General features: G+C 68.5%; 56 protein-coding genes and 1 riboswitch (2 of these 57 only partly in view). Of the genes, 34 read left to right on the top strand and 22 right to left on the bottom strand.

Translation table 11 applies throughout. The features are described from left to right. Positions 1–255, bottom strand: the 5' end (the start) of a protein-coding gene (locus ASG79_RS13450) for a LacI family DNA-binding transcriptional regulator (RefSeq protein WP_056391825.1). It extends 741 nt beyond the left edge of the window; the window shows 255 of its 996 coding nt (coding positions 1–255); the start codon lies at positions 253–255; its stop codon lies off the left edge, out of view. Positions 256–495: 240 nt separating this feature from the next. On the opposite strand from ASG79_RS13450, the gene glnT reads away from it, so the two are divergent. From glnT to ASG79_RS13410, 8 genes are all read left to right on the top strand, one after another. After that, positions 496–1,896: a type III glutamate--ammonia ligase gene (gene glnT, locus ASG79_RS13445; RefSeq protein ID WP_056391824.1), complete on the top strand. Its 1,401-nt coding sequence runs from the start codon at positions 496–498 to the stop codon at positions 1,894–1,896. A 30-nt stretch (positions 1,897–1,926) separates the two neighbouring features. Continuing rightward, positions 1,927–2,835 carry a glutamine amidotransferase gene (locus tag ASG79_RS13440; RefSeq protein ID WP_056391823.1) on the top strand — a complete coding sequence of 303 codons (909 nt, stop codon included), beginning with the start codon at positions 1,927–1,929 and terminating at the stop codon, positions 2,833–2,835. Next, positions 2,823–3,554 (top strand): protein glxC, encoded by a 732-nt coding sequence (locus tag ASG79_RS13435; RefSeq protein WP_056391822.1) that lies wholly within the window; start codon positions 2,823–2,825, stop codon positions 3,552–3,554. The genes ASG79_RS13440 and ASG79_RS13435 overlap by 13 nt, the downstream gene beginning before the upstream one ends. Before the next feature lie 24 nt (positions 3,555–3,578). Then, positions 3,579–4,916: an FMN-binding glutamate synthase family protein gene (locus ASG79_RS13430; protein WP_056392081.1), complete on the top strand. Its 1,338-nt coding sequence runs from the start codon at positions 3,579–3,581 to the stop codon at positions 4,914–4,916. Further along, on the top strand, positions 4,916–6,076 hold the full coding sequence (locus ASG79_RS13425; protein ID WP_056391821.1) for an FAD-dependent oxidoreductase: 1,161 nt from the start codon (positions 4,916–4,918) through the stop codon (positions 6,074–6,076). The genes ASG79_RS13430 and ASG79_RS13425 overlap by 1 nt, the downstream gene beginning before the upstream one ends. Positions 6,077–6,086: 10 nt before the next feature. Then, on the top strand, positions 6,087–7,373 hold the full coding sequence (locus ASG79_RS13420) for an allantoate amidohydrolase (RefSeq protein ID WP_056391820.1): 1,287 nt from the start codon (positions 6,087–6,089) through the stop codon (positions 7,371–7,373). Positions 7,374–7,411: 38 nt separating this feature from the next. Continuing rightward, on the top strand, positions 7,412–8,035 hold the full coding sequence (locus ASG79_RS13415; RefSeq protein WP_056391819.1) for a helix-turn-helix domain-containing protein: 624 nt from the start codon (positions 7,412–7,414) through the stop codon (positions 8,033–8,035). 245 nt (positions 8,036–8,280) lie between these two features. Further along, positions 8,281–9,573 (top strand): ammonium transporter, encoded by a 1,293-nt coding sequence (locus ASG79_RS13410; protein WP_018770060.1) that lies wholly within the window; start codon positions 8,281–8,283, stop codon positions 9,571–9,573. Positions 9,574–9,723: 150 nt separating this feature from the next. Here ASG79_RS13410 and ASG79_RS13405 read toward each other — a convergent pair whose 3' ends face one another. Next, positions 9,724–10,770 carry a family 43 glycosylhydrolase gene (locus ASG79_RS13405; protein ID WP_144600139.1) on the bottom strand — a complete coding sequence of 349 codons (1,047 nt, stop codon included), beginning with the start codon at positions 10,768–10,770 and terminating at the stop codon, positions 9,724–9,726. 124 nt (positions 10,771–10,894) lie between these two features. Beyond that, positions 10,895–14,395 carry a DEAD/DEAH box helicase gene (locus ASG79_RS13400; protein WP_056391817.1) on the bottom strand — a complete coding sequence of 1,167 codons (3,501 nt, stop codon included), beginning with the start codon at positions 14,393–14,395 and terminating at the stop codon, positions 10,895–10,897. Between the two features lie 213 nt (positions 14,396–14,608). On the opposite strand from ASG79_RS13400, the gene ASG79_RS13395 reads away from it, so the two are divergent. From ASG79_RS13395 to ASG79_RS13380, 4 genes are all read left to right on the top strand, one after another. After that, positions 14,609–15,190 (top strand): hypothetical protein, encoded by a 582-nt coding sequence (locus ASG79_RS13395; RefSeq protein WP_235509806.1) that lies wholly within the window; start codon positions 14,609–14,611, stop codon positions 15,188–15,190. Between the two features lie 87 nt (positions 15,191–15,277). Further along, on the top strand, positions 15,278–15,973 hold the full coding sequence (locus ASG79_RS13390) for a hypothetical protein (protein ID WP_056391814.1): 696 nt from the start codon (positions 15,278–15,280) through the stop codon (positions 15,971–15,973). Between the two features lie 182 nt (positions 15,974–16,155). Next, the gene (locus ASG79_RS13385) at positions 16,156–16,734 is read left to right on the top strand and encodes an RNA polymerase sigma factor (RefSeq protein WP_056391811.1); all 579 of its coding nucleotides are present in this window, start codon (positions 16,156–16,158) and stop codon (positions 16,732–16,734) included. Then, positions 16,727–17,479 (top strand): hypothetical protein, encoded by a 753-nt coding sequence (locus tag ASG79_RS13380; protein ID WP_056391808.1) that lies wholly within the window; start codon positions 16,727–16,729, stop codon positions 17,477–17,479. Before ASG79_RS13385 ends, ASG79_RS13380 begins: the two co-directional genes overlap by 8 nt. A 23-nt stretch (positions 17,480–17,502) precedes the next feature. On the opposite strand, the gene ASG79_RS13375 is transcribed toward ASG79_RS13380, so the two are convergent. Beyond that, positions 17,503–18,060: a hypothetical protein gene (locus ASG79_RS13375; RefSeq protein WP_018770067.1), complete on the bottom strand. Its 558-nt coding sequence runs from the start codon at positions 18,058–18,060 to the stop codon at positions 17,503–17,505. Between the two features lie 233 nt (positions 18,061–18,293). Here ASG79_RS13375 and ASG79_RS13370 point away from each other — a divergent pair, with 233 nt between their 5' ends. Next, complete coding sequence (locus ASG79_RS13370) at positions 18,294–18,794, top strand: sigma-70 family RNA polymerase sigma factor (RefSeq protein ID WP_056391805.1); 501 nt, start codon at positions 18,294–18,296, stop codon at positions 18,792–18,794. Then, on the top strand, positions 18,791–19,444 hold the full coding sequence (locus ASG79_RS13365; protein ID WP_018770069.1) for an anti-sigma factor family protein: 654 nt from the start codon (positions 18,791–18,793) through the stop codon (positions 19,442–19,444). Before ASG79_RS13370 ends, ASG79_RS13365 begins: the two co-directional genes overlap by 4 nt. Here the strand turns inward: ASG79_RS13365 and ASG79_RS13360 are convergent. Continuing rightward, the gene (locus ASG79_RS13360) at positions 19,441–19,920 is read right to left on the bottom strand and encodes an SRPBCC family protein (protein WP_056391801.1); all 480 of its coding nucleotides are present in this window, start codon (positions 19,918–19,920) and stop codon (positions 19,441–19,443) included. The genes ASG79_RS13365 and ASG79_RS13360 overlap by 4 nt on opposite strands. Positions 19,921–19,949: 29 nt before the next feature. After that, positions 19,950–20,768, bottom strand: a complete 819-nt coding sequence (locus ASG79_RS13355) for a DUF1206 domain-containing protein (RefSeq protein ID WP_043425048.1) — start codon at positions 20,766–20,768, stop codon at positions 19,950–19,952. A gap of 330 nt (positions 20,769–21,098) precedes the next feature. Here ASG79_RS13355 and ASG79_RS13350 point away from each other — a divergent pair, with 330 nt between their 5' ends. After that, positions 21,099–22,673, top strand: a complete 1,575-nt coding sequence (locus ASG79_RS13350) for a hypothetical protein (protein WP_056391798.1) — start codon at positions 21,099–21,101, stop codon at positions 22,671–22,673. 5 nt (positions 22,674–22,678) lie between these two features. Beyond that, positions 22,679–23,125 carry a hypothetical protein gene (locus tag ASG79_RS13345; RefSeq protein WP_018770073.1) on the top strand — a complete coding sequence of 149 codons (447 nt, stop codon included), beginning with the start codon at positions 22,679–22,681 and terminating at the stop codon, positions 23,123–23,125. 17 nt (positions 23,126–23,142) lie between these two features. Here the strand turns inward: ASG79_RS13345 and trmB are convergent, their stop codons facing one another. After that, on the bottom strand, positions 23,143–24,066 hold the full coding sequence (gene trmB, locus ASG79_RS13340; RefSeq protein WP_018770074.1) for a tRNA (guanosine(46)-N7)-methyltransferase TrmB: 924 nt from the start codon (positions 24,064–24,066) through the stop codon (positions 23,143–23,145). A gap of 44 nt (positions 24,067–24,110) precedes the next feature. Then, positions 24,111–24,530 (bottom strand): hypothetical protein, encoded by a 420-nt coding sequence (locus ASG79_RS13335; RefSeq protein WP_156400205.1) that lies wholly within the window; start codon positions 24,528–24,530, stop codon positions 24,111–24,113. A gap of 149 nt (positions 24,531–24,679) precedes the next feature. Between ASG79_RS13335 and ASG79_RS13330 the strand changes: the two genes are divergently transcribed. Together ASG79_RS13330 and ASG79_RS13325 are read left to right on the top strand one after the other, a co-directional pair. Beyond that, positions 24,680–26,026, top strand: a complete 1,347-nt coding sequence (locus ASG79_RS13330) for an MFS transporter (RefSeq protein ID WP_200953171.1) — start codon at positions 24,680–24,682, stop codon at positions 26,024–26,026. Positions 26,027–26,034: 8 nt separating this feature from the next. Further along, positions 26,035–27,441 carry an MFS transporter gene (locus tag ASG79_RS13325; RefSeq protein ID WP_056391793.1) on the top strand — a complete coding sequence of 469 codons (1,407 nt, stop codon included), beginning with the start codon at positions 26,035–26,037 and terminating at the stop codon, positions 27,439–27,441. On the opposite strand, the gene ASG79_RS13320 is transcribed toward ASG79_RS13325, so the two are convergent. Further along, positions 27,438–28,196 (bottom strand): SAM-dependent methyltransferase, encoded by a 759-nt coding sequence (locus ASG79_RS13320; protein WP_056391790.1) that lies wholly within the window; start codon positions 28,194–28,196, stop codon positions 27,438–27,440. The genes ASG79_RS13325 and ASG79_RS13320 overlap by 4 nt on opposite strands. A 316-nt stretch (positions 28,197–28,512) precedes the next feature. On the opposite strand from ASG79_RS13320, the gene ASG79_RS13315 reads away from it, so the two are divergent. Beyond that, the gene (locus ASG79_RS13315) at positions 28,513–30,405 is read left to right on the top strand and encodes a DEAD/DEAH box helicase (protein ID WP_018770079.1); all 1,893 of its coding nucleotides are present in this window, start codon (positions 28,513–28,515) and stop codon (positions 30,403–30,405) included. Between the two features lie 72 nt (positions 30,406–30,477). Here the strand turns inward: ASG79_RS13315 and ASG79_RS13310 are convergent, their stop codons facing one another. The 7 genes from ASG79_RS13310 to ASG79_RS13280 all read right to left on the bottom strand — a co-directional run bounded on the left by ASG79_RS13310 (position 30,478) and on the right by ASG79_RS13280 (position 35,245). After that, positions 30,478–31,128, bottom strand: coding sequence for an MBL fold metallo-hydrolase (locus tag ASG79_RS13310; protein ID WP_018770080.1), 651 nt, complete (start codon positions 31,126–31,128; stop codon positions 30,478–30,480). 21 nt (positions 31,129–31,149) lie between these two features. After that, positions 31,150–31,452 carry a putative quinol monooxygenase gene (locus tag ASG79_RS13305; RefSeq protein WP_018770081.1) on the bottom strand — a complete coding sequence of 101 codons (303 nt, stop codon included), beginning with the start codon at positions 31,450–31,452 and terminating at the stop codon, positions 31,150–31,152. A gap of 45 nt (positions 31,453–31,497) precedes the next feature. Then, the gene (locus ASG79_RS13300; RefSeq protein ID WP_018770082.1) at positions 31,498–32,511 is read right to left on the bottom strand and encodes an aldo/keto reductase; all 1,014 of its coding nucleotides are present in this window, start codon (positions 32,509–32,511) and stop codon (positions 31,498–31,500) included. Between the two features lie 39 nt (positions 32,512–32,550). Further along, complete coding sequence (locus tag ASG79_RS13295) at positions 32,551–33,177, bottom strand: nucleoside/nucleotide kinase family protein (RefSeq protein ID WP_018770083.1); 627 nt, start codon at positions 33,175–33,177, stop codon at positions 32,551–32,553. Between the two features lie 22 nt (positions 33,178–33,199). Then, entirely contained in the window at positions 33,200–33,577 is a 378-nt protein-coding gene (locus tag ASG79_RS13290) for a DMT family transporter (protein WP_056391787.1), read from the bottom strand. Continuing rightward, positions 33,577–33,900 (bottom strand): DMT family transporter, encoded by a 324-nt coding sequence (locus ASG79_RS13285; RefSeq protein WP_056391785.1) that lies wholly within the window; start codon positions 33,898–33,900, stop codon positions 33,577–33,579. Before ASG79_RS13285 ends, ASG79_RS13290 begins: the two co-directional genes overlap by 1 nt. Before the next feature lie 10 nt (positions 33,901–33,910). Then, a riboswitch (guanidine-III (ykkC-III) riboswitch) is annotated at positions 33,911–33,975 on the bottom strand. An 88-nt stretch (positions 33,976–34,063) separates the two neighbouring features. Then, entirely contained in the window at positions 34,064–35,245 is a 1,182-nt protein-coding gene (locus tag ASG79_RS13280) for an ROK family transcriptional regulator (protein ID WP_056391782.1), read from the bottom strand. Between the two features lie 126 nt (positions 35,246–35,371). Here ASG79_RS13280 and ASG79_RS13275 point away from each other — a divergent pair, with 126 nt between their 5' ends. The 6 genes from ASG79_RS13275 to ASG79_RS13250 are packed head-to-tail and all read left to right on the top strand — an operon-like array spanning position 35,372 to position 42,279. Continuing rightward, on the top strand, positions 35,372–36,700 hold the full coding sequence (locus ASG79_RS13275; RefSeq protein ID WP_018772145.1) for an ABC transporter substrate-binding protein: 1,329 nt from the start codon (positions 35,372–35,374) through the stop codon (positions 36,698–36,700). Continuing rightward, complete coding sequence (locus ASG79_RS13270; RefSeq protein ID WP_018772144.1) at positions 36,700–37,614, top strand: carbohydrate ABC transporter permease; 915 nt, start codon at positions 36,700–36,702, stop codon at positions 37,612–37,614. Before ASG79_RS13275 ends, ASG79_RS13270 begins: the two co-directional genes overlap by 1 nt. Continuing rightward, positions 37,611–38,495 carry a carbohydrate ABC transporter permease gene (locus tag ASG79_RS13265; RefSeq protein WP_018772143.1) on the top strand — a complete coding sequence of 295 codons (885 nt, stop codon included), beginning with the start codon at positions 37,611–37,613 and terminating at the stop codon, positions 38,493–38,495. The genes ASG79_RS13270 and ASG79_RS13265 overlap by 4 nt, the downstream gene beginning before the upstream one ends. A 23-nt stretch (positions 38,496–38,518) precedes the next feature. Next, complete coding sequence (locus tag ASG79_RS13260) at positions 38,519–39,607, top strand: ABC transporter ATP-binding protein (RefSeq protein ID WP_018772142.1); 1,089 nt, start codon at positions 38,519–38,521, stop codon at positions 39,605–39,607. Further along, the gene (gene ggh / locus ASG79_RS13255) at positions 39,604–40,959 is read left to right on the top strand and encodes a glucosylglycerate hydrolase (protein ID WP_134165065.1); all 1,356 of its coding nucleotides are present in this window, start codon (positions 39,604–39,606) and stop codon (positions 40,957–40,959) included. The genes ASG79_RS13260 and ggh overlap by 4 nt, the downstream gene beginning before the upstream one ends. Before the next feature lie 45 nt (positions 40,960–41,004). Beyond that, the gene (locus tag ASG79_RS13250) at positions 41,005–42,279 is read left to right on the top strand and encodes a Gfo/Idh/MocA family protein (RefSeq protein ID WP_056392073.1); all 1,275 of its coding nucleotides are present in this window, start codon (positions 41,005–41,007) and stop codon (positions 42,277–42,279) included. Here the strand turns inward: ASG79_RS13250 and ASG79_RS13245 are convergent. Beyond that, entirely contained in the window at positions 42,263–42,832 is a 570-nt protein-coding gene (locus ASG79_RS13245; protein WP_056391779.1) for a HutD family protein, read from the bottom strand. The genes ASG79_RS13250 and ASG79_RS13245 overlap by 17 nt on opposite strands. Before the next feature lie 105 nt (positions 42,833–42,937). Here ASG79_RS13245 and ASG79_RS13240 point away from each other — a divergent pair, with 105 nt between their 5' ends. Next, positions 42,938–43,549, top strand: a complete 612-nt coding sequence (locus tag ASG79_RS13240; RefSeq protein WP_018772138.1) for a phosphoribosylanthranilate isomerase — start codon at positions 42,938–42,940, stop codon at positions 43,547–43,549. A gap of 84 nt (positions 43,550–43,633) precedes the next feature. Then, on the top strand, positions 43,634–44,050 hold the full coding sequence (locus tag ASG79_RS13235) for a YccF domain-containing protein (protein ID WP_056391776.1): 417 nt from the start codon (positions 43,634–43,636) through the stop codon (positions 44,048–44,050). Here the strand turns inward: ASG79_RS13235 and ASG79_RS13230 are convergent. Genes ASG79_RS13230 through ASG79_RS13220 form a run of 3 tightly spaced genes read right to left on the bottom strand, consistent with a single transcriptional unit; the run spans position 44,047 to position 46,162 of the window. After that, positions 44,047–44,430 carry a VOC family protein gene (locus ASG79_RS13230; RefSeq protein WP_056391773.1) on the bottom strand — a complete coding sequence of 128 codons (384 nt, stop codon included), beginning with the start codon at positions 44,428–44,430 and terminating at the stop codon, positions 44,047–44,049. The genes ASG79_RS13235 and ASG79_RS13230 overlap by 4 nt on opposite strands. 56 nt (positions 44,431–44,486) lie before the next feature. After that, positions 44,487–45,296 carry a 2-phosphosulfolactate phosphatase gene (locus tag ASG79_RS13225; RefSeq protein ID WP_056391770.1) on the bottom strand — a complete coding sequence of 270 codons (810 nt, stop codon included), beginning with the start codon at positions 45,294–45,296 and terminating at the stop codon, positions 44,487–44,489. Beyond that, complete coding sequence (locus ASG79_RS13220) at positions 45,293–46,162, bottom strand: DUF4031 domain-containing protein (RefSeq protein ID WP_056391767.1); 870 nt, start codon at positions 46,160–46,162, stop codon at positions 45,293–45,295. Before ASG79_RS13220 ends, ASG79_RS13225 begins: the two co-directional genes overlap by 4 nt. 118 nt (positions 46,163–46,280) lie before the next feature. Between ASG79_RS13220 and ASG79_RS13215 the strand changes: the two genes are divergently transcribed. The 5 genes from ASG79_RS13215 (at position 46,281) to clpB (ending at position 52,387) form a co-directional block, all read left to right on the top strand. After that, positions 46,281–46,691, top strand: coding sequence for a TOBE domain-containing protein (locus ASG79_RS13215; RefSeq protein WP_056391766.1), 411 nt, complete (start codon positions 46,281–46,283; stop codon positions 46,689–46,691). Beyond that, positions 46,688–47,602, top strand: a complete 915-nt coding sequence (modA, locus tag ASG79_RS13210) for a molybdate ABC transporter substrate-binding protein (protein WP_056391765.1) — start codon at positions 46,688–46,690, stop codon at positions 47,600–47,602. The genes ASG79_RS13215 and modA overlap by 4 nt, the downstream gene beginning before the upstream one ends. A 38-nt stretch (positions 47,603–47,640) precedes the next feature. Further along, the gene (locus tag ASG79_RS13205) at positions 47,641–48,501 is read left to right on the top strand and encodes an ABC transporter permease (protein WP_056392071.1); all 861 of its coding nucleotides are present in this window, start codon (positions 47,641–47,643) and stop codon (positions 48,499–48,501) included. Beyond that, positions 48,498–49,583 (top strand): sulfate/molybdate ABC transporter ATP-binding protein, encoded by a 1,086-nt coding sequence (locus tag ASG79_RS13200; RefSeq protein ID WP_018772130.1) that lies wholly within the window; start codon positions 48,498–48,500, stop codon positions 49,581–49,583. Before ASG79_RS13205 ends, ASG79_RS13200 begins: the two co-directional genes overlap by 4 nt. Before the next feature lie 161 nt (positions 49,584–49,744). Then, the gene (gene clpB, locus ASG79_RS13195) at positions 49,745–52,387 is read left to right on the top strand and encodes an ATP-dependent chaperone ClpB (protein WP_056391764.1); all 2,643 of its coding nucleotides are present in this window, start codon (positions 49,745–49,747) and stop codon (positions 52,385–52,387) included. A 46-nt stretch (positions 52,388–52,433) separates the two neighbouring features. Here clpB and ASG79_RS13190 read toward each other — a convergent pair whose 3' ends face one another. Beyond that, positions 52,434–53,111 (bottom strand): septum formation family protein, encoded by a 678-nt coding sequence (locus tag ASG79_RS13190; protein ID WP_018772128.1) that lies wholly within the window; start codon positions 53,109–53,111, stop codon positions 52,434–52,436. 272 nt (positions 53,112–53,383) lie between these two features. Between ASG79_RS13190 and ASG79_RS23095 the strand changes: the two genes are divergently transcribed. After that, entirely contained in the window at positions 53,384–53,617 is a 234-nt protein-coding gene (locus ASG79_RS23095; protein WP_018772127.1) for a DUF3073 domain-containing protein, read from the top strand. Positions 53,618–53,743: 126 nt separating this feature from the next. After that, entirely contained in the window at positions 53,744–54,517 is a 774-nt protein-coding gene (locus ASG79_RS13185; RefSeq protein WP_056391763.1) for a VOC family protein, read from the top strand. A 47-nt stretch (positions 54,518–54,564) separates the two neighbouring features. On the opposite strand, the gene purM is transcribed toward ASG79_RS13185, so the two are convergent. Then, positions 54,565–55,011: the 3' portion of a phosphoribosylformylglycinamidine cyclo-ligase gene (gene purM / locus ASG79_RS13180; protein ID WP_056391760.1), read on the bottom strand. Its footprint extends 699 nt past the window's final position; the window shows 447 of its 1,146 coding nt (coding positions 700–1,146); its start codon lies beyond the right edge, outside the window — the gene reads right to left on this strand; its stop codon occupies positions 54,565–54,567.

Below are 55,011 nucleotides of genomic sequence, written 5' to 3'. Positions count from 1 at the left end.
GTCACCGAAGCCACGGAACGCTTCGCTGATGACGGGGGACTCGAGGTTTTTCGAGAGCGCCAGGATGCGCATGGTGCGGTCGCGGCGCAGGTCGCGTGCGGAGGCGAGCGGGCGGTAGTTGAGCTGCCGGATGGCACCGGCCACCTTTTCCCTGCTTGACGCGCTCACGGCCGGGCTTCCATTCAGCACGCGCGATACCGTGCCGACGGACACTCCCGCCGTTTTGGCGACGTCCTGCACAGTTGCTCGAGCCATTCCGATTCGTCCTTCCGCGGCCACTGGCCTAAGCCGCCCTCCACCCCGTGGTTGCGATTTTCAGCTTAGCCGCCGTTGCGGATGCGGCGGGCCGGCTGCTGCGGCCCCATCACGCCCATCCCTTCCCGTCGGCTGAAACATGCATTTAACCTTCCTGTCCGACGCACGAAATCACTCCTTGGCTAATCTGATGCAACAAGGTTTACTGATAGCTAACGCCAACCCTGACAGGAATGTTCGATGACGAGTGTCGCAACCCCTGCTGTGACCCCAATGCCAGAAGGCGGCCTGAAGGCGCCCGCGCCGGCCGAAGAACCAACCATCTCCCTGGCCGATATTGCGCGTGCCCACAACGTCCGCTTCCTGCTGGCCACGTTCGTGGACATGACCGGGAAGCCCTGCGCCAAGCTGGTCCCGGTGGAGGCCGCGGCTGAACTCGAGGACGGCGCCATGGGGTTCGCGGGCTATGCCGCGGGCCTGATGGGGCAGAAGCCGCAGGACCCGGACCTGATCGCTGTTCCCGATCTGGCGTCCTTCACCCCGGTCCCCTTCATCAAGGAAGGCCTGGCCATCATCCACTGCGACCCGCATGTGGACGGGAAGCCCTGGCCCTACGCCCCGCGCGTCATCCTGAAGAACACGTTGGCCGGCCTGGCGGAGAAAGGCATGCAGGCCAAGGTGGGCGCCGAGGTGGAGTACTTCCTGGTGAAGAAAAACGACGACGGGACGCTGAGTACCGCCGACGACAGGGACGATTCGCCCCGCCCCTGCTACGACGCCCGCGGCGTCACCCGGATGTACGACCACCTCACCTCCATTTCGGAGGCGATGAACTCCCTGGGCTGGGGCAACTATGCGAACGATCACGAGGACGCCGCCGGCCAGTTCGAGCAGAACTTCAACTTCACGGACGCGCTGACCACGGCGGACCGCGTGGTGTCCCTCCGCTACATCCTGAATATCCTGGCCGGGCAGCGCGGCATGACCGCCACCTTCATGCCCAAGCCGTTCACCGACCGCACCGGCACCGGCCTGCACTTCCACTTTTCGCTGTGGGCAGGTTCCGATCCGCTGTTCCCCAGTGAGGGAACGGACGACGGCGGCCGCGGCCTCGGGCTTTCCAGCCTGGCTTGTTCGTTCATCGCCGGGATCCTGGAACATGCCCCTGCGCTGCAGGCCTTCCTCGCCCCCACCGTGAACTCCTACAAGCGGACCGGTGCCACCACCAGCTCCTCGGGTGCCACCTGGTCGCCGCGGAAGGCATCCTTCGGCGGGAACGACCGCACCCACATGATCCGTGTGCCGGACAACAAGCGGATCGAACTCCGCTCCGGCGACGGCTCCGCCAACCCGTACCTGGCCATCGCCACCGCCATTGCCGCCGGGCTGGACGGCGTGGAGAAGTCTCTGGATCCGGGCCCGCCGTCCGGGCCGGGGGAGTCCAAACCCGACGCGCATCTCCTTCCGGCCACGCTGCTCCACGCCGTGGAAGCACTGCGAAAGGACCCCGTGATCCTGGCCAGCCTCAGCGGGGATCCTGCCGTCGGCGGCTACTACGCGGACGCCAAGGAAGAGGAATTCCTCAGCTGGCACAACCAGGTGAGCGACTGGGAAATCCGCACGTACCTGACCTCGATTTAGCAACCCACACATCCAAGAAAAGGACTTTCCATGTGCGGAATCGCCGCGCTGCAGCTGCGCAACCCCTCGCTGCATCCACGGATGGGCAGCCTGCTGTCCTCCATGCTCTGCCAGATCGTGGACCGCGGACCGGACTCGGCCGGCCTGGCCGTCTACAACACCCCGGGCCTGGTTTCCCCCGGTACCTCCACCCTCAGCCTCCTGGGCAAGGACCAGGGAATGACGCCGGCGGCCATCACCGCTGGCGTGGCCGGCCTCCTCCCGCTGGACGCGGCAGCAGCCGTCCGCGTGGTGGGTGACACCACCCTGGTGAGTGCCGGCGTCGGGACGGACCTCCTGGTGAAGGCCGTCGGCGAAACCCTGCCCGCCGCCACCATCATTGGCCGTGGCGAACACGTGGCCGTGATGAAGAGCGTGGGCCATCCCGTGGAGATCGCCGCCGAGCACGGACTTGAGGCGATGGCCGGCAGCCAGGGCCTGTCCCACACCCGGATGGCCACCGAGTCAGCCGTCACCGCCGGGGGCTCGCACCCCTTTTCCGTGGCCGACGACCTCTGCCTGGTGCACAACGGCTCCTTCTCCAACCACGCCACCGTCCGCCGGGAACTCAAGCGCGAAGGCGTGGTGTTCGATTCCGAGAATGACACCGAGGTGGGCGCCCGATACGTAGCCTCCCGCCTGCAGCAGGGCGACACCCTCGAGGAAGCCCTGGTGAACCTGGGTAAGGTCCTGGACGGCTTCTACACGCTGGTGGTCACCACGGCGGACAGCATGGCCGTGGTCCGCGACCCCATCGCCTGCAAGCCGGCCATCATCGCCGAAACGGACGACTACGTGGCCATGGCCTCCGAATACCGTGCCCTGGCCGGGCTGCCCGGCATCGACAACGCCCGCATCTTTGAACCGGAACCCGGAAAGGTCTACACATGGTCACTCTGACGGCCCCCGAAACTTTCGCCCCGATGGCCGCCCCCGATGCCGGGCAGGCAGTGGTTGACCTGGCCATCAGCTCTGTCCGGGAACTGAACCAGGCCATCCACGACGCCGAAGACGGCCAGTCCTGGACCGTCACCAACCCCGGCGGGAAGCACAGCCTGGCCGTTGGCATCGACGCGGACATCGCGGTGGCCATCGACGGCCATGCCGGCTACTACGCAGCCGGGATGCACCAAAAGGGGAGCGTGGCCATCAACGGCAATGCCGGCGTCGGGCTGGCGGAAAACATCATGTCCGGGAAGGTCCATGTGACGGGGGATGCGTCCCAGTCCGCCGCGGCCACCGGGCACGGCGGCCTGGTGGTCATCGACGGCAACGCCGGAGCCCGCTGCGGGATCTCCATGAAAGGCGTGGACATCGTGGTGGGCGGCAACATCGGCCACATGTCCGCCTTCATGGCCCAGGCCGGCCGGCTGGTGGTCTGCGGCGACGCCGGTGACGCCCTGGGCGACTCCATCTACGAGGCACGGATCTACGTCAAAGGCACGGTGGCCTCCCTCGGCGCGGACTGCGTCGAAAAGCCGCTGCGCGAAGAGCACCTTGCCGAACTGGCAGAACTGCTCGCCGCCGCCGGGCGTACCGACAACCCGGCCGACTTCAAGCGCTACGGCTCAGCCCGGAACCTCTACCACTTCCACGTCGACAATTCGACTGCCTACTAGGAGGCTCCCGTGACCATCACCTCCATGCCCGCCCCTGACATCGCTGAGCTTGGCCTGCGCGAGTCCGCCACCTTCGACCGCGCCACCATCGCCGACATCCAGCGCGCGGCCGCCACCGGCGTGTACGACATCCGCGGCTGGGGCGCCAAGCGCAAGGTCCCGCACTTTGACGACCTGCTCTTCCTCGGCGCCTCCATGTCCCGCTACCCGCTGGAGGGCTACCGCGAAAAGTGCGATACCGACGTCGTCCTCGGCGACCGGTACGCCAGCCGCCCGCTGCACCTGCAGACCCCGGTGACCATCGCCGGCATGAGCTTTGGCGCCCTCTCCGCCAACGCCAAGGAGGCGCTGGGCCGCGGCGCGTCCGAGGTGGGAACCTCCACCACCACGGGCGACGGCGGCATGACGCCGGAGGAGCGCGGCCAGTCCAGGCACCTGGTGTACCAGTACCTGCCGTCCCGGTACGGCATGAACCCTGACGACCTCCGCAAGGCGGACGCCATCGAGATCGTGCTCGGCCAGGGCGCCAAGCCCGGCGGCGGTGGCATGCTCCTGGGCCAGAAAATCACCGAACGCGTCGCGGGGATGCGCACCCTGCCGGTGGGCATCGACCAGCGCTCCGCCAGCCGCCACCCGGACTGGACCGGCCCGGACGACCTGGAAATCAAGATCGGCGAGCTGCGTGAAATCACCGACTGGAAAACCCCCATCTACGTCAAGATCGGCGCCTCCCGGCCGTACTACGACACCGCCCTGGCAGTGAAGTCCGGCGCGGATGTGGTGGTGGTGGACGGGATGCAGGGCGGGACCGCCGCCACGCAGCAGGTGTTCATCGAGAACGTGGGCATCCCCACCCTGGCCGCCATCCCGCAGGCCGTCCAGGCCCTCCAGGAACTCGGCGTCCACCGCAAGGTCCAGCTCATCGTCTCCGGCGGAATCCGGACGGGGGCCGACGTCGCCAAGGCCATGGCCCTGGGTGCCGACGCCGTGGCCATCGGCACCGCGGCGCTGATCGCGCTGGGCGACAACGATCCCCGCTACGCTGCCGAATACTCCGCGCTGGGTTCCGCCGCCGGCTTCTACGACGACTTCCAGGACGGCCGCGACCCCGCCGGCATCACCACCCAGGACCCCGAATTGTCCTCCCGGCTCGACCCGGTGGTTGCCGGCAAGCGCCTGGCCAACTACCTGCGCGTCCTGACCATGGAGGCCCAGACCATCGCCCGGGCCTGCGGAAAGTCGCACCTGCACAACCTGGAACCGGAGGACCTGGTGGCACTGACCATCGAGGCGGCCGCCATGGCCCGGGTGCCGCTGGCCGGGACCAGCTGGATCCCGGGGGCAGGCCAAGGGGGCTTCTGATGACCGAGGCTTCCGACTATGTGGTGGTGGGTGCCGGCCTGGCCGGCGCCGCCACCGCCTGGCAACTGGCATCCCGCGGCCACCAGGTCACCCTGCTGGAACGCGACATCCCCGCCGCGCACGACGGCAGTTCCCACGGATCCGCCCGGATCTTCCGCTACGCCTACCCGGACCCGTTCTACACGCAGGCGGTGCTGGACTCGAAAGTCCTGTGGGACAGGCTCGCCCTGGATGCCGGCACGGAGCTGATCACACCTTTCGGGGCGGTGGACCACGGGTCCAGGCGGCAACCGGACCTGCTCGCCAAGGTGCTCGCCGACGTCGGAATTGACCACGAACTCCTCTCCGCCGCGGACGCCCGGAAGCGGTGGCCGCAGATCGCCTTCGACACGGAGGTCCTCTGGCACCCCGGCGCCGGCGTGATCGACGCCGAAACCGCGGTCAACGCCCTGGTGTCCCTCGCCGTCAGGAAGGGGGCGCGGCTACTGACGGGCTGGCACCTGGAGAGCATTGAGCGGGACGGCACCGGCTACCGCCTCTTCTCCTCCACCGGGGAAACGTTCGACGCGGGCCACGTGGTGGTCAGCGCGGGCGGCTGGCTGCCGGAGCTGCTGGGCTCCCTGTCACTTCCGGCGGGCTTCCTGGCCGCGCTCCCGGCGATCACCGTCCGGCAGGAGCAGGCGTTCCACTTCCGGTACAGGGACCACGACGGCGGCGCAGCCCCGGGTGCGGGCCCCTGGCCGACGTTCATCCACAAGGCGGCGGACATCCAGGCCTACGGTCTGCCCGGGGGCCGGGATGCCGGGTTCGCGGGCCAGAAAGTCGCCGAATACAACGGCGGCAGGCTCATTCCTTCCGCGGCAGGCCAGACGGGCCGGGTGGACCCGGCCAACCGCGCACGGGTGGTGGACTACGTGCGCCGCTGCCTGCCCGGCCTGGACCCGGAACCGTACGCCGAAACCACCTGCCTGTTCACCAACACTCCAAACGAGGACTTCCTCATCGACCGCGTGGACAACCTCACCGTCGTCTCGCCGTGCTCCGGGCACGGGGCAAAGTTCGCACCCCTGATCGGCCGGTGGGCAGCGGACCTGGCCACCGGCAGCGGGAATGTTCCGGACCGGTTCCGGAGCGCCTCTTCCACAGCATTCACCACCTAGAACGGACACCGTGAGCATTTCCCAGACAGCACCGGCGGCGGAGGCCCTGCCCTCGGCCGCAGCCAGCGCATCCACTGTTACCGGCCTCCTGCAGGACATCTCCACCGTCGGCAGGGATGCCTCCCGCGGCGGCTACTCCCGCCCGGTATTCTCCACCGCCGAGACGGACCTCCGCAGTTGGTTCATTGAGCAGGCGGCCCGGCGCGGGCTGGACGTGCACACGGATGCCAACGGGATTATCTGGGCCTGGTGGGACACAGCAACGGGAGTGCGGAAAGACGCCGTCGCCACCGGAAGCCACCTCGATTCCGTCCCCGGCGGCGGGGCGTACGACGGCCCGCTGGGGGTCGCCTCGGCGCTGGTCGCCGTCGACCTCCTCAAGGCCCGGAACTTGCGGCCGCGGCGGCCGCTGGCGATCGCCGTCTTCCCGGAAGAGGAGGGGTCACGGTTCGGCGTGGCCTGCCTGGGCTCACGGCTCCTCACCGGGGAACTGGACGCCAACAAGGCGCGCAACCTCAAAGACCCGGACGGCAACACGTATGCGGATGTCGCCGCGGCAAACGGCCAGGACCCGCGGCTGATCGGAGCCGACTACAAGACCCTGCAGCAGCTGGGGATGTTCGTGGAACTGCACGTCGAGCAGGGGCGGGGGCTGATCGACCTCAACCAGCCGGTGGCCATCGGCTCGTCGATCCTGGGCCACGGCCGCTGGAAGCTGAGCATCACGGGGGAGGGGAACCACGCCGGCACCACGCTGATGAAGGACCGCCGGGACCCGATGATCGCCGCGGCCAAGGTGATGGTTTCCATCCGGGACACTGCCCGCAAATACCGTGACGCCCGTGCCACCGTGGGCCGGCTGCAGCCCGTTCCCGGCGGCACCAACGTCATCGCCTCCCGCGTGGACCTGTGGATCGACGTCCGGCACCCGGAGGACTCGGTCACCGCGGCCCTGGTGGAGGCCATCGGGCTCAACGCCCAGGTCCTTGCCGCCGAGGAAAACTGCACGGCGAGCCTGGGCACGGAGTCCCTGAGCCCCACAGTGCATTTCGACGGCGGGCTGCGGGACCGGCTGCGGGAACTGCTGCCTTCCGCGCCGGTGCTGGACACCGGCGCCGGCCACGACGCCGGCGTGCTGGCCGCGCACCTGCCCACCGCCATGCTGTTCGTCCGGAATCCCACGGGCGTCTCGCATTCACCGGACGAACTGGTGGAGGACTGGGACGCCGAAGCCGGCGCGATCGCCCTGGCGGACTCACTCTCCGGCCTGCTGGGTGAGGCACGGGCGATCGGCTAGCGCCGCCGTCGTCCGTCCACCCGCCTAAGATGGCTGACATGACCGAACAGGCCGGGGACCGCGCAGAAGACCAGCACGCCGGCGACGGATCTGCCGAGGTAGCCGGGCGCCTGGAACAGGTCATCGCGGCGCAGGTGCGGCACTACCGCACGGCCGCAGGCCTGTCGTCCGCTGAGCTTGCCGCCCGCACCGGCCTGTCCAAAGCCATGATCTCGCGGGTGGAAACAGCCACCACATCCTGCTCGCTCACCACTTTGCAGCGGCTGGCGGACGGGCTGAAGGTTCCCGTGACCGCGCTGTTCCGCGGCGCGGACACGGACCGGGACGCCACCTTCACCAAGAGCGGCCAGGGAAGCCTCACCGTCCGCAGCGGAACCCAGCATGGCCACGAATACCGTGTCCTGGGCACGCTGAAAGGGCGCACCGACGCCATCGAACCCACGCTGGTCACCCTTACCGACGCCTCCGACGTGTTTCCCCTCTTCCAGCACCCGGGCACCGAGTTCATCTACATGCTCTCCGGCAGGATGGTGTACGGCCACGGCTCCTACGAATACGCCATGGAAGCGGGCGACTCGCTGCTGCTGGACGGCGAAGGCCCCCACGGACCGCTGGAGCTGCTGGACCTGCCCATCCAGTTCCTGGCGATTTCCGCCAAATAGCTTCCTGTTGCCGGCTGTTTCTGCAGCAACTCCTGCGTGCGGCGGGACGCCTGAAACTCGGTGGCGGATGACCGAAACGATCATTTAACACGCCGGAAACCCACCCAGAAACAGCCGCCATACAGTTGGAACCAGACGGCAACAGCCGCCCCTCCGCTGAACGTGGTCTCTCCATCCGCGTCCCTCCACGGAGCGGCTCTGACGGCAACTTCCGTTCTCTCTTCGCATCTTGAAAGGGGTTTCCCATGGATTCGGGAAATGTCGCTTGGATTTTGGCCAGCTCGGCGCTGGTTTGCATGATGATCCCCGCCCTGGCCCTGTTTTACGGGGGCATGGTGGGGTCGCGGCGCATCCTCAACATGATGATGATGTGCTTCGGCGGCGCCAGCCTGGTGGCCGTGCTCTGGGCATTGTTCGGGTACTCGATGGCGTTCGGCAACTCGGTTGGGGGGCTGGGGCTGATCGGTGACGTCACCGAGTTCCCCGGCATGGGGCAGATGCTGGCAAAGGATGACGCAGCGTCCATCCCGGTCATCCTGTTCGCCGCCTTCCAGCTGTTCTTCGCCTGCGTCACCACGGCACTGGTTGCCGGCGCGGCGGCCGGGCGCATGAAGTTCGGCGCCTGGATGCTGTTCGCAGGCATCTGGGCCACCGTGGTCTACTTCCCCATCGCGCACTGGGTGTTCGCATTCGACTCGGCGGACGGCAGCACGGCTGGCGGCTGGATCGCCAACGGCATCAAGGCCATCGACTTCGCAGGCGGCACCGCGGTCCACATGAACGCCGGTGCGGCCGCCCTGGCCCTGGCCCTGGTCCTCGGCAAGAGCTCCGGCTGGCCCAAGGTGGAACACGCCAAGCCGCACAGCCGGCCGCTGGTCCTGGTGGGCGCAGGCCTGCTGTGGGTGGGCTGGTTCGGCTTCAACGCCGGTTCCGCCCTCTCGGCCGGCCAGTCGGCGTCGGTGGTCTTCCTCAACACCGCTGTGGCCGCATCCGCCGGCCTGCTCGCCTGGGCCCTGGTGGAGCGCGTCCGCCACGGTGCCGCCACCAGCATGGGCGCCGCCTCCGGCCTGATCTCCGCTCTCGTGGCCATCACCCCCGCCTGTGGTGCCGTCAGCCCGTTGGGCGCCGTGGCCATCGGCGCCATCGCCGGGGCTGTCTGCTCCCTGGCCATCGAGCTGAAGTTCCGGCTCGGCTTCGACGATTCCCTCGACGTCGTCGGTGTCCACCTGGTGGGCGGCATCCTGGGCACCCTGCTCATCGGCCTCTTCGCCACCGACGCAGCACCCAACGCCGTCAGCGGCCTGTTCTACGGCGGCGGGGTTGAACTGCTGGGCGTCCAGGCCCTCGCCACCGTCACGGTCCTGGTCTACTCCTTCGGCATCACCTGGGTCCTGGCAAAGATCCTGGACAAGACCATCGGCCTGCGCATCAAGCCCGAGGACGAACTGCGCGGCATCGACCTCGCGGCCCACTCCGAGCTGGCGTACCTGACGGACGAGGACCCGGTGGAACTGGGCTCGCCGCAGCGCGTCTCATAAAAGCTGCCGGGCGCCCGCCTGCTGGGGGCGGCGCCCGGTGCAGTGTTCACGCGGAGTGTCCCACGCGCCCCAGCGCACGAGTCAGGGCCAAACCTTGGACCGGTGCCGGCAGCCGCCGGCTTATAGTTCCGGGGTTTGGCCCTTCTGTGTTCAGTGTTCCGTGCAGACCAGGATGCCGTCGCGCACCTCAAGCATCGCGGCCCGTATGTGGCTCAGCCGGGTGCGCGGGTCCGGCGCCATGGTGCCGATGTCCTCGCCGTTCCAGTGCGGGTGCGTGAAGTAGACCAGCAGTGCCCGCTCCGCGCCGCCGTCGCCAGAGTCCCCACCCTCAAGCGAGACCACGTCCGCGTGGCGTCCGACGACGGCCCGCCCGTCCACCGATTCCGGCGCCGTGAGGATCAGCCCGTCCAGGTGCTCCTGCCGGGTCCAGTTTCCGGTAGCGTCGCGGGAGCGGTAGACGCCCTGGCCTCGCCATTCGTCCACGATCATCCAGTACCAGCCGCCCAGCCGGAAGACCTTGGGCCCTTCGTGCGGCCGGCCAGGGATCGCGACGCCCTCGCGGACCCAGGATGCTGGATCCGCCGGGGTCTCCGTCACGGCGCTGTAAGTATTTGAGCCTCGGGTTTCGTCCTTGTACCAGAGCCGGTACCGGCCGTCCCCGCACCGTGCCACGGCGGCGTCGATGACCCGCGGTGAGGCCAGGTCCACGGCGCCCAGGTACTCCCAGTGCTCCAAGTCGCGGCTGGCGAGCTGGACGATTCCGGCCGTCCCGGTCCAGTCGGTGCGCCTGCCGCCGAGGACCGAGAGGTACATGATCCACCGGTCGCCGATGCGTACGACGTCGGGCGCCCAGAGGGTTGCCGGAAGGTCCGTTCCGGGCGGGATAAGTCCCCCGGCGGTGCCTTCGTAGCGCCAGGTGGCGCCGCCGTCGGACGACCTTGCGACGCCAATCCCGGTGCCGTGCACCCATTCAACCCCCGTCAGCCCCGGAGCGGTGGCGCGGCGCTGCGTGTAGAAGAGGACCCATTCGTCCCGCAGGTGGTCCGCCACCAGGACGGGATCTGTGGGGCCGTCCCACACCGGGTCGCGGTACGGGGTGGCAAAGGCGTCAGGACGCAGGTGGGGGAGGGCCGGCGGTGCAGTCATGTGCTGGGACACAATTTCTCCAACGTTGTAGTTTGCGTTGGGCACCAGCATAGGCTGCGATTGTCGACGCGGAAACGCACTTGCGCTGCGCGGATTCCCTGGCGCTACCAAGATGTGGGCCGCGACAGTGAAGATGCACGTCGAAAACCAGGATGCGCGTCGGTAACGACGGGACCTACTCCTTGAACAGGCCCGCCAGGTCCTCGGCCGTGATGGCCCCGCCGGCCAGGGCATCGCCCTCCATGACGTCGGCAAACAGCTGAGACTTCCGGGTCTTCAGCGCCATGACCTTCTCCTCGATAGTGTCCTTGGCCACCAGCCGGTACACCATCACGTTCCGGGCCTGGCCGATCCGGTGCGTCCGGTCAACAGCCTGCGCCTCGGACGCCGGGTTCCACCACGGATCGAGCAGGAACACGTAGTCGGCCTCCGTGAGGTTGAGCCCAAAACCGCCGGCCTTCAGCGAAATCAGGAACACCGGCGCGCTGCCGTTCTTGAACTCACTGACCACGTCGGCGCGGTTCCGCGTGCTGCCGTCGAGGTAGCAGTACTCGATGTCCTCCTCGTCCAGGCGCTCCCGGACCTTGCCCAGGAACCCGGTGAACTGGCTGAAGATCAGCGCGCGGTGCCCCTCGGCCACCAGGTCCTCGAGCTGTTCGAACAACACATCCAGCTTGCTGGACCGCACCGCTGACAACGCCGGGTCCACCAGCGACACGTCCAGGCTCAACTGCCGCAGCAGGGTCAGCGACTGGAAGATGGTGAACCGGTTCTTGTTGACGTCCTCGATCAGTCCCAGGATCTTCTGGCGCTCGCGCTGCAGGTGCGTCTGGTACACCTTCTGGTGCCGCGGGTTCAGCACCACTTCAAGGATCTGTTCCTGCTTGGGCGGCAGGTCCTTGATCACCTGGTCCTTGGTTCGGCGCATCATCAGCGGGCGGACCCGGCGGCGGAGTTTTTCCAGCTGCCCCTTGTCGCCGTTCTTTTCCACCGGCTTCTGGTAGTACTCCGCGAAGCGCTTGGGGCTGGAGAACAGGCCGGGGGCCACGATGGAGGTCAGCGCCCAGAATTCCATGAGGTTGTTCTCCAGCGGAGTGCCCGTGATGGCGAGCTTGAACGCGGCCGGCAGCTTCCGTGCACACTGGTACGCCTTGGACTGGTGGTTCTTGACGAACTGCGCCTCATCCAGCACCAGCCCGTTCCAGGTGCGGGAGGCGTAGGCCTCGTAATCGATGCGGAACAAGGCATAGGAGGTGATGACGATGTCGGCACCGTCAAGGGCCTCCGCCACCTCCTGGCCGCTCTTGGCAAAGGTCTCGCCGACCGTCCGAACGGTCAGCCCCGGCGCAAACCGGGCCGCTTCGAGGGCCCAGTTGCCCACCACGCTGGTGGGCGCCACCACCAGGAAAGGCGCGACGGCGGCGGGCCGGCTTTCAGCGGCAGCGGCAGCACCGGCGTTGGTATTCACGTCGTCGGTGTTCCCGCCGTCGGTATTCCCGAGGGACGAAGCAGCCGCGGCGGCCAGCTCCTTGGCGGCGCACATCAAGGCCAGGGCCTGCACGGTCTTGCCCAGGCCCATGTCGTCAGCCAGGATGCCGCCCAACCCGTGCTTGTACAGGAAGCTGAGCCAGTTGTAGCCCTCCAGCTGGTACGGCCGCAGCTCCGCGTTCAAGGTGGGGGGCAGCGGCAGCCCGTCCGTGCCGCCCTCCAAGAGACCGCCCACGGCGGACCGCCAGGCCGCGGCCTGTTCGTCCACGATTCCCAGCTGTGCCAGTTCATCCCAGAGCCCCGCCTGGAACCGGCTGATCTGCAGCGGCGCATCCTTGTTGTCCTGCAGCGCCCTGGCTTCCTCGATCAGGGCCCGCAGCTGGTGCAGTTCCGGGAGGTCAAGGGAGAAGTAGGCGCCGCTGGGCAGCAGCATCTTGGTCTGTCCCGCGGCCAGGGCGGAGAACACGGCGGCGAAGGAAACAGGCTGGCCTTCCAGGGAAATCTGGATGCCCAGGTCGAACCAGTCGCGCTGTTCGGTTGCCTTGGTGGAGATGGACACCACCGGGGCTTCTTCAGCCTCGCGGTAGTCGGCGATGTCGCCCACCGTCTCCACGTCAACGTCCGGCGCCTCCCGCAGCCGCGGCAGCACTTCCTCGGTGAAGGCCAGCGTGTCCAGGCCCGTCAGTTCGGCCGACGCGGCCAGCCGGGGAGTGCCCCAGCCGCCCGTGGCGGACTCGCCCAGCGCGGGCACCACGTCCCACGGACGGCCAATGCCCTCAAGGATGCGGGACTCAGCCGTGTCATCGCGGTAGCCCGCATCGCCGGGGTGCCGCCACAGAGGTTGCGCGGTGACCAGCTTGCCGGTCTTGTAGTGCCACTCCCAGTGCAGCCGCACCCGGTGGTCCGCCCCGTAATTGGCCAACAGCGACAGGGTGGGGACGGCCAGTTCGGGCAGTTCCACCGACTCGTCGCGGGCCGTCACCCGGGCCGCCTGCTTGAGCTTTGGATAAAAGCCCGTGAGGAAGCGTGACTCGTCCCTGGCCGGTATGTGCAGGGTGCTTGCGGCCGTGACGAACGCCAGCAGTTCCTCGCTGAGCCCGTTCTCCAGCGGCGCCAGGGTGATGGTTCCGTCGGGGTCGGGAACGCCGGGCAGCGCGGCCTCGCCGGATGTGAAGAACAGCCCGTGCGCCGGCCGGCCGATGGTGCCCACCGACGCCGGATCAACCTCAGCGCCCTCCACGGTGACGGTGGGCGACAGCTCCAGCCCGCCGTCGGAGGTCCCGGCGGTGGTGCCGGCCTCAGCGGCGTCCGCCACCGGAGTGCCGTACCGGCTCAGCGAAAGCCCGACGGCGGCAGGGGCCTCGGCCAGCCGGACCGGCCCGGTGCCGCGCGAGTGGACCAGGGCGAGCCCGATCTTCCCGGCCTCGGACAGCAGGCTCCACAGGTTCTTCCCCGAGTAGGAGTTCAGGCTCAGCCACAGTCCCGCGGAGTTGTGCATCCGGCTGGCGGTAGAGGAGTGGCCGGCGAGGAACTCCTGCAGCCATTCCACGTGCGCCTGGTTGGATTCGCGCCGGAAGTTCAGGTAGTTCAGGGTGTTCCAGGAAACGTCGCCGCGGATCCACTTGCCCTTGGCCCCCATGATGACGGGCCGCGCCTTGAGCTGCCGCACCCCGCGCACCGGGTCCCGGCGCCCCGTGTAGGAGAAATGCGGCGGCGGTTCCTCGATCTCGAACTGCAGGGCCAGGGGAACGCCGCTGGTGGAAGGGGCTGAACCGGGCTGGGAAATCAGCGGGCTGAGGGCCTGTTCCCAGTCGGACAGGACCGCCGAGGGTGCGCGGGATACCTGCGTGGAGGTGGACGGCGCCAGCAGCTGCACCCGGATGGACGGGTTGTCCTCCGCCGCGAACAGCAAGGCCGCCACGTGCTTGCAGTCCTTGCGGACCGGGCAGCTGCACACTCCCACGGTGCAGCTCCAGCCGCCCGCCTTCCGGACCAGCTTGGCCGTGGTGGAATAAGGGACCTCCGCACCGCCCCGGACCTTTCCCAGCATGAGGCCGGTGCCGCCGTCGAACGATATTCCCGAGACCCTGCTCGCCATGGCATAGGCCAGCCCGGCCGCCAGCGAGCGGTCGTTGATGGCGGGTGTCTGTATTGCCAGTTCCGCACTTTCGTCCGGTTGGGATGGCATGTACGCGCTACTTTCGGCAGGTCACGGCGGGGCCGGGTCCGGTGGGTGGTTATCTGATCCATCTTAGTTCGCCCCGCGGCACGCCCATGCCGGGCGCCTTCCCGGCCGGCCCCGAAAACTTCGCTTGACGTTCATTTGTCCGCCGATCCTGCCGTGGCCCGGCCGCCGTAGCGTGAAGGCGTCCGGCGTACCACCACCCCAGCAAGGAGTGCCATGACCACCAGCCAGCAGCCCGTCGTCCTGACCAGCAGCAGCATCGAAGGCAGGGACGAGGAGGTGGTGGAGGCCAACGTGGCCATCATCGATGCAATGCACAACGCCCTGCTGGCCACGGAGGACATGTCCCCCGTGGCCGTCCGCAGCTATTTTGTGGACTTCTACCTTTGCCAGGCCCTGGAGGGCGGGTTCGCGCAATACGCCGTCATGGCGGCCGCACGGTCCGCCATGGACACGCTGGTCCGGGAGGGGATGGCCGGAATGGGCGCCGGCGCGCACCTGGACCTGTTCAACCGCGCCGTGGACGCCTACGACGCACTGACCGCCGAAACAGCTGCCGCCTACCTGGACGGCATCGATGGCATCGGTGCCGTGCCCGACGGCGTCTTCCGGATGGAAGAGCTCGACGGCGAGTATGAAGAGCTGCTGGAACGCGAAAACATCACTGCCCTCAATGCCCGCTGGCTGCGCGCCCAGGCGGACCTTCTGGTGCTGGACGATGAGGAAGTGGGCCCGTATATCCAGCGCCTCGCGGCAACCCTGGTTCCCAGGGAGAAAGAAAATTCGAGGCGCCCGTAACCTTTCCGCAACCGGAGGCGATGTAGTCCGTGATGGGTCCGCCCGGCGGACCCGATCCGATGTGTTGTCTAGGTTTGGAGAAGTTAGATGTCTGTGTTCACCGTTCTCGCCACCAGCAAAGTCGCCGCCGGAGTCCTGGCTGCAGGAACCCTGGCAGTGGGAGGAACCGGCGCCGCCGCCGTCTCGGGCGTCCTTCCCACCCAGGCCCAGCAGACCGCCCACGAGCTCTTCGGCGCACCTGCCCCCAAGCTTGCAGCCGAAGCAGCGGCTGACGCCCAGGCCACCCCGGCGCCCACGGCGACCGAAGCTGTGACCGGTGCCCTGAAGACCGCCGACGCCGATGCTTCCGCCACGGCTTCCGGTTCGGCTGCGGCCTCCGACGACAAGGTCACCGCCGGTGCGACTGCTTCCGCGGCAGCCAACACCGCCGTTGACGCCGCCGGCCCGGCGGCCCTGGGCCTGTGCACCGCCTACACCCACGGTGGCGTGGACGCTTCCTCCAAGGCGTTCTCCTCGCTGTCCATCGCAGCCCAGGGTGAGGCGAACATCGAGGGCTACTGCACCGACGTCGTGGCCAAGGCCGATGCCGCTGCCAAGGCTGCGGCCGAGGCCAAGGGCTCCGCTGCCGTCGAGGCTGAGAAGCCTGAGCTGCCGTCCGCTCCCGCCGTTCCGGCAGTTCCTGCCGTCCCGGGTGCCGACGGCGCAACCGCTGTTCCTGCCGTTCCTGCCGTTCCCGCCGTGGGCGGCGACACCGTGCACGCTCCGTCGGTTTCCACCCGCTAAGGCACCTTGGCTAGTCTGGACTGCGGCCGCCGCTCCGGCTGCGGCCGCAGTCCAGGCAGCCGGCCGGGCGCGCACGCCTTTGGAAGTGCACCCCCGCCAGGCCTGCAAAGAGGCAGCTGGAAGGCCACGGAGACTGGCAGTCCGTACCGGAAACCGGGACAGGGCGCGGGCCGGATCCCGGGATGGAGGAGCCGCTGGTGCTAGACACTTTGGTCCAGGAAGAGATCGACATATTCGACAACGCGGCCGGAACCGATCCGGCCGTGTTGTTCGCGGCTGCCTATCGAACCTTCGCGGGGCCGGTGCACGGCTACCTCAAGGCCCGCGGCCTCGATGATCCCGAAGCCGTCACCCAGGACGTCTTCCTGGCCTTTTATCCCAAAATCGGCAGCCTCACCGGCGGCTCGGCGGGCGCCAAGTCCCTGCTCTTTTCCATCGCGCATGCCCGCATGGTGGACCACTACCGCCGGCTGGAGCGCAGGCCGCAGCTGACACCGTACGATCCCCAGCAGGACGGCCGCACCTCGCCGTCCGCGGAGGACCAGGCCGTGGAACTGACCGCCGGGGCCGCGGCGATGCTGGAAGGCCTCAGCGCGGAACACCAGGAAGTGCTGGCCCTGCGCGTCGTGGCGGACCTGTCCATCGACCAGGTGGCCGACATCATGGGCAAGAGCGCCGGAGCCATCAAACAGCTCCAGCGCCGCGCCCTGCAGAACCTCAAGGCCCAAACGCTCAAGAGAAACCAGGCGAACCATGAGTGACACCGCAGGATCCCGCAACGACGGGACCGTTGACCAGCTCCTGCTGGAGGCCGGCGTGGACGACGACGGCCAGCTCCGTGATGCCCTGGTCAACCTGCGCGCCCTCGGGGCAGGCGCCCCTGAGCCCTCCGCCGAAATCGCGGCCCTGATGGCGGGAACTTCCGCTGCCGGCCCCGCCCCCACCACGGTGCTCTCCGCCGCCGAACCTGCGGCACCGTCCACGCGTCCGGCCGGCCGCCCGGCCGATGAACTCGCCGCGCGCCGCAAGGCCAAGCGCCGGGTCACGCTCACCACCTTGTCTGTTGCCGCTTCGCTCTCGGCAGGTGGTGCCGTTGCCGCTGCTTCGGACCAGGGGTTCCGGGAATCCTTCACCCAGCTGAACCACGCCGTCACGTCATTCGTGACAGGGTCCACTGCGGCACCCACCGGCCACGACATGCCGCAGGTGCCCGCGCCACAGCCTGCGGCGCCTGCCCCGCAGGCAACCAGCGGCCCGGACGCCGTCCCGGCGGCACCGGCCCCGGCTTCGGCACCTGCCGGTGCGGCGCCGTCGGGTGTTCCGGCACACGGAAACACGCCGAGCCATGGGGCTGCCACGCAGCAGCCCGCGGCTACGGAGCCGTCACTGCCCGCCACCGTTACGGAGGATGTCAGGAAGGGCCTGGAACCAAGCTCCAAGCTGCCCGTTCCCGTGCCCACGGAAGTCCCCGTCCCGGGCAAGGTCCCGGACGTTCCCCTGAAGTAGGCCGGACCGGTGGGCCTGCAGGCCTAGTAGCCCTGGCCGGCTGCCTTGATCATCGCGCCCGACGGGTCCGACAGGTACCAGACGCCGCCCACGCCCTGGCCCAGGATGTCGCCCGGCTTGGTGTCCTTTGCGAAGTAGTAGAGTGGCATGCCGTTCAGTGTCACCTGCTTCTTCCCGTCAGGGGTGCTGATGGTGCCCAGCTTGCCGGTCACGCCTTCGCCCGCGGGGGAGCCCGAGGTGGTGGTCAGCGGCGGCCACTGGACCAGGCAGGAGCCGGTGCAGGCGCTGGTGCCGGAGTCCTTGGTGTCCTTGGTGAAGAAGTAGAGGCTCATTCCCTTCGCATCCACCACAATGCTGCCTGCGGATGAGGATGCCGTTTTGAGGTCGACGGCGGCGCCCGCCTGGGTCGATGACGCGGAGGCTGAGGCGGTGCCGGACGAAGAAGCCGTGGCGGACGCGGTGCTGGAGGCACCCGTGGCCGGGCTGGTGGCCGACGGAGTGGTCCCGGTGCTGCTGCCGCAGCCGGTGAGGGCTGCTGCCAGGGCCAGGATGGCAAGGCCTGGCCCGACATGGTGCTTCATGATGTGCTCCTTGGCTGGTGTTTCCTGCTGATGCTGGTGCAGGCGCCCGGAGCTGAATTGCCGGACGCTAACCCCTACGACGCTTCCAGGTAAAGAATGGTTCACAGGCGCGCTCCGGAGCCACCCGGTTGAACCTTTTCCTGCTGCCCAACGTGGTAACAGCCGGGAGCGCAGGATGCCGTGGCGTTCCACGCTGTGCAGTGATGTGAACGGGCAGGGATGGGGGAAGCGGGATGCCACTTGACGACAAGGTGGTGGAAGCCATCTACCGTGAACACGGCAGCGCCCTGCGCCGGTTCGTGCTCAGCGCCGTCCGGGATCCGCAGCTCGCGGAGGACGTGGTGCAGGAAACCGTGCTGCGCGTCTGGCAGCACGCGCCGGACATCAACGGCAGCTTCCGCAGTTATCTGTACCGCACGGCCAGGAACATCATGATCGACAATTACCGCCGGAGCCAGCGCCGGCCGAACGAGGCGCTGGAGAGCAGCCTTACCGACCCCGCCGCAGTGATGGGCCGCGTTGACGAGATGCTCAACCGGGTCCTGATGGAGGAAGCGCTGCTGCGGCTGAGCAAGGAACACCGGGACGTCCTGGTGGCCCTGCACTACCGCAGGTTCACGGTCAACGAGGCGGCCGTCCAGCTCAACATCCCCAGCGGAACGGTCAAATCCCGCGCCTTCTACGCGCTTCGGGCACTGCGCACCATCCTGGACGAGATGGGGGTGGAGCGGTGAACACCGACCTCCACCACCTGCTGGGTGCCTACGTGCTGGGCGGCCTGGATCCCGACGACCTCGCACTCTTCGAGGCGCACCTCCAGGACTGCGGCGCCTGCCGCAGGGAACTGGCGGTGCTGGAGAAGGTGCCCATGCTCCTTGACTCCGTTCCGGTCCCCGACGCCGTGGCCCTGACCGCCGTCCCCGGCGGCAGCGGGGGTGCCGGCGCCACCCCTGCCCGCCTGCTCGACGAACTGGCCAGCCGGCGTCGGACATTACGACGGCGGTGGGCGGCGCTGGCAGGTGCCCTTGCCGCCGCGTGCCTGGCCGTGGGACTGGCGGTGGGTCCCCTGCTCGCCAGGCCGCCGCATCCGGACGCCACCTACTCGGTGGCATCCGGGGGAGGGCTGCAGGTCAACATCGACATGGCCCGGAAGACGTGGGGAACCGAGCTTGCGGTGAGCGGCAGCAGCCTCCCGGCGGAAGGGACCCTTTCACTGTGGGTGCGCGACCGCGCCGGCGGGGAGGACCGTGCCTGCGCCTGGACGGCCACCCCGAGCGGGAAGGTCAAGGTCACCGGGGCAACCCCCATCCAGCTGGGCAGCATCTCAAGCGTGGAACTGCGCGACGGCGCCCAGCACGCGGTGGCGGTCATTACCGTTCCCTAGGGTGTGAGTCCCCTGAACTCCGCGACCAGTAACTCGTCCTCGCAGGCGCGGGCGAAGGCCTCGATCCGCCGTTCGATCTCGTAGCCCAGCAGCCGGCTGCCGATCCGTTCCATGAGGGGCCGGAGCGCAGCCGGGCGGCACGAAAAGGTGTATTTCCAGACCGCCCGGGTGCCGCCGTCGTCCGCCGTGAAACGCCAGCCGCCGCCGAAGTTGGTGAAGAACCAGGGGCCGGAGACCATGGTCATGCCCACGTTGCGGGGCGGCGCATAGGAGACATACTGGCTCACCATCGCCAGGCCAAGCCGGGACCTGGTGCGGGTGCGGACGCCTTTTCCTGGCGCCCGGGCGCCGTCAAGGAAGCCCTGGGCGGAGATGAAAGGGTCCCACTTGAGCCGGAAGTCCCCGGTGGTTTGGGAGAGGGCGAAGGCAGTCTCCGGATCGATGCGGATCAAGCGTTCGGCACGTACCTGGGGCATGCCTCTACCTAACCATGCTGATTGACGGCTTACTTGGTCATTTTGGCCAGCCGCGCGCGCATGATCATGTATGCGCCGTAGCAGACCAGTCCGGCTCCCACCGCGGCCAGCAGGTAGGGGCCCAGCGGCTGGTCGCGGAGGGCCCGCAGCCCGCCGTCCAGGCCGGTGGAATCCTCAGGGTGCTCCTTGAGCGTGGCGATGGCGATAAGCAGTCCGGCCAGCAGCAGCACGGTTCCCTTGGCCAGGTAGCCCGCCACCCCCAGGGCCGTCACCGCTGTCCTGGCCGGGCCGGGGGAAGGCATCCGCAACTGCTTCTCAAACGATTTCTTTGGTCCCCGGATGCCGTACGCCACGCCCGTGACTGCCACCGCCACGCCGATCAGGACGAGCAGCGCCACCCCGCCAGGGGCCTGCATCATGGAAATGGTGAAGTCGCTGGCGGCCTTCCGGTTGTCATCGCCCGTCCCCGTGCCCATGGCGAAGTGCCACAGGGTCAGGGCCAGGACGGCGTACACGATCGCCTGCAGGGCGGCCTTGGCCTTGTTCTTGATCTTCTTCCTGGTGGGCTGGTGGTTGAAGTCGAAGATGGCGTCGCCGGTCTGCCAGAGGGACAGTGCGGCGCAGGCGGCGAAGCTTCCCCACAGCAGGAACGGCCCCACGGGCATGGTGGCAAGTTCGGCAACGGCGCCGCTGAAATCGGCGTGGCCCGTCCCGCCCATGGCCAGGCGGATGGCGATGGCACCCACCAGCAGGTGCAGGATGCCGCTGGCTGCGAATCCGGACCGTGCCAGGATCTCGAGGACGCGCGAATTGGTGACGTCCTCTGCCGTGTCGACGGCCTGTTTCAGTTCTTCTTTGATCGTCGTTCCTTTGGACAGGCGCGTTGTGCGCCGCTGTGCGTGCCCTTCTTACACGGGTAATCGTGCCATGCCGGCCGGGCCCGGAACAGCCGGGCCCGGAACAGCCGGGCCCGGAACAGCCGGCCCCGAACAGCCGGGCCCGGAACAGCCGGCCTCGAGCAGCCCGCCCGGCACGGCTCCACAGGAGACCGGCCACCCGATGCCCGGTTGCACAGGCAGCCGCGGGCGATGGGGAGGGATCCCCATCGCCGGGCCCCGGCAGCCTGTGCAACCATAAGGACCAGCGATTGACACGTACCGCACTTTCCCGGGGGAACCATGACTTTTTACGGCGCAGACACCAGCCAGTTGCGGGCGCTGGCCAAGGCGGCAGACCAGGCAGCGTCGCTGCTGAGCAGCCGGGCAGGGTCACTGCACAGCCAGATCCAGTCCGCGCCGTGGAAAGGCCGGGACGGGGACCGCTTCCGCCAGGAGTGGAGTGCCAGCCACCGGCCCAGCCTGGACAAGGTGGTGGCCAGCCTGCGGGAGAACTCGAAAATCCTGATGAAGCATGCCGACGAGCAGGAAAAGGCTTCGGCCGCCGGCGGGTCCGGCACCAGCGCTTGGGACCGGCTGACGTCGCTGGCCGCGCAGGCCAGGGAATGGCTCAGGGACAAGGCCGAGGCAGCCAGGGCGGCGGCAGAACACCGCCGGGAGCTCGAGTCCGGGCTGGACCGGATGCTTAACGCCAGCCCGGAAGAGCAGGCGAAGTGGTGGGCCGGCCTCTCCGACGCGGACCGGAAATACCTGATTGAGGGCGAAGGCAGCGACGGCCCTTTCGCCGAGGACCTGATGCGCATGGATGGCGGCATTCCCGCCGCCGCCCAACAGCTGGCCAAGCAGCACCTGCAGGAGCTGGCAAAGGCGGACATTCCGGTTTACTCGGAGACCGGGAAGGCCTCCATCGAGGCCCGGGTGGCCTGGGTCCATGGCGGTGCCGAGGTGGGGACCGAAGTGGTGGAGAACGCCGATGGTTCCGCCACGATGAAGGTTTACGGAAACATGGGCCTGGGCGTCAACGACACCACCGGAACGGCGGGGGCAACACTGACCGGGGAGGTCTCCCGCGAGTACACGTTCGCCAGCGTTGAGGAAGCGATGGCGGCGCGCCAACAGATGTACCGCGACCTCCCGCCGGACAGCATCGGCGAGATCAAGGACGTGGCGGGCAACCCGCCCGGATACATCCTGGACACCATCAATGATGCGGCGAAGGACAACGGCTCCACAGGGCAGACGGACAAGGCCAAGGGCACGTTTTCGCTGGCTGCCGAGGGTGAGGCCGGCACCGCGTCCGGCGGGGCAAAGCTTGACCTTGCGTACGAGCGGAACCTCACAGACGGTACCTCCACAGCCAGCGGCGAGGTCTCGGCGCAGGGCAAGCTCAACCTGGACGGCAGGGTCTTCGAGGCCTCCGGCAAGGGCGGGCTGCAGGTCACCATGGACAAGGGCAACAACATCGAGTCAGTCTCCGTATCCATGGACGGCACCGTGGCCCAGGGGGTGACCTCCGGCGTGAAATCCGAGGCCGCCAAGTTCGATTCCACCGTGACCGCCGGAACGCAGGGGACGGTGAAGATTGATGTGGACTACTCACCGGAGAACCGGCCCGTCATTGACAGCTACCTTCGCAACGTCGCCCTGGGGAATGAGGCGGGCGCCGCCCGCGACGCCGCCCGCCTGTACGAGGCCGGCTCCGCCACCATCCAGGTGAACTCCGTGCTGACGGCCACCAACGAGGCAGGGTTCGACGTCAAGGTGGGTGAGGTGGAGGTCAAGACCGAGAACCAGTCCACCACCAACGTGTCCACATACTACAAAGTCCCCAATGACACCAAGCTCGAGAGGCTCTGAAACCAATGTCAGTGCACATCGAATCCCCGCTGGGCTTCACCGCAGACTTTCCCGAGCACACCCAGGTCCTGGATGATTCCACGGCCGGGCCCAACAGCGAGCAGTACGGCCTGCTGGGCGGCGTCCTGGTCACGGTGATCAAGGACGATACCTCGGTGCAGGATGCGCCGCAGGCCACCGGCTGGGCGCACCTGATGTCAGGGTTCTACCTTGAGGAACGCGGCGGCACCCTCCTGGCGGAGGGCGGGCTGAACCTGCCCGGCAAGGCCGCCTATGCGGTGGTTGTGGGATATGACGACGACGGCGGGCCGGCCAAGGTGGCGGCCACCGTGGGCGTGTGGGAAAGCGGGCGGTTCATTGGCGTGGTGGTCATCTGGCCCTACCTGAACCCGGAGGCCGAACCCCGGCTGGACATGCTCAAGGAGATCGTGGCCTCGATCAGCGTGGCCTGACCGCCGCCCGGCACCCCTCAGCGGCGGCGGTAGCAGAGATCGAAGATCAGGCGGCCTGCCTCGTGGGCCTTCGACTCGAAGCTGGTCCGGATCCTGCCCTCGAAGCGGGGAGCCCAGCCGCCCGTTTCATCCACGCCTTCGTTGGGACCGGTGTGCTCCGTGCTCACCGGTGCGCGTCCCTCGCGGACGGGGGCGCCGCCCACCACCGATTCGACGCCGGACTGCCACACCTGGGTGAGCGGGCTTTCGGGTCCGCGGCGCTCGCCGGTGTGCAGGTTCTCGAAGTCCGCTGAGCCTGCCATGACGTCCCGGACGTGGACGGCATAGTTGGACCAGTCGGTGGCGATCCGGAACAGGCCGCCGGGCTTCAGCGCCCGGGCCGCCAGCTTGGCGAACTCCGGCTGGATGAGCCGGCGTTTGTGATGCCGCGACTTATGCCAGGGATCGGGGAAAAAGACCCACAGTTCGCTGACCGAGCCTTCGGGCAGCATGGTGGCCAGCACCTCCGGGGCATTTGCCTCCACCACCCGGACGTTGTCCAGGCCGCGGCTGTTGATCTTGATGATCGTGTTGGCCAAGCCCGGAGTGTAGACCTCGACGGCCAGGAAGTTGGTGTCCGGGTTCTGTTCGGCCGCATGGCAGATGGCGTCGCCAAGGCCGGAGCCGATTTCGACGATAAGCGGGGCCTCCCGGCCGAACTCTGCGGCGGCGTCGAAGGTGTAGTCGGGGTGGACCGAGGTGTTGGCCACGTGACGTGGAACGTTGACGGCCCAGCGCTCGGCGTGCTCTGCCCAGGCAGCCTGCCGCCGGCCCTGCAGCCTGGTGCCGCGGCGCACGAAGCTGACAGGCCGGCCGCCGTAGGTGCCAAAGGAGGCCTGGGTCCCGGGCGTAACGGGCCTGGGGACATGCGGCTGCTGGGGGTTTTCAGGGGATTCGCTCATCCCTTCCAGAATAGCGCCGCGGGGGCAGCGGAAGATCAGGGCGGTCAGAACAGGCCAATAGCGTCGAGTGCCGGGCCCAAGGCCAGGGCGAAGACCAGGCCGCAGATGCAGAGGGAAACTGCCGCGGCAGACCAGTTGCCCGATCCCCGCGGGGACCCCTTCAGGGCAGGCAGTGCCAGCCGCAGCGCCAGTACGGCGAAGAGGAGAGGCAGGCTGAACAGCACCATGGGGGTTACCCACGGCCTTGGGGACGGCCCTTCGTCCGGGTAGGTCATCAACATGGCGAACATGGACAGCGGCCCGGTGAGGAACATGCTCGCTGGGGCAAGAATCGCCAGGACCAGGCTGTTCGTTCCCTTGTTGCCTGGCCCTGCATTTCCTGTTCCTCCGTTGCCTGGCCCTCCATTGCCGTGCACGCCCGGGGGCAGGGGAGGGTGGGGGTCCTGTGATGGCGTCGTTTCCATGATGCTCCCTCAAGTTGGTGCGGCTTGTTGGTCCAGCCATTTGCCGGCCTGCGGCTGCTTACAACCTATGAAGCTGCAGGGGGTGCGGGAAGGTACCCGGCGTCGTATGTGGAAAACTCCCGGCGGCGCTTCCCTGCAAGAATGGGCGCATGACGGACGCAACGAATGCCGAAGCGAAGAAGCAGCGGCGGGGGGATGCCTCCGGCGACGCCCGGGGAAGGGCCCGGACAGGCAGCAGCGTGGTGGACACCAGCACGCTCGTGGACGCAGAAATCGATGAGCTTCCGGCAGCGGAGCCCACCCGGGTGGGCAGCCGCCGTGCCCTTGCCTATCTGGGGGTGTGCCTGGTCCTGATCGGACTGAACCTGCGCAGCGTCTTTTCCAGCCTTTCCGCGGTCCTTCCGGAGGTGACCTCGCAGGCAGCGCTGCCGGGTTGGTCCGTGGTGGTGCTGACCACCGTTCCCGTCACCCTGCTGGGGGTGTTCGCGCCGCTTGCGCCGGTCCTGGCCCGCCGGTTCGGTGCGGAGCGGGTGCTGCTGGGGGCCATGGCCCTGCTGACCGCGGGGCTGCTGCTGCGGCCAGTGGACACCGGTGCTGCCCTGGGCGGCGCCGGCCACCTGCCTGCCCTCCTGGTGGGCACGGCAGCCTGCGGCGCGGCCATCGCATTGTGCAACGTGCTTCTTCCGGGCCTGGTGAAGCGCGACTTCCCGCACCGGCTGGGACTTATGGGCGGCCTCTACACCACCGCGATTTGCGCCTCCGCCGCGCTCGGTGCCGGCTTTACCTACCCGGTCTACACCGCGACGGGGGAGTGGACCAGGGCGCTGTGGGTCTGGGCGGTGCCCGCCGCCGTCGTCCTTCTGTTGTTCCTTCCCGTGGCCGTTCGGCAGGGGACCGTCCGGCACCAGGCGGTCAGGGACGGGGTCAACGTGTGGCGCTCACCCGTTGCCTGGCAGGTGACCATCTTCATGGTGCTGCAGGCCATGATGTCCTTCAGCGGCTTCGCCTGGATGGCCCCCATCCTCCGCGAGAGGGGTGTTGACGGGGCCACCGCGGGGCTGGTCGTTGCCGTGTGCATCGTGCTGCAGATGCTGGGTTCCCTGTTCGCCCCCGCACTGGCCGCCAGGTTCCGGGACCAGCGCGCCATCAACACGGTGGTGGCGCTGATGACCGGCAGCGGGTTCGTGCTGAGCATCCTGGGCCCGCTGGACCTGGTCTGGGTGTGGGCCGGGCTGCTGGGGCTGGGGCAGGGAAGCCTTACCGCCTGCGCGCTGACCCTGATCATGCTCCGCACGCGCGACGGGCATACCGCCGCCCATCTTTCGGGCATGATGCAGGGTGTTGGCTACGGGGTGGGCTCCACGGGAACCCTCATGGTGGGCCAGCTGCACCAGGCCACCGGGTCCTTCATTCCCGCCGGAGTCCTGTTCATGGTGGTCGGCCTGCTCGCGGCGGTCTTCGGCTACCGCTCCGGCCGGGACCGGTACGTGGGCTAGGGAACGCTGTGCGCGACTCCACCCTCCCGGCCGCCCATCCCGCCACCGGGATCTTCCGGCCCCCGTACTTCTGGGTCACCATCGGCACCTGCGCCCTGGTGTTCCTGGCCGCCTTCGAATCCCTTGCCGTGACCACCATCATGCCCCTGGTCAGCCGGGAACTGAACGGCGGAAGCCTCTACGCCCTGGCCTTTGCGGGACCCCTGGCAACCGGCGTGATCGGCATGGTGGGCGCGGGCAACTGGTCCGACCGCCGCGGCCCGGCCATGCCGCTCTACACCTCCGTGGCACTGTTCGTGGCCGGCCTGCTGATCGCGGGCACCTCAAGCTCCATGCCCGTGCTGGTTGCCGGCCGGCTGGTCCAGGGGCTCGGCGGCGGCGCCCTCACCGTGGCGCTTTACGTGCTGGTGGCGCGGTTCTTTCCCGGGCCGCTGCACCCCAGGATCTTCGCCGCATTCTCGGCCGCCTGGGTGGTTCCCTCGCTGGTGGGGCCCTTCGCCGCCGGCGTCGTGGCCCAGGTCTTCAGCTGGCACTGGGTGTTTCTGGGTGTGGTTGGCCTGGTCATTCCGGCGCTGGCAATGATCGCCCCGGTACTGCGGGGGCTTGCAGAGCGCGAAAAGACAGGAGCGCCGGATAACACTGCTCCGCCCTGGGCCCCCGGACGCCTGGGGTGGGCGGCGCTGGCCGCGCTCGCCGTGCTGGGCCTGAACCTTTCCGCCGACGTCAGCATCCCCGCTTTTCCCGCCGCCACGGCACTCCTGGCGTCCGCCGCCGTCGTCCTTGCCTTGGTGGCTGTCCGGCCCCTGGTGCCCGCCGGTACCCTCACAGCCCGCCGCGGGCTGCCGAGCGTGATCCTGGCGCGGGGCCTCGCCTCGGCGTCGTTCTTCGGCGCCGAGGTCTATCTGCCCTACCTGCTGATCGACCGGTACGAATTCCCGCCCACCCTGGCGGGCCTGACCCTCACCGGGGGTGCGCTGGCCTGGGCCGGTGCCGCCGCTGTCCAGGGCCGGCTGGGCTCCCGGCTCCCGGATCTCCGCGCCGTCCGGGTGGGGTCGCTCATGGTCCTGGCGGCCGTGCTCCTGGCCCTGGCCACCACCGCGCTGCACTGGCCGGCCGCCGTCGCCATCGCCGGCTGGGTCCTGGCGGGCGGCGGCATGGGCCTGCTCTACCCGCGCCTGAGCGTGATGACCCTGGCGCTGTCCACCAACGAGAACGAAGGCTTCAACAGCTCCGCCATGTCCATCTCCGATTCCCTCGGCGGGGCATTGTCGCTCGCCACCACAGGGCTCGTCTTCGCAGCCTTTACGACGGCGGCCCAGTCCTTCGCGGGCGTCTTCGCCTTCACCGCGGCCATCGGCGTCGCCGCGGCACTGGTGGCACCCCGCGTCACCGCCGGGAAGCCCGCGGGGAACTAGGGCAGGCGGGTGGCGCGCAGGACGACGTCGGCAATGGTCGCCTCCTGCCCCTCCGGCCCGGTCACCGGCCGCTCCCTGCTGGTGAGGACCTCGATCTGCCACCCGGGGCCGTTGAGCTTCAGTTCGCGGACCACGTCATCACCCGTGTAGAACATGTCCAGGTGCTGGTGGTGGTCGTTGCCCCAGGGCGGCAGCCGGTCCGGGTGGTGGCCCACCACCAGCAGGGTTCCGCCGGGCTTGACGGCGGAGGCAGCCGTGCGCAGCGGGATCCGCCAGTCCAGTTCCTGGGAATGCAGGAACTGGGACGTCACCAGGTCATAGGAAGTGCCGGGTTGCCACTGCGTCAGGTCCGCCAGTTGCCAGGTGATCCGGCTGGCGATGTCGCCATTGGACGCGCGTACGCTTTCCCGCGCCAGTTCCGCCAGTTCGTGGGAATGCGCCCGTTCCAGGGCGACGGCGGAAACGTCGACGGCGGTCACGGACCAGCCCTGCTGGGCAAGCCAAATGGCGTCGGCTCCTTCGCCGCATCCCAGTTCCAGCGCCTTGCCCGGACGAAGTCCGCCGGCTTCCCGGACCAGCTGCGGGTTCGGCTTTCCGCTCCAAAGCCGCGCCTTGGTGCGGTACCGCTCGTCCCATGCCGCTGCGGGATCGATGCCGCCGCCGCCCCCTTCCGGCGCGCCGCCGCCGTCGTTCCCGTGATGCCGGTGGGTCTCCTCGTGCTGCGTCTCCTGGCGCCGGCCCGGCTGTTCGCTCATGCCTCAACAGTGCCCCGCCGGAGCCCCGAAGGCAACGCCGGGGTCGGGTACAGGGCAGCGGGGTGCTAGACTGGAGGAACTTGATGTGCAGTGATGCCGCCTGCTCCTGATCTGGAGAACCTTTCCAGGGAGTGGGCTTTCTTCATGTGAGAGGCACATCCTGCGTCGATGAACGCGTTCCATTTGGTCCCTGCCGGCTGTCCTTATTTGCAGCGGCACGGTTGATCACCTGACTTTTCTTCGGCGAACCCCTGGTCCAACCGGCATCGGGGGCCGATATCCGCATGGATACCGCCTGAAAGACCGTAAAAACTACATGACAACTTTTGCTGCCCTCGGTACTCCCAAGGCCCTTGCAGACACCCTTTCCGCCCAGGGAATTGTTGAACCGTTCCCCATCCAGGTGAAGACCCTTCCGGACACGCTGTCCGGTCGTGACGTCCTGGGCCGCGGCCGGACCGGATCCGGCAAGACCATCGCTTTCGCCATCCCGCTTGTAGCAAGACTCGCTGAGCGGGAAGCCAAGCACTTCCGCAAACCCGGCCGCCCCATGGGCCTGGTCCTGGCACCCACCCGTGAACTGGCAACCCAGATCAACGCCACCATCGAGCCGCTGGCCAAGGCCGCCGGCCTGAACACCACCGTGATCTACGGCGGCATCTCCCAGGCCCGCCAGGAAAAGGCGCTGCGTGCCGGCGTCGACATCGTCATCGCCTGCCCGGGCCGCCTGGAGGACCTGATCCGCCAGCGCATCCTGACCCTGGAGGCAGTGGAGATCACGGTCCTGGACGAGGCCGACCACATGGCCGACCTCGGCTTCCTGCCCGTGGTCAAGAAGCTCATGGACATGACCCCCAGCCAGGGCCAGCGCCTGCTCTTCTCCGCCACCCTGGACAACGGCGTGGACAAGATCGTCCAGCGCTACCTGTCCAACCCGCTCACCCACTCTGTGGACGACCCGCAGGCCGCGGTGACCACCATGGAGCACCACGTGCTGGTGGTCAACGACCAGACCGTCAAGAAGCAGCTGATCGTTGAGCTCGCTTCGGGTGCCGGCCGCCGCGTCCTGTTCATGCGGACCAAGCACCACGCCCGCAAGCTGGCCAAGACCTTGACCGACGCCGGCATCCCCGCCGTCGACCTGCACGGCAACCTGTCGCAGAACGCCCGCGACCGCAACCTCGCCGAGTTCTCCAACGGCGACGTCCGCGTCCTGGTGGCCACCGACGTCGCTGCCCGCGGTGTCCACGTCGACGACGTCGAACTGGTCATCCACGTGGACCCGCCCACCGAGCACAAGGCGTACCTGCACCGTTCCGGCCGCACCGCGCGTGCCGGCTCCGACGGCACCGTGGTCACGCTGACCCTCCCGGAGCAGCAGTCCGACGTCAAGAAGCTCATGAAGGCTGCCGGCGTCGACGTGAACTTTGAGCGCGTCACGGCAAACTCCCCGCTCGTGGCCGACCTGGTGGGCGAGATCGCCGACAAGGTCGACCCCCGCACCCGCGCCGCTCTGATGGCCGCCAAGGCTCCCCGCCAGGGCGGCGGCACCTCCACCGGTGCCAATGCTGAGCGCAAGCGTGCACGCCGCCAGGCTGCACCGTCTGCCGGTGGGCGCGGCGGCCGGGGCGGACGCGGCAAGGTTTCGGCCGAACCGGCCCGCACCGATGTTCCCCGCGCCGAGCGCCGGGCCGTGGCCTTCGAGGGCCGCACGGAAGCCCGCGCGGCATTCGACCGCAATGCCGAGCAAAATGAGGACCGCGCGGTGGCAGCAGCCGCTGCCCGCCGCAACGCCCGTGGCCGTGGTACCGCTTCGACCCACCGCAACGACGTCCCCGCAGCAGGTGGCCGCTCATCGGCCGGCCGCGGTTCGGACGGCCGTGCAGCAGAGGGCCGGGGCGATTCCCGGATCACCCGCAGCGACGCACCGCGCGGCGGCACCGGCCGTCCGGCTTCAGGCGGACGGCCCGCCGGCGGCGGCCAGCGCAGCGGCCGTCCCGCAACCGGCCAGCGTGCAGCAGCGGGGGCATCCGGCCAGCGCTCAGGTGCGGGTGCAACCGGCGGCAGCAAGGCTGTCTGGTCCTCCAACACCGGTGGAACCTCAGGCGGCTCCTACAGTGCAGGCAATGGCGGCGGCTCCGGCCGTCCGGCCCGCAGCGGCCCGCGCCGCGCGTCCGCCCCGGCGTCGAACGAACGCCGCGGCCGCTAGCCAATGAACTAGCCAATGAAAATGGCGGGCTCAACCACACGGTTGAGCCCGCCTTTTTTGTATTTGACGTACCTACCAGCCGCGGGCGCGCCACTCTTCCAGATGCGGCCGCTCGGCGCCCAGCGTGGTGGGCTTGCCGTGCCCCGGGTGCACCACGGCGCTGTCCGGGTAGGCATTGAACAGCCGCTCCGTGACATCGGACAGGAGCTGGGTGAACCGGCCGGGATCCTTCTGCGTGTTGCCCACTCCGCCCGGGAACAGCGAGTCGCCGGAGAAGATGTGGGCGGGGCCGTCCGGATCCTGGTAGACAAAAGCGATCGAGCCGGGCGTGTGCCCGCGCAGGTGCACGGCGGTCACGTCGAAGCCGTCGAAATTGCCGACGTCCCCGTGGCCAAGCCGCACGTCCACGGGAACCGGCAACGCATCGGCGTCGTCCGCTCCGGCGGCTGTCCGCGCGCCGGTGGCCTCCACCAGCCCCTTGAGCGCCCGGACATGGTCCCAGTGCTGGTGCGTGGTTGCGACCAGCGCCAGGCGCGGAGTGGCCGATGTGTCCGCAGCGCCGTCCGCGAGCAGCTGCTGGATGGCAGGGAGATCGTCAGCGGCGTCAATCAGCAGCTGTGCCCCGCTTTCCTTGGCGGTCAGCAGGTACACGTTGTTGTCCATCGCACTGACGGAGATGCTGCGGATGGTCAGGGCCGGCAGGTCGTAGCGAAGTGATTCCATGGGCTTTGTTCCAGCCACGGGCTACAGGTCCAGCGGCAGGGTGGTCGAGTAGACCTGCTTGGATGGCGGCGCGGCCAGGACCTCATGCAGCGCGCTCTTGCCTTCCGGTGTTCTCCGCCAGGCCGCGTAGTCGTCATGGTCCTGCGTGGTGGCCCAGGTTTCCACCACCAGGATGTGGCAGGGGTCGGCGTCATCCACCAGCGCTTCGATGCCCTGGTTGCCGGGCCACGCCCGGGTGGCGGCCAGCGTTTCGGACAGGTACTTCGCGGCGTTCTCGCGGTGGGCGGGGTCGATCTGGACTTCGAAGTGGACGATGGCAGGCATGGGGCTCCTTGGGTTGGGTGAGGGACGGGTTTTTGGAGAGCGGCTTTATTCCCGGCCTTCGGACACCCAGGCGGGGTCCGCTGAACGGGAGCCGACGACGGCGTCCGACGCTGCGTCGAGGGCCTCCAGGTGCGCCGGGGTGAGGTCCAGGGCAAGCGCGCCAAGGTTTTCGTCGATGCGTGCGGCCTTGCGGGTGCCGGGAATGGGGACGACCGGCAGGCCGAGCCGCTTGCCCTGGGCGAGCAGCCAGGCCAGGGCCACCTGCGCCGGCGTGGCGGCCAGCTGGTCCGCCACGGCCCGGACGGCGTCCACCACCGCCTGGTTGGCGCTTGCGGCGTCCGGCGCAAAGCGGGGGATGTTCCGCCGGAAGTCCTTCTCGCCCAGGCTTGCGGTATCGACGGTTCCGGTGAGGAATCCGCGGCCCAGCGGCGAGTAGGGGACGAATCCCACTCCCAGGGCGGCTGCGGCGGGAACAACATTGCGTTCCACGTCCCGGCTCCAGATGGACCATTCGCTCTGGACCGCGGCGATCGGGTGGACCGCTGCCGCGTCCTGCAGCTCCTGCGCCGTCACTTCTGACAGGCCCAGGTGCTTGACCTTGCCCTGCTGGACCAGTTCCGCCATGGCGCCCACGGTTTCCTCGATGGGCACCCTGACGTCCCGGCGGTGCATGTAGTACAGGTCGATGGCGTCGGTGCCCAGCCGCTGCAGGCTCCGCTCCACCGCCTGGTGCACGTACCCGGCGTCGCCACGGATGTCCGTGTAGCCGTCAGTCGGCGTGCCCACCAGCGCGAACTTGGTGGCCAGCTGGACCTCGCCCCGCCGGTCCTTGAGCAGCCGGGAAATCAGTTCCTCGTTGCTGCCGCCGCCGTAGATGTCCGCGGTGTCGATGAAGCTGACGCCGGCGTCAACGGCGTGATGCAGTGTCCGCAGTGCCTCGGCGGGGTCAACCTCGCCGTATACGGGGGTAAGGGCCATGCCCCCGAATCCAAGGGGGCTGACGGCCAGGCCGTCGCCAAGCTGGACGGTGCCGCGGCGGTCGGTGGGTGCGTTTGCCATGGGTGCTCCTGTTCGTTTCCTGCACTTGGAAGTGGTTGTCTAAAGCCAGGGGATGATGCGGTCCGCGGCCGGGCGGGTGGCCTGGATCAGCCGGGCATTTGCTTCATCGGGTCCGCCGGCCCAGGCCACCGCAGCCTCCCGGTCCATCCCGAAGGATACGTGCCGGTCCACCAGCCGCTGCAGCCGCAGCGCGGGCGGGGTCTCGAGGAACCAGACCTGGTCCAGTTGCGCCCGTACCTCCTTCCACGGTTCCTGGTCCGCCAGCAGGTAGTTGCCCTCCGTGATGACCAGCGGGACGTCCGCCGGCACGGCAATGGAAGCCGCCACCGGCTCGTCCAGGGCGCGGCGGAACTCCGGTGCGTAGACGACGGCCTCGTCCCGGCGCACCAGGCGGCGCAGCAGCGAAAGGTATCCGCCGGCGTCGAACGTATCAATGGCGCCTTTACGCTGCCGCAGCGGGGTCCCCTCGATGATGGCGTTGCCCAGGTGAAAACCGTCCATGGGAACCACAACCGACATTCCCGGGCCGAACTGCTCCTGCAGCCAGGCGGCAAAGGTGGACTTCCCGGAGCCCGGCGCCCCGGCGATGCCCAGGATGGTCCGCGTTCCGGGCGCTACCCGGTGCCGCAGGGCGTCCAAGGCGTCAGTGATCTCGGGGGAGTCCATGGCAAAAGCCTAACCGCCGGGATCAGCGGCGGCTCGACTCCACGGGATAGTCAGCGGCGGCGTGGTCCCTGGCCGGCAGCGCCTTGAGGCCGGCCGCGCAGCCCACGATGCCTGCGATGAACAGCAGTTTCACCACGCTGAACGGTTCCACCCCGGTGGCCATCGCCCAGCCCACCGTCAATGCGGCGCCAATGCCCACCCAGATGGCGTAGGCGGTGCCGAGCGGAATGCTGCGGATGGACATGCCCAGGCCCAGCATGCTCAGGGCGGCCGTGACGGCGAAGACGAGCGTGGGCAGCGGCCTGCTGAAACCGTCGGACAAGCCCAGCGCCGTGGCCCACACGGCTTCCAGGACAGCGGAGGCCAGGAGCACCAGCCAGGGAAACGGGCGCTTCATCATCACGCCACCACCTTCAGGCCAACCACGCACGCGGCGATGCCGGACAGCAGCAGCAGGCGCGCCGCCGTCGGACGTTCAACCTTGCTGGCCATCGCATAGGCGGAGGTCAGGACCACGCCCACCCCCACCCAAACCGCGTAGGCAGTGCCGGTGGGAATGGACTGCATGGCCACGGCCAGTCCGCCGGTGCTGGCGGCAACGGCCACAAGGAACAGGGCGGCAGGGGCCACGCGCCGGCGGCCGGAAGCCCGGGAGGCGTTGTGCAGGGCGGCTGCCCAGACGGCCTCCAGCGCGCCGGAAAGAAGAAGGATTAACCACGCCATGACCAGATCCTTTGGCCAGTCTTGTCGCGTGCCGGGTACTGAACCGTCGTCCGGAGGCTCGGGGTGGAGCCTTGGATCCCAGCGTAGCAACGCACGACGGCGGGCGGCCACGTTGGTGCCCGACCTCACCACCCGCGGTGGCCGGCCGGATCAACCGGCGCTCTCAGCCGGCGCGTTGCGCCAGCAGCTGTTCCACCCGCTCCGGCGCGTAGAGGCTCTCCTCCACCAGCCGGCACAGGCCCACTGCGGTGGCCTTCCGGCTGTCAGCAGGGACGATCTCCAGATCCACCAGCGAGGGTTCGAAGGCATCGGCCAGGATTTGCTGCCGGCAGGCCTGCAGGAAACCAGGGAGGACCCCCACCAGCCCGCCCACCGCCACCCGGCCGGGGTTCAGCGTTCCCACGATGGCGGCGAGGACGCGTCCGAGCACCCTTCCGGCGTCTGCGACTGCGGCACGGACGTCCGGATCGTCGTCGGCCGCGTCAACGAGCCGCCGCAGCGACCCGTAATGCGCAAATTGCGGGGCGGCAAGCAGCGCGCGCCCGGAGGCCACCGCCGCCAGGCAGCCGTCCCTGCCGCACCGGCACCGGCAGCCGGCGGCTTCCGGGATGCGCACATGCCCGATGTCACCGGCGGCCCCGTGGGCGCCGCGCACCAACGAGCCCCGGACAATGATGCCGGAGCCGATCCCGGTGCTGACCTTCACCGCGACGAGGGAGTCGAGCGGGCCGCGGACCTCCCCCACCGCCATTGACCGGGTGTCGTTTTCCAGCAGGACCGGGCAGTCGAGCCTGGATTCCATGGCCTCCTGCAAAAGCTGCAGGTCCCAATGGGCAAGGACGGTCCGCTCCAGGCCCAGGCGGTGGAGGGGGTCAACGGGGGCGGGCAGTCCCACTCCTGCCCCTACGGGTTGCCGGCCGTCCAGCAGCCGCAGCGCCTCACCCACCACCTGGTCCACCACCACCTCCTGCGCATTCCCGATCTCCACAGGGATGCGGACGGAAGCCACCACCTCCCTGCTCAGGGACAGGAGATGGATTCCGGCGTGCGTATGGCCGATTTCCAGGCACACCACCAGCTTGTCGCGGTCATCGAACCGGAGGGAGCGGGGCGGCCGGCCCCGCTGGGCGCGCAGGGGAGTGGACTCGTAGACAAGGCCCGCCGCGAAAAGTGCATCGAGCCGCTCGTAGAGGGTGGATCGCGCCATTCCGGTGATCTCCAGCAGGTCCGCCCGGCTGTACCCCGCGGTGTTGGAGCGCAGGAGCTGGAGAAGATGCCCGGCGCTGGTGGCCGGCCCCGGCGACGGCTGGGCGGTCTCGCCCACCAGCGTCCTCTGCTCCGTCATGCGGCAGGCTTCCTTTCCACTGCGGGCGCGGGTATGGCCCGTCCATCATTGACGCGATCTGTATCACACAATTATGATCGATCATCAGACAAAATACCTAGCAGCCCTTCACCCCAGGAGGCTCTAATGTCCGTTTCCGCCCACCACGACGTCAGCCGGCGAGCATTGCTGAAGGGGGGCCTGACGGTTTTGGCGGCCGGTCCGGTCCTTGCAGCCTGCGGGGTGAATACCAGCGGGAGCGGAGGCAAGGGTTCGGTCAGCTTCCTCTCCACGCAGTTCTCCCCGGTGGAGGAACGCCAGAAGTACGAGGCCACGCTCAAGAAATTCGCGGGGGACATCAGCGTGGCCTACAACCCCGTTGACACGGGCGTATTCAACACCACGCTGAAATCCCAGCTGGCAGCGGGGAAAGTCGAGGTGGGAATCGCAGGCGGACTGCACGGTGACCTGGCCCCCTTCGCCTCGCAGCTTGAGGATCTCAGCTCGCTCATGAACGACCTCTCCTCGGCGGGCTACTCCAAGGATGTGACCGAGCTGGCCAAGCTGGGCACCGACGTCCCCCGGTACATCCCCTGGATCCAGGCCACCTACGTGCTGGCCATCAACAAGAAGGCGCTGCAGTGGCTGCCGTCGGGAGCTGACGTCAACAAGCTCACCTACGACCAGTACCTTGCGTGGGCCAAGGCGGCCAAGGACGCCAACGGCCGGCCCGTCTTCGGCCTTCCCGCCGGCCCCAAGGGACTCCACCACCGCTTCTACCAGGGCTTCCTGCTGCCCAGCTTCACGGGCGGGCAAATCACCACCTTCCGCAACCAGGACGCCGTCAGCGCCTGGACGTACATGCGCGAGCTTTGGGCCAACACGAATCCGGCGTCCACCAACTACGACTTCATGCAGGAACCGCTGGCCAACGGCGAGGTCCTGGTGGCCTGGGACCACGTGGCGCGCCTCATCACGGCCGTCAAGGACAAGCCGGACGACTGGCAGATGGTTCCGGCCCCGTCCGGGCCCAAGGGCAGGGGCTACCTCCTGATCGTGGGTGGCATGGCAGTGCCGAAGGGTTCCCCGGAGAAGGACAAAGCCTTTGAGCTCATCAAGGCCCTGTCCAAGCCCGAGGCGCAGATCGAGACACTGAAATCCAACGCATTCTTCCCTGTGGTGAAGACGGACATCGGCGGCGACCTGCCAGGCGGCATCGCCCTTGAAGCGAAGGCCGTCAAGGCGCAGCAGGAGGCTTCCGACGCCCTGCTCGCCCTGCCGCCCGTGGGCCTGGGCGACAAGGACCCCCAGGTCTCCCAGCTGTTCAAGAACTGCTTCCAGGAGATCTGCCTGAACAACTCGGACGTCAAGGCCACGCTGGACAAGCAGGGCGCGGAACTGGCCAAGATCATGGACACCCTCAACGTCCCGTGCTGGGCGCCGGATCCCAAGACATCCCCCTGCAAGGTCGCGTGATGGCCGCACCGGACGCGCCGGCGGCAGCCAGGCCGCACGTTCCCCCTGCGGGGCCCAAGGTCCGTGCCCCCAGGAGGAGGGGAAGCTCCGCGGCCCTGCTCCTGATCGCCCCGTCGATCGTGTTCATGACGCTGCTCTTTGGCTGGCCGATGGTCAGCGGCGTCCTGCAGGCATTCGGCGGCCCCGAAGGCTTGACGACGGCCAACTTCACCCGGATGTCCCAAGACCCGTACTTCTGGTCCTCGGTGGGCAACACCCTCCTGCTCATCGTGGTGATGATCCCCATCCAGTTCGTCCTCGCCCTGGCGATGGCCCTGCTGATCCGGGCCAAGCCCCGGGGGGCGTCTGCCTACTTCTACATCTGGGCCATCCCGCTCGCGGTCAGCGACCTCGCCGCCGGCCTGGTGTGGCTGACGGTCTTCACGGACCGCGGCTACCTCAACTCGCTCCTTGCATCCATGGGCCAGCAGCCCGTCTCCTGGCTCGCCTATGACAACTACCCCTCCATGTTCGCGGCGGTGCTCATTGCGGAGGTGTGGCGTGCCACGTCGCTGGTGTTCGTGATTGTCGTGGCCGGCCTGCAGTCCATTCCCAAGGATTACGAGGAAGCTGCCGGGGTCTTCGGGGCCAGCTTCTGGAACCGGCTGTGGCACGTGACCCTGCCGCTGCTGCGTCCCAGCCTGCAAACAGCGTTGATCCTGAGGACCATCCTGGCCTTCCAGACATTCGCCGTTGCCCTTGCCCTCACCGGCCAGAACTTTCCGCTGGTGGTGGGCGAGACCTACCGCTGGTACACAGGCCTGCAGGATCCCAACGTGGCATCGGCGCTGGCGCTGGTGGTCATGTTCGTCTCCATGGTCACGGCCGTGGGCTACCTGAAACTCCTGAGGGACCAGACGGAGGCGGCGCGATGAGCCATGCAACGACGGCCAGGACCACTGCCGGTGCCGACCGGCCCGAACCCGCGGTGGACCGCCGGCCCCTGGCCCGGCAGCGCCGCAACCGGGTGCTCCTCCAGGTGGCCTGCATCCTGATCACGCTCTTCATGGCACTGCCCATCTACCTGATCGCCCTGGCCGCGATGTCCAGCCGGCAATCGCTGCAGAAGTTCCCGCTCAGCTTCATCCCGGACAACTTCTCCACCGAGACCATGCAGACCTTCCTGCAGTCCACCGGCATCCTGGGCGGCCTCATCAACTCCGTCCAGGTGGGCGTGTTCACGCTTGTGCTGTCGCTGCTCATCGGCGTTCCGGCAGGATACGCCGTGGCGCGCTTTGCCTTCCGGGGCAGGGAGCCGTACCAGCTCTTCCTGCTGTTCACCCGCGCCCTGCCGATCGTGGTGCTGTCCGTGCCGCTGGCCCAGCTCTTCCTGCAGACGGGGCTGTACGACAGTGCGCTCGCCGTCGTCCTGCTCCACTCGGCGCTGGCCCTGCCCACCACCATCCTGATTACGGCCTCGGTGTTCCTCGGTGTTCCGCGGGACGTGGAGGAAGCGGCGCGGATCTTCGGCTGCAGCCCGGTGCAGGCCTTCCTCAAAGTGGTGCTGCCCATGGCCATACCCGGCATCGCGGCGGCCTCGATCTTCACGTTCGTCATGTCCTGGAACGAGGTCCTGGGCGCGTCGATCCTGACCCTGAACCAGCGCACCCTCCCTGCCCAGGTCCTCAGCTCCCTCGCCGAATCGCCACTTGCCTACCGCTTCGCCGGCGGCTTCCTGCTGGTGGTCCCGGCCCTGGTCTTCATCTTCTTCATGCGCCGCTACCTCACCAACATGTGGGGCTCCACCATCCGCTGATTGCGTCCCAGAGAGGCCGTCCCATGGCTGACATCTCCATCAAGGGTCTGCACAAGACCTACCCGGGCAGCACCGAGCTGGCCACGAACAACGTCTCCCTCGAGGTTGCCGAGGGCGAGTTCATGGTGCTGCTGGGACCCTCCGGCTGCGGGAAGACCACCCTGCTGCGCATGGTGGCGGGCCTGGACTTCCCGGACCAGGGCAGCATCTCCATCGGCGGGAGGGACGTGACCTACCTGCCCCCGCAGGACCGCAACCTGTCCATGGTCTTCCAGTCCTACGCCGTCTTCCCGCACCGGAACGTCCGCACCAACATCGCGTTTGGGCTGATGATGAAGAAGGTCCCCCGGGAAGAGCTGGAGCGGAAGGTGAAATGGGCGGCGGACCTGCTGCAGCTGAGCCCGTACCTGGACCGCTACCCCGCCAACCTCTCCGGCGGCCAGCGGCAGCGTGTCGCCGTGGCCCGGGCCATTGTCATGGACGCCGATGTGCTGCTGATGGATGAGCCCCTGTCCAACCTGGATGCCCTTCTTCGCCTCGACTTCCGCGCCGAGTTGAAGAAGATCGTCCAGCAGCTCGGTTCCACCACGCTGTACGTCACCCACGACCAGGTGGAGGCGATGAGCCTCTCGGACCGGGTGGCGGTGATGAAGAAGGGCCAGATCGCCCAGCTCGGCCACCCGATCACGGTGTACGAGGAGCCGGCCGACCGCTTTGTGGGCGGTTTCATCGGATCCCCGCCCATGAATTTCCTGGACGGCCGGATCACCCCGCAAGGTGGCCTGGAAGTGGGCGGCCAGAGCATCGCGGCGCCCGAATTCCTGGCCCGGGCAGCGGCCCGTACCGGCGGCACGGCGGTCATGGTGGGCATCCGGGCCGAGAACATTTCGCTGGAGCAGCGGGGCGCGGAGGGTTCCCTGGATGCGGCCGTGGAGGTGGTGGAACCGCTCGGACACGCCACCTTGCTGACCGTGGACCTGGGTGGGCAGACCGTCAAGGTCCAGGTTCCCTCAACAGCGCGGGTTTCGGCGGGGGACACGGTGGGACTGCGTTTCGAGCAAAGCGCCCTCCGCTTTTTCGACACGGAAACCCAGTTGGGGCTGACGGCGTGAGCGCCGAAGCGGACGCGACTGGTTTTCCGCTTCGGGACCTGGCGGACATGAGGCAGCGGGCCAGGGATGTCCTGGCCGCCAATGACCTGGGCACCATGGTCACCGCCGCGCCGAATCTCTATCCGCACATGTGGAGCTGGGACGCGGCCTTCGTGGCCACCGGCCTGTCCACGGTGAGCGTGGCCCGGGCGCTGCAGGAGCTGGACTACCTTCTCGCGGCGCAGTGGAAAAGCGGGATGATTCCGCACATCGTGTTCTCCGACGTCCCCGGCTACTTCCCGGACGTGGAGCGGTGGGGAACGCGCGGAGCATCGCCCGAGGGGGTGCAGTCCAGCGGCATCTGCCAGCCGCCCGTCCACGCGACGCTGCTGCGCCGCATCGTGGAGCGCGCGACGGCGGCGGGCGGCGAGGACGCCCGGCTCGCCGAAGAGTTCACCCGGCGGACGCTGTCCCAGTGGATCCGCTGGCATGCGTGGCTGCGCACCAGCCGCGGTGGCGACGGCTCGGGCCTGCTCACGATCTACCATGGCTGGGAGTCCGGCATGGATAACTCGCCGCGGTTCGACGGACCATACTCCAGGGTCCATCCCGGGCCGATGGAGCCCTTTGTCCGGACGGACACGCAAAAGGTCACCGACCGGAGCCAGCGGCCCAGCGACGAGGAATACAGCCGCTACCTCTGGCTGGTGCAGCAGATGGCCGGCGTCCGGTTTGACGACGCCCGGCTGCCGGAAGTGATGGACTTCCAGGTCAAGGACGTCTTCATGTCGGCGATCTTCGCCGCGGCCAACGAGGACCTGGCCGTGTTGGCTGAACACATCGGCCTGCGCGGGGATGTGGCCCGGTTGCGGGAGTGGGCGGTGGAGTTCCGGGAGGGCGTGGACGCCACCGTGGATGACCAAACCGGGCTGGCGCGGGACCGCGATGTGCTGGCCGGTGAATGGATCGGGTTGCCCACGATGGCCGGGTTCGCCCCGCTCATCTCCACGGCGGATGACTCCCTGTTGCGGCGGCAGCTGGACATCTTCGAAGGACCGGACTGGACAGGCGACCCGCGCCTGGCCTTCCCGCTGCCGGCATCAACCTCCACCACTTATGAGGGCCTCAAACCCCGGCAGTACTGGCGCGGACCGGTCTGGCCGGTGATGAACTGGTTCCTGGCGGGCTGCCTGCGCAGGCGCGGTGACGGGGAACGGTACCTGCGGCTGCGGGACGCTTCCCTTGCCCAGCTGATGGAGGGCCACTTCGCCGAGTACTACGAACCGTTTACCGGCGAGCCGCTTGGCAGCATGGACCAGTCCTGGACGGCGGCCGTTGCCCTGGAATGGCTCGCCGATCCTGACGCCGGCTGACCCGTGGAGGCGCCGCCGTCGTCCCTTCCAGTAACCGCACCACCGGTGCGCCTCCTCATTGCCGGCGCCGGTGCACGGGGTTCTGCCTATGCCCGTCTTGCCGTGGATACCGGCCGGGCCGCCGTGGTGGGGATCGCGGAGCCGCGACGGCACCTGCGCGAAGCCATCGCGGCGGAGCTCCACGTGCCGGCGGAGCGTGTCTTCGAGGACTGGCAGGCCATGCTCCGCACCCGGCTGCCTGCCGACGGCATCATCATTGCCACCCCGGACCGCGACCACGGAAGGCCGTTTGCGGCCGCCGCAGCCCACGGCTACCCGGTCCTCCTGGAGAAGCCCATCGCGCCCGACCCTGCCGGCTGCGCGGAGCTGGCGCGCCTGCAGCAGGAATCGGGAATCAGGGCAGCCGTCTGTCACGTCCTGCGCTACACGCCGCTGACCACCCTGCTGCAGCAACTTCTCTCCGCCGGGGCAGTGGGCCGGGTCATCTCCGTCCAGCACCTGGAACCCGTGGGCTTCTGGCATTTCGCGCACTCCTACGTCCGCGGGAACTGGCGGCGTGAGGCAGAGTCCAGCCCCTTCCTGCTGGCCAAGTGCACGCACGACGTCGACTGGCTCTCCTTCATCATTGGAAGCCGGCCCCTTCGGGTGTCCTCCTTTGGCAGGCTGTCGCATTTCCGTCCGGAGGAAGCGCCGGAAGGCGCGTCAGGGCGCTGCACGGACTGCCCGGCGGAAGCCCGCTGCCCCTATTCGGCCCTGCGCATCTACGCGCCGGGCCGGCCGCCGGACGGTGCCCCTGCGGACCCCGGCAGGGCCTATTTTGCCGACGTGGTGGACCCGGGCGGCACACCGGAATCGCTGTGGAAGGCGTTGGCAACGGGGCCCTACGGGCGGTGCGTCTACTCAGGAGGCAACGACGTGGTGGACCACCAGGTGGTGAACATCGACTACGAGGACGGCACCACCGCCGCCTTCACCGCCACGGCCTTCACCGCCGCAGGCCCGCGCCGCACCAGGATCTTCGGGAGCCACGGAGAAATCTCCATCGAGGCAGGCAGCATCTCGGTCCATGACTTCCTGACCGGGACCACCACCGCCTACCCCGCCCCCGCCGCTGCCCCCACGGTGCCCGGCGAAAAGCATGAAGGCGGCGACCGGGGACTCGTGCAGGCCTGGGTTGCTGCCCTGGCCGGCGGTGACTGGTCCGGAGTGGTGTCGGGGCTGGAGGAGTCATTGGTCAGCCATGCGGTGGTTTTCGCGGCTGAGGAGGCGCGCCGGAGGGGCGCCGTGGTACCGGTGGAAGGGTTCAGTTCCCGGCTGTAACCGGATCGAGCGACACCACGGCCAGGAAGCCGCGGCCCAGGACCTCGGGCGAGTCGGCGTCGGAACCCACCACGGCGTCGTACCTGCCCAGCTCCAGCGGCTCGGTTCCGCTGTCGCTGACCGTCGCCTGCCCCTGCAGCAGCACCGCAAGCTGGCCCTCAAACACTGGGTGGGCGCGCTTCTTGGACAGCTCGATGATGGACGTGTAGCCCTTGAAGGCGGCCGTTCGCGTGATGACGTTCAGGTCCCGGATGTCCCCGGTGGGCAGTTTGGCCACGGTGGCGGCGCCGCCGTCGAACCTGAAGGGACGGTACTTCTCCAGGGGCTGTTCCACCCCGTCCACGGTGAGCAGCAGCAATTCCCCCTCGATGACCGTCAGGACCCGCTCCATGCCGGGGAACGCGGAGAAGTCCCCGGCCTTGGCCACGTCTGCGATGCTCACACGCCAGTCCCAGCCGCCGTCGGCCGCGCCCTGGCGGGCGATTTCCCTGGTCACCCCGCCGCCGTTGCGCCATGGTTCGGCCTTGAGTTCAGCGAAGCGGATGATCTGCATCAGCCCAGCCTAGTTCGCTGCGGTGGTCACGCGTCGCAGCCCGTACCCTGTCCCTGCTACTCTCCTGCGGGGGGTCATCACGAAAACAGCCTGAAGGAGCCGGGAATGTTCGTTAAAGTGTGTGGTCTCAGCACGCCCGAATCGGTGCGTGAAGCGGTGGATGCCGGCGCGGACGCCGTGGGGTTCGTCCTCACCGCAAGCCCCCGCGTTGTCTCGCCGTCGCAGGTGGCCTCCCTGCTGTCAGGGGTCCCCAAGGGTGTTTCCCCGATCGGGGTCTTCCGGGATGAGCCCGTGGCGGACGCCATCGCCATTGCCCGGGCCGCAGGCCTGGAATGGATCCAGCTGCACGGCCAGCGGTCGCGTGCGGACGTGGCAACAGTGCACGACGCCGGCATGAAGCTGGTCAGGGCCGTCACCATGGGTGCCGGCCAGGATGAGTTCGACGACTGGGGCGAGGACCTGCTCCTGATTGACGCCGCGGTGCCGGGCTCAGGGGAATCCTGGGACTACGCCTCCGTGGCGGACCTGCCGGTGCTGCAGGGACGGAACTGGCTGCTCGCCGGCGGACTGGACGCTGCCAATGTTGGCCAGGCATCAGCGGCCGCGCATGCCTGGGGAGTGGATGTTTCCTCAGGCGTGGAGGCATCCCGGGGCGTGAAGGACCCTGCCAAGATCCGCGCCTTTGTCCACGCCGCAAAGTCGGCCGCCACGGTGTAGGCGCCGCAGCCCGGCCGGGGATCAGGGCAGGATCAGGGGAGTCCCCCAGCGCCGTGTGGCAGGGGCTGGGGGCAGAATGGGTGCATGAAGACACTTCTGAACATCATCTGGCTGGTTTTCGGCGGCCTGTGGCTGGCCCTGGGCTATTTCCTCGCGGGCGTGGTCTGCTGCCTGCTGATCGTCACCATCCCCTGGGGCATCGCCTCGTTCCGGATCGCCGCCTACACGTTGTGGCCGTTCGGCCGGATGGTGGTGGACAAGCCCGGCGGCACCGGTGTCTTCTCGCTGCTGGGCAACGTGATCTGGCTGCTCGTGGCCGGCATCTGGATCGCCATCGGCCACGTGGTGACCGCGTTCGCCATGGCCGTGACCATCATCGGGATCCCGCTGGCCATCGCCAACCTCAAGCTCATCCCGGTATCCCTTATGCCGCTGGGCAAGCAGATCGTGCCCACCAATGCGCCGTTTGTGAGCAACTACCCCGTCAGCCGCTACCGCTAGGCGGATCCGTCCGGGCGCATCGCCCGCAGCACGCAGAACTCGTTGCCGTCGGGATCAGCCATGACAACCCAGGTTGCCGCTGCCCCCTGTCCCACCGAGATTTGCCGGGCGCCCAGCTCTTCCAGCCTGGCCACCTCCGCGTCCTGGTCCTCCGGGCGGAGGTCCAGGTGAAGGCGGTTCTTGAGTTCCTTCTGCTCCGGGACCCTGAGGAAAAGCAGGTCCGGCAACACGCCGTCCCCGGCGCTGCCTACCGGCGGCTCCAGCACGATCTCGTCGTCCTCTTCATGGGTGCGGCGCCAGCCAAGCGCTTTTTCCCAAAAGGCAGCAGGAACCCGGGGGTCGGTGGAATCAATGGCAAGGGCTTGGATGCGCAGGCTCATCCGTGCAGTTTTGCATCCGGTTCCGGCATCCGTAAACCCGTGGAAGCCGCAGCCCCTTAGAGCGGCCGGAACGCCCCGTTGCGCAGGAGGGCCACCGAACCGCTTTGGTCCAGTTCCGCGGCGATGTCCACGTCCTCTGGGTAGCCGGCCCCGGTCAACTCGCGGCCGCTGGAACACAACTGGAGCATCTCACGCAGCCGTGGTTCGGCGGCTTCGAAAACGGCCATGGCAGCTACGGCCTCCGGCGCGTAACCGTGCCTGCCGTCCCCGGCTTCGTAGCCGCCCCTCCCGGCGGCCGCCAGCCCGGCGATGAACGCGCCCGCCCCGATCTGGTCCTCCACCGCAGGCCGCAGCGTGCCGTCCGGCCAGCGCTCCCCGGCGGCAACCACCGCCAGTACCGCGTCCTCCGGAAGGTTCGCCGCCACCCAGTCGGCCGTGGCTGCGGCGTTCCGGAGGCACACTGCGGCCACCAGCGGTACGTCCCCGGCCAGCGCGTGGCAAAGTTCCGACCCGTTGGGGGAGGGCAGGACCACCTTTCCCAGGGCTTCTGCCGCGCGGAGGCTTGCGGGGGAGAGGCTCAGCCCGCCACCGCCGCGCGGGCCGGCCAGCTGCGCCTGGTGGTGGGCGGCGAAGTCTTCGGCGCTGGTGTCCCGCCACGGGTAGGGAAACACCTCCGCGTCGCGGTCCAGCGCCACACTGACGCAGGTGCTGAAGGAAAAGACATCCACCACCACCGCAATGTCGGCGCCGGACGCCACGGTCCCGGCTCCATCAAGGCCCCAGTCCAGCCTGACCGTGAACGGAAGCTGGCGGTGCGCGGCATTGGCGGAGTGCGTGTGCCGTGAACCGGAGCCCGGGGCGTTCATGCCAGTTCACCTTTCAGGTTCAGGTGCGCGGCGTCCTGCCATAGTTCCCGGGCCCGCGGGTGGTGGAAGAGCGGGTCCAGTTCCAGCAGGTGGCGCACGACGGCGGCCCTGCCGGCTGCGAAGTCGGCGTCACCGATGTGCGCGTAGTCTTTGCGGACAGCGGCAAGGTAGCGGGCGTATTCCTCAGGATCGCCGCCGAGGACCGAGAGGTCCGCGTCGCAGAGGAGGGCGCCGTCGTGGTCCCCTGGTTCGGGCCGGTGGTCCGACGTGAGCCGGACCAGCCGCGCCACTTCCGCCACCTCGTCCGGCGGCAGTCCGGTCCCGGCCAGCCGGCTTTCCGCCAGCCGGGCGGACTCCTCCTCGTCCCTGCCCGCCGCGCCGCGGTACACGGCATCGTGGAACCAGGCCGCCAGCAGCACGGTCCGCGGCGCCTCGCCCGGTTCGGTGAGCAGGTCCAGTGCCTCCAGGACGGAGAGCAGGTGGGTGCAGCCGTGGTAATGGCGGTGTGGTTCGCTCCATCGGTCCAGCAGGTCCAGGAAGAGTGCGTCACGGCCCGGCATGATGGCTTCCCAGCGGGTCAGCAGTGGGACCTTCAGCGACTTGTTCCGCCGGCGTGCCGGGATCCGGAGCCCGCTGGCGATCAGTTTGCGGACCAGCACCCTGCCCTCCACCCGGACCGCGCCTGCCGCTACCAGCTCCTCAATGCGGCGTTCCGGCACATCGTAATGGTCGCCGTCGAACGCCCGCTCCGGGATCCCCGCGGCAGCTGCGAACGCATGCAGCTCATCCAGCGAAGAGTCCGAGACCAGGTGCGAGAAATGTGTTCCGTGTGCAGGCCACAGCGGCGGGTCGATGTAGATGGCCATGGAAGGAGTCTAGTGCCGCCCTTCGGGCAGGGGACGCGCAGCCACGGGGCACGCAGTCATTTTGCATATGCTCCCAGAAGCGGAGGCATAATCCGCATCTGCGGACTAGAATCAGGGAATGACCCTTATCCGCGTTTCTGAGGCTGCCCGTCTCCTGGGCGTAAGTGACGATACCGTCCGCCGCTGGACGGAGCACGGAACACTTACCCCGCTCCGGGACGGTTCCGGCCGGCTCGCCGTCGATGGACTCGAGCTGGCCACGCATGCGCAAAAGCTGGCCCAGCTGCCCGATGACCCCAGGAGCGGGAGCAGCTCCGCCCGGAACCGGTTCGTGGGCCTGGTCACCAACGTCATCACGGACAAGGTGATGGCACAGGTGGAACTGCAGTGCGGGCCGTTCCGGGTGGTCTCGCTGATGAGCAGCGAGGCCGTGCGGGAACTGGGCCTGGAACCGGGCTCGGTGGCCACGGCGGTGGTCAAGGCAACAACGGTCATCATCGAATCCCCGAAGGGCAGGGCCACCGCATGACCCGGACCTCCACGCGTACCGCGGTGTCCGCCTCCCTGGCGCGGCTCCTTTCCCTTGCTGTCCTGCCGGCCGCCGTGCTGCTGCTGACCGTCCTCACCGGCTGCGCTGCGGGCGGAGCGGCCCAGGGCACAGGCCCTGGCGAGGACAACAGCGCGGGCAACAGCGCGGGCAACAGCGCAGGCAACAGCGCAGCCGGCTCAGGCGCCAAGCCGGAAGGCACCATCACCGTTTTCGCGGCCGCCTCCCTCAAAGGCACCTTCACCGAACTCGCCCGCACCTTCGAGGCGGAAAACCCCGGCACCACGGTTGCCCTGAGCTTTGCAGGGTCCTCGGACCTGGCCAGCCAGATCAGCCAGGGGGCGCCGGCGGATGTCTTCGCGCCGGCGGACCTGGCCAACATGAAGAAGGTGCAGGACGCCGGGCTGGTGGACGGCGCCGCCAGGAACTTCGCCACCAACACCCTCGCCATCGCAGTAGCGCCGGGCAACCCGGCAGAAATCACCGCACTGAAGGACCTTGCCCGGCCGGGCCTCAAACTGGTCACCTGCGCAAGGCAGGTTCCCTGCGGGACTGCCGCGGCCACGGCCGCGGAGGCGGCCGGAGTGGCGCTGAATCCGGTCAGCGAGGAGAACGCGGTCACGGACGTCCTGGGCAAGGTGGCCTCCGGGGAGGCCGACGCCGGGCTGGTCTACGGCACGGACATCAAGTCCGCCGGGTCCAAGGTGGCCGGGATCCAGTTCCCGGAATCAGGGAGTGCGGTCAACACCTACCCGATCGCCGGCGTCGCCGGCGGCCGGAACAAGGCCGCCGCCCGGGCTTTCCTGGACCTGGTCACCGGTCCGGAAGGCCGGCGCGTCCTCGCTGCAGCGGGGTTTGGGCCGGCCGGAATCGGTGACGGAAGCGTCAAGTGACCCGGGAGCAGGCAGGCAGTCGGCAGCCCTTTCTGCCCATGGTGCGGCGACGCACCCCAAGTCCGGCCTACTCCGGCATCCCCGGCTGGGTCCGCGTGCTGGCCGTCCTGGCCGCCGTCGTCGTCGTGCTTCCGCTGCTGGCGATGGTGCTCCGCGTGGACTGGCCACGGTTCCTTCCGCTGGTGACCTCCGGGCCGTCGCTGACGGCGCTGGGGCTGAGCCTGCGGACCTCGGCCGCCAGCACCCTGCTGTGCATTGTGCTGGGCGTGCCGCTGGCCCTGGTCCTTGCCCGGGGCACCTTCCGCCTGCAGGGGCTGCTGCGCTCGCTGGTGCTCCTGCCGCTGGTCCTTCCTCCTGTGGTGGGCGGCATCGCGCTGCTCTACACGTTCGGCCGGCAGGGGCTGCTGGGGCAGGCGCTGAACGTGCTCGGCCTGCAGATCGCCTTCTCCACCACCGCGGTGGTCCTGGCGCAGACGTTCGTGGCGCTGCCGTTCCTGGTGGTGAGCCTTGAGGGTGCCCTGCGCACCTCGGGCTCCCGGTATGAGGCGGTGGCGGCGACACTGGGTGCCCGGCCCGGCATGGTGTTCCGTCGCGTCACGCTTCCGCTGGTGCTCCCGGGGCTGGCGTCCGGCGCGGTCCTCGCCTTCGCGCGGAGCCTGGGCGAGTTTGGCGCCACGCTGACGTTCGCGGGCAGCCTGCAGGGGGTGACGCGGACCCTGCCGCTGGAAATCTACCTGCAGCGCGAAACGGACCCGGACGCCGCCGTCGCCCTGTCCCTGGTACTCGTGGCCGTCGCCGTGGCGGTGGTTGCCCTTGCATACCGGCGCCCGGCACCGGGCCGTTCCGGGTCAGGCAAAAGGACGACGGCGCCGGCCCCGGCAGGAGGGGGTGTCCGGTGACATTGTCCTTCCACGCAGTGGTGGCCGGGCGCAGCTTCGACGTGGCCCTGAGCGTCCGACCGGGCGAAACCGTGGCCGTCATGGGGCCCAACGGTGCCGGTAAATCAACCCTGCTGGCCGGCATCGCGGGCCTCCTGCGGCCGGACAGCGGCCGGGCCGAACTCAACGGCAGGACCCTCTTTGACCTCGACGGCGGAAAACGTACGTGGGCGGCTCCGCACCGCCGTGGCACCGCCCTGCTGGCCCAGGAACCGCTGCTCTTCCCCCACCTGAATGCCCTGGACAATGTCTCGTTCGGGCCCCGCAGCGCCGGAGTTTCCAAGCGGAATGCGGAGGAGCAGGCGCTGCACTGGCTGGCCGAGGTGGAGGCCGGAGAACTGGCCGGGCGGCGTCCCGCCCAGCTGTCCGGCGGCCAGGCCCAGCGCGTGGCCGTGGCCCGTGCGCTCGCCGCCGACCCCGCCCTCCTCCTGCTCGACGAGCCGCTGGCAGCTCTGGATATCCACTCCGCGCCGCTGCTGCGCCGCCTGTTCAAGCGCGTCCTCGCAGGCCGGCAGGCCATCATCGTGACCCACGACGTACTGGACGCGCTGGTGCTCGCGGACCGGGTGGTCATCCTGGAAAACGGCCGGATCGCGGAGGAAGGCCCCACCCGGGCGGTGCTGGAGCGGCCGCGCAGCTCCTTTGCCGCCGGGCTCGCCGGGCTGAACTTCATTCCGGGCATCCTCGACGGGGCGGGGGTGCGGACCAGCCACGGCCTGCGGATTGCCGGCCACGACGAGGAAGCCGTCCCCGCCGCGGCGTCCGGGGAGCCTGGCCCGCTGCCCAGGGCGGGCGGTCCCGGCGTCGCCGTGTTCCCGCCGTCGGCCGTTTCCGTGTTCCTCGACGATGCGCACGGCAGCCCGCGGAACTCGTTTGCCGTCACCATCACGGACCTCGAGCCGCACGGCGACCAGATCCGCGTCCGGGCCGGCGGCCTGGCCGCGGACATCACCCCTGCTGCCTCCGCCGACCTGGGCCTTGTCCCCGGCATGACGGTGCACTTCGTGGTCAAGGCTGCGGCCGTGTCCGTGTACGGGACCTAGGCGGAGTATGTCCCGGCAGCCGATTGTCCAAGCAGGCCCGGCGGGACCTCCGGCTCTGGACAGCCGTTTCGCCGTGGGCAAACATGGCTAGTGGACGTCGCCGTCCAAAGTTGAGCGTAGTAGACTCAACTTAGTCAACAAGCCCCCGAAAGGAGCTCTCTTTGGACGTCAAATTCACCACCAAGAGCCAGGAGGCTCTTTCCGCCGCGGCAATGAACGCCTCGACGGCCGGCAACCCCCAGGTGGAACCGGCCCACCTCCTCAAGGCGCTGATGGACCAGCGTGAGGGCGTCGCCGTCGCGCTGCTTCGCGCAACCGGCGCCGATCCCGATGCCGTCAGCGTCCAGGCCAGCAGTGCCATCAAGGCACTGCCCGCCACGTCGGGCGGCTCCAGCCAGCAGGCGCAGCTGTCCCGGCCCGCACTGCAGGCCATCCAGCACGCCAAGGAGGAAGCGGACCGTCTGGGCGACAGCTTTGTCTCCACCGAGGTGCTCCTGGTGGGCCTCTCCACCGGCAACGATGCCGCCGCCCGCCTGCTGCGCGACGCCGGCGCCTCCCGCGAGGCACTCCTCGCCGCCCTGCCGGGCGTCCGCGGCGACCGCAAGGTGGACAGCCCGGACCCCGAAAACACCTTCCAGGCGCTCGAGAAGTACGGCACCGACCTCACCGCCATGGCCCGCGCCGGCAAGCTGGACCCCGTGATCGGCCGGGACGCCGAAATCCGGCGCGTTGTCCAGGTCCTGTCCCGCCGCACCAAGAACAACCCGGTGCTCATCGGCGAACCCGGCGTGGGCAAGACCGCCGTGGTGGAAGGCCTGGCCCAGCGGATGGTGGCCGGCGACGTCCCGGAAAGCCTGCGCGGCAAGACCCTCATCTCCCTTGACCTCGGCTCCATGGTGGCCGGCGCCAAGTACCGCGGCGAATTCGAGGAGCGGCTGAAGGCGGTCCTGGAGGAGATCAAGGGCTCAGACGGCCAGATTGTCACCTTCATCGACGAGATCCACACCGTGGTGGGCGCCGGCGCCACCGGCGACTCCTCCATGGACGCCGGCAACATGCTCAAGCCAATGCTGGCCCGTGGCGAGCTGCGGCTGATCGGCGCCACGACGCTGGACGAGTACCGGGAGAACATCGAGAAGGACGCAGCCCTGGAACGCCGCTTCCAGCAGGTGTACGTTGGCGAGCCCAGCGTGGAGGACACCATCGGCATCCTCCGTGGCCTGAAGGAGCGCTACGAGGCGCACCACAAGGTCTCCATCGCCGACTCCGCGCTGGTGGCGGCAGCCACGCTGTCCAACCGCTACATTTCGGGCCGCCAGCTGCCGGACAAGGCCATCGACCTGGTGGACGAGGCCGCGTCCCGGCTGCGCATGGAGATCGACTCCGCCCCGGAGGAGATCGACCAGCTGCGGCGCCAGGTGGACCGGCTCACCATGGAGGAGCTCGCGCTGGAGGGCGAGACCGACGCTGCCTCCGTGGAGCGGCTGGCTGCGCTCCGGGCCGACAAGGCGGACAAGGAGGAGGAGCTCTCCGCGCTCAACGCCCGCTGGGAGGCTGAAAAGGCCGGCCTGAACCGGGTGGGTGACCTGAAGGCCAAGCTCGATGAGCTGCGGTCCGCCGCGGACAAGGCCCAGCGCGAGGGTGACCTGGAGACCGCCTCGCGGATCCTCTACGGGGAAATTCCGGCGCTGGAACGCGAGCTGAACGCCGCTGCCGAAGCGGAGGCTGCCGTGACGGACAAGTCCGTCCAGATGGTGGCGGAGGAAGTGACGGCAGAAGACATCGCGGAGGTCATTTCCGCGTGGACCGGCATCCCGGCCGGCCGCATGCTGCAAGGTGAAAGCCAGAAGCTGCTGCACATGGAGGAGGAGCTCGGCAAGCGCCTCATCGGCCAGGGCAAGGCTGTAGCCGCAGTCTCAGACGCCGTCCGGCGCGCCAGGGCGGGCATCAGTGACCCCAACCGGCCCACGGGTTCCTTCCTGTTCCTGGGCCCCACCGGCGTAGGCAAGACCGAGCTGGCCAAGGCCCTGGCGGACTTCCTGTTCGACGACGAACGCGCCATGGTGCGGATCGACATGTCCGAGTACGGCGAGAAGCACAGCGTCGCCCGGCTGGTCGGGGCGCCTCCGGGATACGTGGGCTACGAGGAAGGCGGGCAGCTGACCGAGGCCGTGCGCCGTCGTCCCTACTCGGTGGTGCTGCTGGACGAAGTGGAGAAGGCGCACCCCGAGGTGTTCGACATCCTCCTGCAGGTGCTCGACGACGGCCGCCTCACCGACGGGCAGGGCCGTACCGTGGACTTCCGCAACGTGATCCTGGTGCTCACCTCCAACCTGGGCAGCCAGTTCCTGGTGGACCAGACGCTGGACGCCGAGGCCAAGCGCAATGCGGTCATGGCCACGGTGAACGCGTCCTTCAAGCCGGAGTTCCTCAACCGGCTCGATGAAGTGGTGCTGTTCGATGCCCTCACGGTGGAGGAGCTGGCGCACATTGTGGAACTGCACGTGGCGGAACTGGGCCGCAGGCTGCACGAGCGCCGGCTCACCCTCGATGTGACCGACAGCGCCAAGGCCTGGCTGGCGCTGTCCGGCTACGACCCCGCCTACGGCGCCCGGCCGCTGCGCCGCCTGGTGCAGCGCGAGATCGGCGACCGGCTGGCCAAGTCCATCCTCGCCGGTGAAATCAGCGACGGCGACACCGTCCTGGTTGATACCGCGCCGGACTTTGGGGAACTGACCGAAGGCAACGTGGACGCGTTGACGGGCGCCCCCAGTTCCGGACTGTCGGTGCGGCGGAAGGACTAGCCGCAGGGCCTCTGAAGCGGGCCGTGCTGCCCTGGCGGGCTGACCGTCAGGGCAGCACGCTCGCGTTAATCACATTGCCGGTGTCTGCCGTGACGTAGCAATCAACCCTGCGGTCGCCGGATTCCCAACTGGTGCTGCTGGGGAAGCTGCGCTGGTAGTTGAGCTGGAAGTTTTTCGCCGCCGGGCCGAGTTTCGCCGCCTGGCAGACTTCCAGTGCCTTGGCCTTGAGCGGCTCCGCCCCCGGGTACTTGGCGCTTTCCGGATAGGTCAAGGTGGCCACCAGCTGGGCCGAATGGCCCGTATCGCAGGGCACCAGCGTGGACGTCAGGGCCTGGGGATCGAAATCCTTGAAGCAGTCACCCAGTGCGTACGCCGGGGGTGCGACCCCTTCGCGGGGAAGGGGTTGGGGAGTGGCTGGCGGGGTGACCGCGGTTTGCAGCACGCCCTGTGCGTCATTCTTTGCCGCATCGGTGCCAGGCGAGGAGTTCAACCAGACGGCAAGCCACACCAGTGAGCCGGCAACGGCAAGGATAACGACGACCAGAAACGCCTTCCACAGGGCAGGCTTCCTGTTGGTGTGTTTTTCCGGCGCAGGATCATGGCGCGGCTGGGACCAGGTAACGGATTCCGGGGCGGGGGCTGAACCGGTCCCACTGTGGATCTTCGGCAGGCTTCCGGTCCGCGGAGGCGAAGCGGGTTTCGGCGGGATGTCCTGGTGGTTCACGGGTGCGCATCCTCCTGGGTTTTGGTGCCACGGCTCGCCAACGGCCAGATAAAATCGGCAGTTCTTAAGCGACTCTACCGAAGAAAAATGCCGGAATCCCGCGGGAGGAGGTGCATCATGGTACCCCACCCGGCCGTCCGGGGCGCCGGGCGGCAAGCGGGGCCCGCCGAAAGCATGTAATCTAGGTGTACGACAAATTGACCAAACATTCCGGGGCCTCACCGATCGCCAAGGTGACCACCTCCGGTCCAAGTACAAAAGGGGGTCACGCCATGGGGCGCGGCCGTCAAAAGGCAAAAGCTACCAAGCAGGCTCGGGACATTAAGTACTACTCCCCGAACACTGACTACTCGGCACTTCAGCGTGAGCTGACGGGCCCTGGAAGTCGTTCAACGAGCCATTACTCGAATGAACCGGTCGAACCGGACTATTCGGCTTATGTGGATAAGTACGCGGATGATTTGGATGACGATGACGACGAGGTAGACAACCGTCGCATCGGCTAGTTGTCGCAAGCCTGCTGTGGCCCCTGGCCCGGCTGCTGTGGCGCCGCTTACGTCATGGAGCCCGCTGCCCCACCGAATTACCGGCAGGGCAGCGGGCTTTCCGTGTTTGGTTGGTAACCTGACCGCATGACTGTTCGGACCACGTACGCCAGCGGCGAGCCCTGCTGGGCGGATCTCCAGACCCCCGATGTTGATGCCGCCAAAGATTTCTACGGCCGCCTGTTCGGCTGGACCTACCAGGACTTCCCCACTCCGGACGGCCGCAGCTACGCGCAGGCCTTTGTCCGCGGGCAGTTGGTGGCCACCATTGCGCCGCAAAATCCCTTGCAGCTTGAGGACGGCACCGCTGCCGAGTGGAACGTCTACTTTGCGGCCGCAGATGCCGCGGACCTGCTCCAGGAAGCGGGCCATGCCGGCGGAACCGCCCAGTTCGGGCCTGAGACGGTGGGCGACACCGGGGTGCTGGGCTTTTTGGCCCCTCCCGGCGGCGGAACCACCGGGATCTGGCAGGCAGGTACCCACTTCGGCAGCCGGCTCTTCAACGAGCCGGGCGCCTTGGCCTGGGCTGAGCTCTTTACACCCGAGCCGCAGGCCGCCATCGGCTTCTTCCAGCAGCTTTTCGGCCATGAAGTCACCGAGTACCCCCAGGACGACGGCGGCAGCTACAGCACGCTGCTCATCGACGGCAGCGAGGTGGCCGGCATCGTTCCTGCCGACGAAGGCGAGGAAGCGGACTGGCAGATCTACTTTGGCGCGGCAGATATTGCCGCGGCGGCAGCGGCCGCCCTGGCAGCAGGCGGCGAAGTCCTGGTGGAGCCGGATGACCGTCCCACGGTGGGATCACTGGCCACCATCGAGGACCCGCAGGGCGGTGTGCTGAACCTCATCCAGGTCGCTTAAAAGTGGAGGCTCCCCACCGCGTGCAGTGGGGAGCCTCCAGCAGTTGGCTAGGCGTAGGCGTTGACCAGGCGGACAGCGCCGCCGTCCACGCCCTTGGCGCCCTGGACGTAATCCGGGCCGGACTTCAGGATGGAGTCCGAATCCTCGGTGACCGTGCCCATGATCCAGGACGGCAGGCCCCGGTCGTTCAGGCGGGCAACGGCGGCGTCGGCAGCTTGGGGCGACACGATGGCCACCATGCCCACGCCAAGGTTCAGGGTGCGCTCGAGGTCCGCCAGGGGCACGTTGCCCAGCTCCGAGACCAGCTTGAAGATGGCCGGCAGTTCCCAGGTGGCGCGGTCCACGGTGGCCACGAGGCCCTGGGGGAGGACGCGGGCCAGGTTGGCGGCCAGGCCGCCGCCGGTGACGTGGCTGAAGCCGTGAACAGCCGCTTTGGCGCTGACCGGGAAGGTGCGGGCCAGGTCCAGGCAATCGGCCGCGTAGACGCGGGTGGG

The organism is Arthrobacter sp. Soil761 (assembly GCF_001428325.1).
GTDB lineage: Bacteria > Actinomycetota > Actinomycetes > Actinomycetales > Micrococcaceae > Arthrobacter.
The sequence above is the reverse complement of the archived record's forward strand: the minus strand, read 5'-3'. Positions and strand labels throughout refer to the sequence as shown.

Coding starts and splice junctions, on each gene's coding strand:
- glnT (WP_056391824.1), top strand. CDS start 496: ATGACGAGTGTCGCAACCCCTGCTGTGACCCCAATGCCAGAAGGCGGC.
- ASG79_RS13440 (WP_056391823.1), top strand. CDS start 1,927: ATGTGCGGAATCGCCGCGCTGCAGCTGCGCAACCCCTCGCTGCATCCA.
- ASG79_RS13435 (WP_056391822.1), top strand. CDS start 2,823: ATGGTCACTCTGACGGCCCCCGAAACTTTCGCCCCGATGGCCGCCCCC.
- ASG79_RS13430 (WP_056392081.1), top strand. CDS start 3,579: ATGCCCGCCCCTGACATCGCTGAGCTTGGCCTGCGCGAGTCCGCCACC.
- ASG79_RS13425 (WP_056391821.1), top strand. CDS start 4,916: ATGACCGAGGCTTCCGACTATGTGGTGGTGGGTGCCGGCCTGGCCGGC.
- ASG79_RS13415 (WP_056391819.1), top strand. CDS start 7,412: ATGACCGAACAGGCCGGGGACCGCGCAGAAGACCAGCACGCCGGCGAC.
- ASG79_RS13410 (WP_018770060.1), top strand. CDS start 8,281: ATGGATTCGGGAAATGTCGCTTGGATTTTGGCCAGCTCGGCGCTGGTT.
- ASG79_RS13405 (WP_144600139.1), bottom strand. CDS start 10,770: ATGCTGGTGCCCAACGCAAACTACAACGTTGGAGAAATTGTGTCCCAG.
- ASG79_RS13400 (WP_056391817.1), bottom strand. CDS start 14,395: ATGCCATCCCAACCGGACGAAAGTGCGGAACTGGCAATACAGACACCC.
- ASG79_RS13395 (WP_235509806.1), top strand. CDS start 14,609: ATGACCACCAGCCAGCAGCCCGTCGTCCTGACCAGCAGCAGCATCGAA.
- ASG79_RS13390 (WP_056391814.1), top strand. CDS start 15,278: ATGTCTGTGTTCACCGTTCTCGCCACCAGCAAAGTCGCCGCCGGAGTC.
- ASG79_RS13385 (WP_056391811.1), top strand. CDS start 16,156: ATGGAGGAGCCGCTGGTGCTAGACACTTTGGTCCAGGAAGAGATCGAC.
- ASG79_RS13380 (WP_056391808.1), top strand. CDS start 16,727: ATGAGTGACACCGCAGGATCCCGCAACGACGGGACCGTTGACCAGCTC.
- ASG79_RS13375 (WP_018770067.1), bottom strand. CDS start 18,060: ATGAAGCACCATGTCGGGCCAGGCCTTGCCATCCTGGCCCTGGCAGCA.
- ASG79_RS13370 (WP_056391805.1), top strand. CDS start 18,294: ATGCCACTTGACGACAAGGTGGTGGAAGCCATCTACCGTGAACACGGC.
- ASG79_RS13360 (WP_056391801.1), bottom strand. CDS start 19,920: ATGCCCCAGGTACGTGCCGAACGCTTGATCCGCATCGATCCGGAGACT.
- ASG79_RS13350 (WP_056391798.1), top strand. CDS start 21,099: ATGACTTTTTACGGCGCAGACACCAGCCAGTTGCGGGCGCTGGCCAAG.
- ASG79_RS13345 (WP_018770073.1), top strand. CDS start 22,679: ATGTCAGTGCACATCGAATCCCCGCTGGGCTTCACCGCAGACTTTCCC.
- trmB (WP_018770074.1), bottom strand. CDS start 24,066: ATGAGCGAATCCCCTGAAAACCCCCAGCAGCCGCATGTCCCCAGGCCC.
- ASG79_RS13335 (WP_156400205.1), bottom strand. CDS start 24,530: ATGGAAACGACGCCATCACAGGACCCCCACCCTCCCCTGCCCCCGGGC.
- ASG79_RS13330 (WP_200953171.1), top strand. CDS start 24,680: ATGACGGACGCAACGAATGCCGAAGCGAAGAAGCAGCGGCGGGGGGAT.
- ASG79_RS13320 (WP_056391790.1), bottom strand. CDS start 28,196: ATGAGCGAACAGCCGGGCCGGCGCCAGGAGACGCAGCACGAGGAGACC.
- ASG79_RS13315 (WP_018770079.1), top strand. CDS start 28,513: ATGACAACTTTTGCTGCCCTCGGTACTCCCAAGGCCCTTGCAGACACC.
- ASG79_RS13310 (WP_018770080.1), bottom strand. CDS start 31,128: ATGGAATCACTTCGCTACGACCTGCCGGCCCTGACCATCCGCAGCATC.
- ASG79_RS13305 (WP_018770081.1), bottom strand. CDS start 31,452: ATGCCTGCCATCGTCCACTTCGAAGTCCAGATCGACCCCGCCCACCGC.
- ASG79_RS13300 (WP_018770082.1), bottom strand. CDS start 32,511: ATGGCAAACGCACCCACCGACCGCCGCGGCACCGTCCAGCTTGGCGAC.
- ASG79_RS13295 (WP_018770083.1), bottom strand. CDS start 33,177: ATGGACTCCCCCGAGATCACTGACGCCTTGGACGCCCTGCGGCACCGG.
- ASG79_RS13290 (WP_056391787.1), bottom strand. CDS start 33,577: ATGATGAAGCGCCCGTTTCCCTGGCTGGTGCTCCTGGCCTCCGCTGTC.
- ASG79_RS13285 (WP_056391785.1), bottom strand. CDS start 33,900: ATGGCGTGGTTAATCCTTCTTCTTTCCGGCGCGCTGGAGGCCGTCTGG.
- ASG79_RS13280 (WP_056391782.1), bottom strand. CDS start 35,245: ATGACGGAGCAGAGGACGCTGGTGGGCGAGACCGCCCAGCCGTCGCCG.
- ASG79_RS13275 (WP_018772145.1), top strand. CDS start 35,372: ATGTCCGTTTCCGCCCACCACGACGTCAGCCGGCGAGCATTGCTGAAG.
- ASG79_RS13270 (WP_018772144.1), top strand. CDS start 36,700: ATGGCCGCACCGGACGCGCCGGCGGCAGCCAGGCCGCACGTTCCCCCT.
- ASG79_RS13265 (WP_018772143.1), top strand. CDS start 37,611: ATGAGCCATGCAACGACGGCCAGGACCACTGCCGGTGCCGACCGGCCC.
- ASG79_RS13260 (WP_018772142.1), top strand. CDS start 38,519: ATGGCTGACATCTCCATCAAGGGTCTGCACAAGACCTACCCGGGCAGC.
- ASG79_RS13245 (WP_056391779.1), bottom strand. CDS start 42,832: ATGCAGATCATCCGCTTCGCTGAACTCAAGGCCGAACCATGGCGCAAC.
- ASG79_RS13240 (WP_018772138.1), top strand. CDS start 42,938: ATGTTCGTTAAAGTGTGTGGTCTCAGCACGCCCGAATCGGTGCGTGAA.
- ASG79_RS13235 (WP_056391776.1), top strand. CDS start 43,634: ATGAAGACACTTCTGAACATCATCTGGCTGGTTTTCGGCGGCCTGTGG.
- ASG79_RS13230 (WP_056391773.1), bottom strand. CDS start 44,430: ATGAGCCTGCGCATCCAAGCCCTTGCCATTGATTCCACCGACCCCCGG.
- ASG79_RS13225 (WP_056391770.1), bottom strand. CDS start 45,296: ATGAACGCCCCGGGCTCCGGTTCACGGCACACGCACTCCGCCAATGCC.
- ASG79_RS13220 (WP_056391767.1), bottom strand. CDS start 46,162: ATGGCCATCTACATCGACCCGCCGCTGTGGCCTGCACACGGAACACAT.
- ASG79_RS13215 (WP_056391766.1), top strand. CDS start 46,281: ATGACCCTTATCCGCGTTTCTGAGGCTGCCCGTCTCCTGGGCGTAAGT.
- modA (WP_056391765.1), top strand. CDS start 46,688: ATGACCCGGACCTCCACGCGTACCGCGGTGTCCGCCTCCCTGGCGCGG.
- ASG79_RS13205 (WP_056392071.1), top strand. CDS start 47,641: ATGGTGCGGCGACGCACCCCAAGTCCGGCCTACTCCGGCATCCCCGGC.
- ASG79_RS23095 (WP_018772127.1), top strand. CDS start 53,384: ATGGGGCGCGGCCGTCAAAAGGCAAAAGCTACCAAGCAGGCTCGGGAC.
- ASG79_RS13185 (WP_056391763.1), top strand. CDS start 53,744: ATGACTGTTCGGACCACGTACGCCAGCGGCGAGCCCTGCTGGGCGGAT.